Annotated in this window: 38 protein-coding genes (1 of these 38 running past the window's edge); 11 read left to right on the forward strand and 27 right to left on the reverse strand. The window is 52.0% G+C overall.

Annotation, left to right across the window (positions count from 1 at the left end; translation table 11 throughout):
* Window positions 1-292: 292 nt before the first annotated feature.
* The 11 genes from M6D81_RS21450 to M6D81_RS21500 all read right to left on the reverse strand — a co-directional run bounded on the left by M6D81_RS21450 (window position 293) and on the right by M6D81_RS21500 (window position 20,886).
* Window positions 293-841 carry a pyridoxamine 5'-phosphate oxidase family protein gene (locus M6D81_RS21450; RefSeq protein WP_262679085.1) on the reverse strand — a complete coding sequence of 183 codons (549 nt, stop codon included), beginning with the start codon at window positions 839-841 and terminating at the stop codon, window positions 293-295.
* A 350-nt stretch (window positions 842-1,191) separates the two neighbouring features.
* Window positions 1,192-5,892, reverse strand: coding sequence for an Ig-like domain-containing protein (locus M6D81_RS21455; RefSeq protein WP_410795773.1), 4,701 nt, complete (start codon window positions 5,890-5,892; stop codon window positions 1,192-1,194).
* A 286-nt stretch (window positions 5,893-6,178) separates the two neighbouring features.
* The gene (locus M6D81_RS21460; protein ID WP_262679087.1) at window positions 6,179-10,948 is read right to left on the reverse strand and encodes an Ig-like domain-containing protein; all 4,770 of its coding nucleotides are present in this window, start codon (window positions 10,946-10,948) and stop codon (window positions 6,179-6,181) included.
* 1,274 nt (window positions 10,949-12,222) lie between these two features.
* A complete protein-coding gene (larC, locus tag M6D81_RS21465) occupies window positions 12,223-13,719 on the reverse strand; it encodes a nickel pincer cofactor biosynthesis protein LarC (RefSeq protein ID WP_262679088.1) in 1,497 nt (498 codons plus the stop codon).
* Window positions 13,716-14,402, reverse strand: coding sequence for a nickel pincer cofactor biosynthesis protein LarB (larB, locus tag M6D81_RS21470; protein ID WP_262679089.1), 687 nt, complete (start codon window positions 14,400-14,402; stop codon window positions 13,716-13,718). Before larB ends, larC begins: the two co-directional genes overlap by 4 nt.
* Window positions 14,399-15,208 carry an ATP-dependent sacrificial sulfur transferase LarE gene (larE, locus tag M6D81_RS21475; protein WP_262679090.1) on the reverse strand — a complete coding sequence of 270 codons (810 nt, stop codon included), beginning with the start codon at window positions 15,206-15,208 and terminating at the stop codon, window positions 14,399-14,401. Before larE ends, larB begins: the two co-directional genes overlap by 4 nt.
* A 49-nt stretch (window positions 15,209-15,257) precedes the next feature.
* A complete protein-coding gene (locus M6D81_RS21480) occupies window positions 15,258-16,028 on the reverse strand; it encodes an SDR family oxidoreductase (RefSeq protein ID WP_262679091.1) in 771 nt (256 codons plus the stop codon).
* A 38-nt stretch (window positions 16,029-16,066) separates the two neighbouring features.
* Entirely contained in the window at window positions 16,067-17,596 is a 1,530-nt protein-coding gene (locus M6D81_RS21485) for a gluconokinase (RefSeq protein WP_262679092.1), read from the reverse strand.
* On the reverse strand, window positions 17,593-18,864 hold the full coding sequence (locus M6D81_RS21490) for a nickel pincer cofactor-dependent isomerase, group 22 (protein WP_262679093.1): 1,272 nt from the start codon (window positions 18,862-18,864) through the stop codon (window positions 17,593-17,595). Before M6D81_RS21490 ends, M6D81_RS21485 begins: the two co-directional genes overlap by 4 nt.
* 221 nt (window positions 18,865-19,085) lie before the next feature.
* The gene (locus M6D81_RS21495) at window positions 19,086-19,868 is read right to left on the reverse strand and encodes an arylamine N-acetyltransferase family protein (protein WP_262679094.1); all 783 of its coding nucleotides are present in this window, start codon (window positions 19,866-19,868) and stop codon (window positions 19,086-19,088) included.
* Between the two features lie 190 nt (window positions 19,869-20,058).
* The gene (locus M6D81_RS21500) at window positions 20,059-20,886 is read right to left on the reverse strand and encodes a helix-turn-helix transcriptional regulator (RefSeq protein ID WP_262679095.1); all 828 of its coding nucleotides are present in this window, start codon (window positions 20,884-20,886) and stop codon (window positions 20,059-20,061) included.
* A 183-nt stretch (window positions 20,887-21,069) separates the two neighbouring features.
* Here M6D81_RS21500 and M6D81_RS21505 point away from each other — a divergent pair, with 183 nt between their 5' ends.
* From M6D81_RS21505 to M6D81_RS21535, 8 genes are all read left to right on the forward strand, one after another.
* Window positions 21,070-21,882 carry a sugar phosphate isomerase/epimerase family protein gene (locus M6D81_RS21505; protein WP_262679097.1) on the forward strand — a complete coding sequence of 271 codons (813 nt, stop codon included), beginning with the start codon at window positions 21,070-21,072 and terminating at the stop codon, window positions 21,880-21,882.
* 146 nt (window positions 21,883-22,028) lie between these two features.
* The gene (locus tag M6D81_RS31885) at window positions 22,029-22,172 is read left to right on the forward strand and encodes an RAxF-45 family protein (RefSeq protein WP_410795775.1); all 144 of its coding nucleotides are present in this window, start codon (window positions 22,029-22,031) and stop codon (window positions 22,170-22,172) included.
* A gap of 113 nt (window positions 22,173-22,285) precedes the next feature.
* The gene (gene abc-f / locus M6D81_RS21510; RefSeq protein ID WP_262679151.1) at window positions 22,286-24,355 is read left to right on the forward strand and encodes a ribosomal protection-like ABC-F family protein; all 2,070 of its coding nucleotides are present in this window, start codon (window positions 22,286-22,288) and stop codon (window positions 24,353-24,355) included.
* A 210-nt stretch (window positions 24,356-24,565) separates the two neighbouring features.
* Complete coding sequence (locus M6D81_RS21515) at window positions 24,566-25,255, forward strand: FadR/GntR family transcriptional regulator (protein WP_262679098.1); 690 nt, start codon at window positions 24,566-24,568, stop codon at window positions 25,253-25,255.
* Window positions 25,256-25,552: 297 nt separating this feature from the next.
* Window positions 25,553-26,893, forward strand: a complete 1,341-nt coding sequence (locus M6D81_RS21520) for an ABC transporter substrate-binding protein (protein ID WP_262679099.1) — start codon at window positions 25,553-25,555, stop codon at window positions 26,891-26,893.
* A 63-nt stretch (window positions 26,894-26,956) separates the two neighbouring features.
* Window positions 26,957-27,838, forward strand: a complete 882-nt coding sequence (locus tag M6D81_RS21525) for a carbohydrate ABC transporter permease (RefSeq protein WP_410795774.1) — start codon at window positions 26,957-26,959, stop codon at window positions 27,836-27,838.
* Window positions 27,839-28,672 (forward strand): carbohydrate ABC transporter permease, encoded by an 834-nt coding sequence (locus M6D81_RS21530; protein WP_262679101.1) that lies wholly within the window; start codon window positions 27,839-27,841, stop codon window positions 28,670-28,672.
* A 33-nt stretch (window positions 28,673-28,705) separates the two neighbouring features.
* Entirely contained in the window at window positions 28,706-29,881 is a 1,176-nt protein-coding gene (locus M6D81_RS21535; protein WP_262679102.1) for a trans-sulfuration enzyme family protein, read from the forward strand.
* A gap of 86 nt (window positions 29,882-29,967) precedes the next feature.
* On the opposite strand, the gene M6D81_RS21540 is transcribed toward M6D81_RS21535, so the two are convergent.
* From M6D81_RS21540 to aroA, 4 genes are all read right to left on the reverse strand, one after another.
* The gene (locus tag M6D81_RS21540) at window positions 29,968-30,174 is read right to left on the reverse strand and encodes a hypothetical protein (protein WP_262679103.1); all 207 of its coding nucleotides are present in this window, start codon (window positions 30,172-30,174) and stop codon (window positions 29,968-29,970) included.
* Between the two features lie 389 nt (window positions 30,175-30,563).
* Window positions 30,564-31,094: a hypothetical protein gene (locus M6D81_RS21545; protein WP_262679104.1), complete on the reverse strand. Its 531-nt coding sequence runs from the start codon at window positions 31,092-31,094 to the stop codon at window positions 30,564-30,566.
* 1,040 nt (window positions 31,095-32,134) lie between these two features.
* Entirely contained in the window at window positions 32,135-33,190 is a 1,056-nt protein-coding gene (gene aroC, locus M6D81_RS21550; protein ID WP_262679105.1) for a chorismate synthase, read from the reverse strand.
* Window positions 33,191-33,256: 66 nt separating this feature from the next.
* Window positions 33,257-34,621 (reverse strand): 3-phosphoshikimate 1-carboxyvinyltransferase, encoded by a 1,365-nt coding sequence (gene aroA, locus M6D81_RS21555; RefSeq protein ID WP_262679107.1) that lies wholly within the window; start codon window positions 34,619-34,621, stop codon window positions 33,257-33,259.
* Between the two features lie 108 nt (window positions 34,622-34,729).
* On the opposite strand from aroA, the gene M6D81_RS21560 reads away from it, so the two are divergent.
* Window positions 34,730-35,620 (forward strand): LysR family transcriptional regulator, encoded by an 891-nt coding sequence (locus M6D81_RS21560; RefSeq protein ID WP_262679108.1) that lies wholly within the window; start codon window positions 34,730-34,732, stop codon window positions 35,618-35,620.
* Here M6D81_RS21560 and M6D81_RS21565 read toward each other — a convergent pair.
* From M6D81_RS21565 to M6D81_RS21610, 10 genes are all read right to left on the reverse strand, one after another.
* Window positions 35,610-35,876: a hypothetical protein gene (locus M6D81_RS21565; RefSeq protein ID WP_262679109.1), complete on the reverse strand. Its 267-nt coding sequence runs from the start codon at window positions 35,874-35,876 to the stop codon at window positions 35,610-35,612. The two genes, M6D81_RS21560 and M6D81_RS21565, sit on opposite strands and share 11 nt — an antisense overlap.
* A 267-nt stretch (window positions 35,877-36,143) precedes the next feature.
* Entirely contained in the window at window positions 36,144-41,882 is a 5,739-nt protein-coding gene (locus tag M6D81_RS21570) for a CBM96 family carbohydrate-binding protein (protein WP_262679111.1), read from the reverse strand.
* 107 nt (window positions 41,883-41,989) lie between these two features.
* Window positions 41,990-43,582 (reverse strand): extracellular solute-binding protein, encoded by a 1,593-nt coding sequence (locus tag M6D81_RS21575; protein WP_262679112.1) that lies wholly within the window; start codon window positions 43,580-43,582, stop codon window positions 41,990-41,992.
* A gap of 24 nt (window positions 43,583-43,606) precedes the next feature.
* On the reverse strand, window positions 43,607-44,503 hold the full coding sequence (locus M6D81_RS21580; RefSeq protein WP_262679114.1) for a carbohydrate ABC transporter permease: 897 nt from the start codon (window positions 44,501-44,503) through the stop codon (window positions 43,607-43,609).
* A gap of 2 nt (window positions 44,504-44,505) precedes the next feature.
* Window positions 44,506-45,462, reverse strand: a complete 957-nt coding sequence (locus M6D81_RS21585) for an ABC transporter permease (RefSeq protein WP_262679115.1) — start codon at window positions 45,460-45,462, stop codon at window positions 44,506-44,508.
* 158 nt (window positions 45,463-45,620) lie between these two features.
* Complete coding sequence (locus M6D81_RS21590) at window positions 45,621-47,921, reverse strand: helix-turn-helix domain-containing protein (RefSeq protein WP_262679116.1); 2,301 nt, start codon at window positions 47,919-47,921, stop codon at window positions 45,621-45,623.
* 402 nt (window positions 47,922-48,323) lie between these two features.
* The gene (locus tag M6D81_RS21595; protein ID WP_262679118.1) at window positions 48,324-50,066 is read right to left on the reverse strand and encodes a glycoside hydrolase family 66 protein; all 1,743 of its coding nucleotides are present in this window, start codon (window positions 50,064-50,066) and stop codon (window positions 48,324-48,326) included.
* A gap of 8 nt (window positions 50,067-50,074) precedes the next feature.
* Window positions 50,075-50,905, reverse strand: a complete 831-nt coding sequence (locus tag M6D81_RS21600; protein ID WP_262679119.1) for a carbohydrate ABC transporter permease — start codon at window positions 50,903-50,905, stop codon at window positions 50,075-50,077.
* A gap of 12 nt (window positions 50,906-50,917) precedes the next feature.
* Complete coding sequence (locus M6D81_RS21605) at window positions 50,918-51,802, reverse strand: carbohydrate ABC transporter permease (protein ID WP_262679120.1); 885 nt, start codon at window positions 51,800-51,802, stop codon at window positions 50,918-50,920.
* Between the two features lie 52 nt (window positions 51,803-51,854).
* On the reverse strand, window positions 51,855-53,210 hold the full coding sequence (locus tag M6D81_RS21610) for an ABC transporter substrate-binding protein (RefSeq protein WP_262679121.1): 1,356 nt from the start codon (window positions 53,208-53,210) through the stop codon (window positions 51,855-51,857).
* A 284-nt stretch (window positions 53,211-53,494) separates the two neighbouring features.
* Here M6D81_RS21610 and M6D81_RS21615 point away from each other — a divergent pair, with 284 nt between their 5' ends.
* Window positions 53,495-55,294 carry a cache domain-containing sensor histidine kinase gene (locus tag M6D81_RS21615; RefSeq protein WP_262679123.1) on the forward strand — a complete coding sequence of 600 codons (1,800 nt, stop codon included), beginning with the start codon at window positions 53,495-53,497 and terminating at the stop codon, window positions 55,292-55,294.
* A 7-nt stretch (window positions 55,295-55,301) separates the two neighbouring features.
* A complete protein-coding gene (locus tag M6D81_RS21620; RefSeq protein WP_262679124.1) occupies window positions 55,302-56,945 on the forward strand; it encodes a response regulator transcription factor in 1,644 nt (547 codons plus the stop codon).
* Window positions 56,946-57,117: 172 nt separating this feature from the next.
* On the opposite strand, the gene M6D81_RS21625 is transcribed toward M6D81_RS21620, so the two are convergent.
* Window positions 57,118-57,420 (reverse strand): hypothetical protein, encoded by a 303-nt coding sequence (locus M6D81_RS21625; RefSeq protein WP_262679125.1) that lies wholly within the window; start codon window positions 57,418-57,420, stop codon window positions 57,118-57,120.
* 221 nt (window positions 57,421-57,641) lie between these two features.
* On the reverse strand, window positions 57,642-57,671 hold the 3' portion of the coding sequence (locus M6D81_RS21630; RefSeq protein ID WP_262679126.1) for a TIM-barrel domain-containing protein. The gene runs 3,819 nt beyond the window's last position; the window shows 30 of its 3,849 coding nt (coding positions 3,820-3,849); its start codon lies off the right edge, out of view; its stop codon occupies window positions 57,642-57,644.

Below are 57,671 nucleotides of genomic sequence, written 5' to 3' on the forward strand. Positions count from 1 at the left end.
ATAGCCCCGCCAAGCTTGCCTTGTACCGCCGAAAAGTAGGAGCTATCGCTCAATATGGTCACATAGAATCGGAAAAATAGAGAAAAGTGTGCGCTATCGCTCATTTTGCTCACTTAGCCCCGCCAAGCTTGCCTTATGCCGCCGAAAAGTAGGAGCTATCGCTCAATATGGTCACATAGAATCGGAAATATAGAGAAAAGTCTGCGCTATCGCTCATTTTGCTCACTTAGCCCCGCCAAGCTTGATTTATGCCGAATGGACCTAAGTAGTAACAATTATTGTTGTTAAGTCATTAAGTCTCTCGTCCGACATTCATGACCGTTCTATACATTTTTTCTGCTTCAATAGGACTTTCTTTTGCCGTCACATGGTGAGGAATAACCCGGCATACTTGAACCGGTCCCCCGAATACAGCCGATCTATACTTGTCCACATGTTGCTTCGACAAGGGGCGGTTATAATAACCGGGCACGTATTTATTAATCATTTCCTGAAGAACATGGGTGGCTTCATCCAAATCCGTGATCGGCTCTGCTTGTCCAAATATCATCACGCTCATATAAGCCGTATCCGTTTTGGCAGGTACCGGATCCGTAATAGTTCCGTATTCCTCACATACCGTAAAACATACCTCCGAATTTTCACTCATAACATGATTACGTCTTCCATCCCCAGCCCCGTGAAAATAGAGCTTCCCCTCCATCCACACATAATTAAGCGGTACAACATAAGGCAGGTTCCCATCAACCAACCCAAGATACCCAATTCTCGCTTGATGAAGGAAACTTTCGATTTTCTCTTGATCTCGACATTCCCTGATCTTGTAACGGACCGAATCCATCTCAAAATCTCTCCTCTCACTTATAATTGCAAATACTAGCGTTATTTCGGTAGTATAGCAGCGAATGGATTGTGCTTAAACGTCCAAAAATTTAGTCATGAGCAATCCATAATGGTTCATGGTTGGGCTTGAAATGGGCACTCTATGCGCCATATGAGAAGAGTCAGCAATGTGTGCCGACGAAGACACGAAGCCATGACTGCCCGATAGAATGATGCTGTCAGTCTAAGTCATTCGCCCCCGTTAGTGCTTTATACATCGCTTTTACATGCCAAAAAGCCGAGGGACCGCACAGTTTGCGTTGTCCCCCGGCTCCATTCATTCATGATGTTAATGTTTCACTCTGTTACTTATTCATCTTCGTCACCACCGGAGTCTTGCCCGCTTTCCTTGATTACGCGCACGTGCAGCGGTTCGGAAGTGACGGTGATGCCATCATAGGTCGCTTCCACCCATATATCCGCTTCTCCCGTTTTTTGAGTATGCACCATGCCGTCGACTACTTCAGCCACTTTATAGTTTGTTGTAAAGAACTCCAGCGCTGCTTGCGAAGGGTCCAGCACGGTGCCGTTGCTCAGCTTCAGCATGATCTGCAATTCCGCCTCGTCCTCGCGCTGAATAGCATCGCAGCTGCTGCATGAGAGGGACACTTCCGCCAGCGTCGGAGCGACCGGCAAGCCGTATATTTTCACCTCGGTATAGCTGTTCCAATGGTTTAGATTGTTGCCGAAGCCCGTGATGCGGACATAACGACCCGACTGCTCAGGGAATGCGAACAGCTCATGATCCACGGATTCGCCGGAGCTATTCCCTAGAAATGCCTGCTGCCATGTCTGTCCGTCCTCCGATACTTCAACTTTGAAGTAGCTGGATCTGATATTCCCATTGTAGAATGCGGCGCTGATGGCGCCAATCTGACGGCTTTCGCCCAGATCGTATTGAATCCACTGCTCTCCCGCGGCCGACCATCTTGTATCTGTGTTGTTGTCCATCGTATTCTCCGGCACGTTGCCATCATCGTCGCTTGCCGTAACCGACTGCGGCTGCCAGATCGGACGATTGTCCGGAATGCCATACGTAACGGGATGCTCCATCGTCACATAGTAGCTCGTCGTTTTAGCCGTCCCTTGCGGATCGGTTACTACGATCTTGGCATAACCCGGAATGCCGCTCGCTTGCTGAACTTGAACGCTATAGCTTCCTGCCGCCGTTGCGCCAATGACCGGAATGGAAGTCTCGCTAGCCGGAATAGACAGCTCATACATATAACGGTTCGAATCGAACTCTTCCAGCGCTACACCGTCTACCGTCAAGCCGCTTAGCTTGGCGAGCTGCCCATTCTGCACCGACCACGATTCCAATGGCACAACAGCAGGCTGCACGCTTGGCGGCGTCTCTCCAGGCATCAACGGCACCATCCATACGCTAATCGTCTCATTCAGCACATCTTCCATATGGATCGTCAGCTTCTTCACGCCGTAATTGGACGTCTGACCGGACGGATTCGGCGAAGTCGGCAGCGGCACAGCATCCATTACCGAGAAGCTGGCATTGCCCGGCGTCAGCAGCTTCACGTACAGCTGGCGGCCGTCCTGGCTCAGCATGGCGCTTGTTCCGTCTGGACTTATCTCAATCGATGCCCGCGTGTGCATGAACCAATAAAGCTCAGACGGTACTTTCGCGACAATCTCATCTTGCACCAGGAACTGCCGGCGTTCATCTATAAGCGCTACACCACGATTTACGGAAGCGGCATTTCTATGATAAGCAGGCGTCAAATCTGCAATTGCATAAGCCCCGCCTGTCTCATTAAATGACGTTGTCGTAACCTCCGATAGGCTGTCAACGTCCTGATCCGGTCCCGTTCCCGGGGAAATTAACAATGTATTATGCCCCTCTGCGCGCTTCCGATAATACGTCCAACGTTGTCCGGTTTCACTCATGTCCCAGTAACCGGGCAAGTTGTAATTTTCTAACCCGATATCTACTGCCCACCGCACGCCTTGCGCATCCAGAACGAATGTCCCCGTATCCAGATCACTATGCGGCGCGCCATTCATGCCGCCCTTGAAGCCCGCGAACAACGCACCGGGATCGTTCCAGTCGCTGCGCATCGTGACAGCTTCAGGAATTTCGAACTTGCGATCCAGCTCTTGCGGCGGATTGGCGCCATACAGCTCGGGCCTGTACCATAGCGCATCATAAAGCCCGCCTGTCCTGCCGTGATCCGTCGCGTATTGATGATACCAGGTATACTCCGGCTTATTATCGTGATCAGCGAACCATAGCAAGGTTCTTCCCGCTATCAGTGCTTCCGAATTGTCGAAGTAGTTGAAGGCCCCTTGCGGCCCCGCAATATGAATGGGATACAGCGGCGTCTCCGCGAGTCCTTCACTGGCCGAGAACCCGTAATCGTGACCGAAGGTCGTCTCCAGGCCCGAGAGGAAATAAAGCAAATAAATCGCGCCGTATTCCCAGTAGCCCGGACCTTCTTTGGCCGAACCGTCCGGCGCATACTGCGGCAAGCCGTATTGAATCGACTTGAACGCTTCCCGCAGAATAAGTCCCGCAAGCTCTTCCTCTTCATCCGCTATCGCCAGCGCCCCGATTGTCATACCGGCATTGCATACAAAATTCCAGTTGTCACGGTTGTATACCCACCAGTAGGTTTTATCCAGATACATCGGCACTGCGGGCGTCAGTCCTTTATCAACAATTGCCTGACGTACCATATCCCGCTGACTTTGCGTCAAGTAGTCGTATAGCCAGTCATAGCCGATCGCCACACCATAGGTCATACCCGCTGTATCCAGGTAATGTCCGGGACTCCAATCGGGATAGGCGCTACCCGATACATGCTCCATTTCCTCCCAAGCACGTTCAGCATAAACCGTATCGCCAGTCAATTGATAGGCGAAGGCGAGAGTCACAATTCGGTTTGCAGAGGTTTTGTCCAGTCGCAGACCATCCGGTTTGCTATAATCTTTCACCGGCTGCGGCAGGATGAGGTCGGCCTCTTCCTTTGCATTCATATACCACTCGGTGAACCGGGCATCTGTCCCGATAAGATCTCTCATCCGCTGGAAATCCTCAGCCTTCGCCAGCAAACGGGGATGTTGATTTTGCGGATTGGCCGCTTTCAATGATGCTACAATTTCTTCCGAACTTGGTGCTGTGTATACCCGGATAACCGACTCTGCCGTTCCCCCATTGCCATCGCTAATGGCCACAGTGAACTTGTCAGCACCAGTGTGATCCATATTCGGTGTATACGTCCAATTGCCGTCTGACTGCAGCGTCACCGAACCGTACAGCGGATTGTTTATAACACTGTAGGCGAGAGTGTCGCCATCCTCGTCTGTCGCGGACACTTTTGCCTGAACCGTCGTATTTTTGTCTGTCGGATGAATTCCTTCCTTCCCTACAGGCGGCGAATTCACATCGTTAATCTGTAAGCTGATACGCGATATTGCGAATCCTCCGTCCGTATCTTCAACAGCGATAACGAATTCATCGTCACCGACGGCATTCTCATGCGGATAATAAGTCCACTCCCCGCTTGCCGTAACATGGGCAAGTCCACGCTCCGGCTGCGACAGCTGCCAGTAGGTTAAAGTTGAACCCGTCGTAGATGTTGCATTCACCTGACCTTGAGCGGAGCCGTTCTCCTCTAATGCAACGTTAGTGTCATCCGCAATAATCGTGTCTGACTGCCCTACGATAATCGTTGCCGTAGCCTTAAGACCGCCGTCATTGCTCGTAGCCGTAATGATCGACAGCCCTTCAGCATGTGCTGTCACGACACCATCCTGCACCGTTGCGACTTCAGGATGGCTGGATGACCATGCAACAGAAGCATCCGATGCGTCAGCAGGCAAGGCGATGACGGACAAAACTTCCGAATTCCCGCCCTCCATCGTCAGCTCATCATGATCGAAAGCAATTTCCTGCAGCGGCGTCCAGCTCATGAACGCCGTATCGTCGAACCACGCTGTCCCTGTTCCCTGTTCAAAGAAATGCTCAATCTTCACATAAGCAATATCCAGGTCTTCCGGCACTTGAATAACTTTCTCCAGCTTGATCCAATCTTGTGTGCCGCTAATCGATCCCAATCTGATCAGATCGCCTGCGCGCGTTCCAGAGCTGTTCACGTATTGCAGTCTGGTCAAAGCGCTTCCCGTCAAATCCTGCGACTTCACCCAGGACTCCACCTTGAACGTTCCGCCAATGTCTTCAGCTGTGAGCGGGATGCTTTGCACGAGCGCCGCACGCGCCGTTTCCTGTGCTTCTATGCGCACCGATGACGTTCCTGAATGATACTGGCTGCTGTCCAGTGCAACAGTCGGCGATCCTACAGGTATCCATGTTCCCCAATTTAGCGGTTTTCCATTGCTATCGGCTTCCTCGAAGCCTCCATTGACCACGATATTCGGATCGGGTATGATCTCTTCGAATCTGCCATCGTCAAACCAGGCTTCCCCGGTACCCGTCTCGAAGAAGTTCTCGATTTTGATACCCGTAATGACCGGATCATCCGGTATGAACAATTCTTTCTCGGTATACGTCCAATCGTTCGTGCCCGTCAAATTCTGAAGATAAACGACATTCCCTTCCCTGAGCCCGGAACTATTGACGAAGAACATTCGGTTGAAAGCACCCGATCCCGTTACATTCTCCGTCTTGATCCACTGTGACAGCTTGTAATTCTTGCCCTTTTGTTCAGGCGCAAGCGGTATGACTTGAACCAATGTTCCCCTGCTGGCTTCCGCAGCTGATATTTTAAATGATCGCTGTCCAGATCTATATACGCTTTCATCCACTGTAAACGAAGGGCTCCCGCTTGACACCCACGGGGACCAACCAGCCGGAAGCGTGCCATTAAGAGTCTCGTACCCTCCATTCTCTAGAAGATTGCCTTCTCCTGAAGCTTGTACACTTGTTACATGAAATCCCATAGGCGGCAATAAACTTAACAGTAAGACCAGTGCCAACATACCGGATATCTTCGTTTTCCACTTCCCTATGTGCTGCTTTATCGACCTTTCATTCATACATTCCTTCTCCCCTTCCAATGGAAAAAATCAGGTATATTCACCTCGGAATATAAGTGCCTTCCCCCCCCTGTTTGTAGACAAATTGATGTTCATATCAGCTAACCATTGTCAACCGATAACTATTTATTTTCCCGTATATATTGAACATGAAGGGAAATCACGGCGAACTGGTGACTTTCATTTTTTACTCGATTGCGTGCCAGGTGTGAAAAGCCGGTTGACAGCGTCAACTACCATCACCCGGCTTTTCCTTCACCGTGCTAGCTTTTAATCAAGCATCCGATTAATCTTCATCCTCTTGATCGTCACTATCATCATCATTGTCTTCATCATCATTGTCTTCATCATCATTGTCTTCATCGTCTTCGTCATCATAATCGTCATCATCGGAGCCATGCCCGTTTTTCTTGATGACGCGCACGTGCAGCGGTTCAGAAGTGATGGTATTGCCGTCATGGGTTGCCTCCACCCATATATCCGCTTCTCCCGTTTTTTGGGTATGCACCATGCCGTCGACTACTTTAGCCACTTTATAGTTTGTTGTAAAGAACTCCAGCGCTACTTGCGACGGATCAAGTACGGTGCCGTTGCTCAGCTTCAACATCACCTGCAATTCCGCCTTGTCCTTGCGATTGATAGGATCGCAGCTGCTGCATGTGAGGGATACTTCCGCCAGCGTCGGAGCGACCGGCGAGCCGTATATTTTCACCTCGGTATAGCTGTTCCAATGGTTCTGATTGTTGCCGAAGCCCGTGATACGGACATAACGGCCCGACTGCTCAGGGAATGCGAACAGCTCATGATCCACGGATTCGCCGGAGCTGTTTCCTTCCAGCACTTGGTACCATGTCTGTCCATCCTCCGACACCTCTATCTTAAAGTAACTGGATCTAATATTCCCGTTGTAGAATGCGGCGCTGATGGCGCCAATCTGACGGCTTTCGCCCAGATCGTATTGAATCCACTGCTCTCCCGCTGCCGACCATCTTGTATCTGTGTTGTTGTCCATCGTATTCTCCGGCACGTTGCCATCATCGTCGCTTGCCGTAACCGACTGCGGCTGCCAGATCGGACGATTGTCCGGAATGCCATACGTAACGGGATGCTCCATCGTCACATAGTAGCTCGTCGTTTTAGCCGTCCCTTGCGGATCGGTTACTACGATCTTGGCATAACCCGGAATGCCGCTCGCTTGCTGAACTTGAACGCTATAGCTTCCTGCCGCCGTTGCGCCAATGACCGGAATGGAAGTCTCGCTAGCCGGAATAGACAGCTCATACATATAACGGTTCGAATCGAACTCTTCCAGCGCTACACCGTCTACCGTCAAGCCGCTTAGCTTGGCGAGCTGTCCATTCTGCACTGACCACGATTCCAATGGCACAACAGCAGGCTGCACGCTTGGAGGCGTCTCTCCAGGCATCAACGGCACCATCCATACGCTAATCGTCTCATTCAGCACATCTTCCATATGGATCGTCAGCTTCTTCACGCCGTAATTGGACGTCTGACCGGACGGATTCGGCGAAATCGGCAGCGGCACAGCATCCATTACCGAGAAGCTGGCATTGCCCGGCGTCAGCAGCTTCACGTACAGCTGGCGGCCGTCTTGGCTCAGCATGGCGCTTGTTCCGTCTGGACTTATCTCAATCGATGCCCGCGTGTGCATGAACCAATAAAGCTCAGACGGCGATTTGTTCACAATCTCGTCCTGCACCAGGAATTGGCGCCGCTCATCAATCAGCGCTACACCACGCTTGATGGAAGCAGCCTGCTTCTGATAAGCAGGGGTCAGATCAGAGATCGCATAAGCTCCGCCGGTCTCGTTGAACGAAGTCGTCGTTATTGGGGACAGACTGTCCACGTCCTGATCCGGTCCTGCAGATGGTGAGATAATCAGTGTATTGTGGCCTTCCGCGCGCTTGCGGTAATACGTCCAGCGCTGCCCGTTCTCACTCATGTTCCAGTAACCCGGCAGATTGTAGTTCTCCGATCCGATATCCAGCGCCCAGCGTACGCCATGTGCATCCAGTACGAATGTACCCGTATCCAGATCGCCATGCGGCGCGCCATTCATGCCGCCCTTGAAGCCGGCGAACAAAGCGCCTGGATCGTCCCAATCGCTGCGCATTGTGACGGCTTCCGGAATCTCGAACTTGCGGTCAAGCTCCTGCGGAGCGTTGGCCCCGTACAATTCAGGCCTATACCACAATGCGTCGTACAATCCGCCTGTGCGTCCGCTCTCCTCGGCGAACTGATGATACCAAGTATACTCCGGCTTATTGTCATGCTTGGCGAACCATAGCAGCGTTCTTCCCGGTATGAGGGCTTCCGAGTTGTCGAAGTAGTTGAAGGCGCCTTCCGTTCCTGCAACATGAATCGGATAAAGCGGCGTCTCGGCTAATCCTTCACTGCTGGAGAAGCCATAATCGTGACCGAAGGTCGTCTCCAGTCCGGACAGGAAGTACAGCAAGTACATCACACCGTATTCCCAATAGCTCGGTCCTTCCTTCGCGGAGCCGTCCGGCGCGTATTGCGGCAAGCCGTATTGAATGGACTTGAACGCCTCTCTCAGAATGAGTCCCGCCAGCTGCTCCTCTTCATCGGCGATCGCAAGCGCACCAATGGTCATACCCGCATTACAGACAAAATTCCAGTTGTCCCGGTTATACACCCACCAGTACGTTTTATCCACATACATCGGTACTGCGGGAGTCAAGCCTTTGTCCACAATCGCCTGACGGACCGTATCCCGCTGCTCTTGCGTCATATAGTCATACAGCCAATCGTAGCCGATACCTACGCCGTATGTCATCGTAGCCGTATCCAGGTAGTGACCGGGACTCCAGTCGGGATAAGCGCTGCTGGACACATGAGCCAGCTCCTGCCAGGCCCGATCGGCATAGACCGCATCCCCTGTCAGTTGATAAGCAAAAGCAAGGGTAACGATACGTCTTGAGGATGTCGTATCCAGACGCAGCCCGTCCGGCTTGTCGTAATCTTTCACCGGTTGAGGCAGAATCAGATCCGCTTCTTCCTTCACCGAGTTGAACCATCCCGTGAATCGGGCGTCCACGTCAACCAGATCCCGCATCCGCTGGAAGTCCGAAGCTGTCGCCAATATGCGCGGATGCTGATTCTGCGGATTGGCAGCCTTCAGCGAAGCGATAATTTCCTCCGAGGTCGGTGCCGTATACACTCGCATGATCGACTCCAGCAAGCCGCCGTTGCCATCACTGACTGAGACTGTGAATTGGTCTGCGCCGGTATAATCCGTGTTCGGCGTATACGTCCACTTGCCGTCGGCAGCCAATGTAACGGAGCCGTGCTGCGGATTGCTCAGCATGCTATAGAGAAGAGAATCTCCATCGGCATCCGTTGCGGATACTTTCGCTTGAACCGGTGTATTTTTATCTGTTGGATGAATACCTTCCTCCCCTACAGGGGGTGCATTCACACCGTTAATCTGCAAGCTGATGCGCGAAATAGCGAACCCTCCGTTCGTGTCTTCAACAGCGATGATGAATTCATCAGCGCCCGTCACATTTTCGTTCGGGTAATAGCTCCAGGCACCGTCTGCCGTCACATGGGCAATGCCCTGGGCAGGAGTTGTCAGCACCCAATAGGACAGAGTGGAGCCGGTAGTTGATGTAGCATTCACCTGGCCTTGGGCCGATCCGTTCTCGTCCAGAACTGCACTTGCATCTTCCGCGGTAATCGTATCCGATTGCCCCACGATGACCGTCGCCGAAGCTTTAAGCCCGCCGTCATTGCTCGTAGCCGTCACCACAGCCAATCCTTCCGCATGCGCCGTCACAATTCCGTCTTGCACCGTCGCCACCTGAGGATGGCTGGACGACCAAGTGACGGAAGGATCGGAAGCATTGCTCGGCATCGAATTGACCGTCAATGCTTGCGTATCGCCCGTACTCATCGTCAATTGATTGCTCGACAGGACGATTCCCTGCAGCGGCACCCAGTCCATGAACTTGGTATCGTCGAACCAGGCCGTTCCCGTTCCTTGCTCGAAGAAATGTTCAATCTTCACATACACGATATCCAGATTGACAGGCACTTGAACGACCTTCTCCAGCTTGGTCCAATCCTGCGTTCCGGAGACAGAACCGAACATGACCAGATCCCCCGCACGCGTGCCGGAGCTGTTCACGAACTGCAGCCTTGTCAGCGCGCTGCCTGTCAAATCCTGCGTCTTGATCCAGGATTCCACCTTGAACGTGCCGCCGATATCCGCAGGGGACAGCTGAATGTTCTGCACAAGCGCAGCACGCCCTGTACTCGTCGCTTCTACGCGTACCGATGAAGCGCCGGAATGATACTGACTATTGCCCAGTTCAATCGTAGGAGTACCTACGGGAATCCATGTCCCCCAACCAGTTGGCTTGCCATTGCTGCCCGCCTCCTCGAAGCCGCCATTGACTACCCGGTCGGGATCAGGCACGATCTCTTGGAACACAGCATCGTCGAACCAGGCTTCTCCGGTGCCTGTCTCAAAGAAATTCTCCACTTTAATACCTGCGATGGCCGGATCGTCCGGGATGGATATCTCATGCTCGACAAGCGTCCAATCCTGCGTGCCCGTAAGCTTAGGCAGCTCGATCAGATCACCTACCCTGCTGCCGGAGCTGCTGGTGAAGAACATTCGGTTGAATGCCCCTGAGCCTGTCACATTCGCCGTCTTGATCCACTGCGACAGCTTATAGTTTTTTCCCTTCTGCTCGGCAGTTAAAGGAATGACTTGTAAAAGTGTTCCCCGGCTTGCCGTTGCGGCCGTAATTTTGAAGGAACGCCGCCCTCCCTTGTACACGCTTTCATCCACTGAAAAAACAGGGCTGCCGCTCGATACCCATGTAGACCATTGAGACGGAATGGTCCCGTTCACCGTCTCGTAGCCTCCATTATTGAGCAAATTGCCGCTGCCAGAGGCCTGTACGCTGGTTATCCCCATTCCTATTGCCGGAAATAAGCCCACCAGCATGGCCAGTGCCAGCATACTTGCCAGCTTCGCCTTCCATTTTCCTATCGCATGCTTCATCCACCTTACCTCCATACAGCACTTCTCCCCTTTCAAAGGAAAAATTAGGTTATCACACCTCGAATTATAAGCGCTTACATGGCAAAAAGTAGATAAACCATCCTTCATATCGACCAACAAGTGTTCATTTGTCAACCAACAACTCTTACTTTTTCCTGTACATGGAAATTTTCATGCACTAACCGAAAGTAAGCTGTTATGATCAACTTTCTTCTCATGCAACGGGCACTCTTCGTATGAAAGCCATTACATAATTGAATTAGTTGTGCGTCTGATTAGAAAATGAATGTGCCCACCGCACTCGCTCCGGTAATTCCGCCGATGATCAATGCTCCTGACAACACACCTACCACCTGCCGTTACTACTTCTTTCATCCCTGTTGGGCCTCCTTAATGTTGTGCTCTCTCGCTTACAAGACATACTTTACAGGTCGAGAATGAGGGCAACATAAGAGCAACATTTGAATTCGATGAGAAGAGGCCTCACTTTACTCAGACTCCTCATCCAGACCGGTGGGAGCAGCTAGTTAAGAACGTTAAGTTAGTTTGAATTAATCATTCGATCCGAGGAGCGAGTTGCATTCAATAGCGGTACATTGCATTAGACACAGTTAACTGTATTTAGTGTAGTTAATAGATGCGAGATCGCCATTCTGATCTCCTGTAAATGGAATAAGTACAGTTATATTAGGTCATTCAGCCAACATCCCAACAATCGATCAAATTAGTATCATGAAATCCAGTTAGTTTCTACAAGAAGGGACATATTGGAAAATGAACAACATGAAATCCAGTTAGTCAGGCTGGCAAGCTAATAAGTTGGTAAGCTGCTATGCTGGCAAGCTGAGAAGCTGCAAGCCGAGAAGCTGCAAGCCGAGAAGCTGCAAGCCGAGAAGCTGCAAGCTGAGAAGCAGCAAGCTGAGAAGCTGGCAAACTTGCAGAATCAGCACAGCTGATTAAGTTAACAGACCCAGTAGAGTCAGCGATGCTGGCATGACCGACAGCATCACCTCACCATAGCCGGTTAAGACGGATGACGACCGCTATCCCTCTTAACGCTGGCTGAGCGAGCGATTAGCCATTGCTTGCGTAAGGCCAAATAGCGGGGGATAGCATCGTTTCTCAGTCACATAAGCTTCGATACTAAAAATAAAAGCCTGCTTCCAAATCAGGAGATTTCGAGCGGAAATCTTCTGATCTTGAAAGCAGGCCCCACTATGGAGTAGTCGTCCTCCATGCCCATTCATCTATTCACAATCATGCTCGGCCGGTGCTTACTCTCTCAGCCCATGAACGACGGACTGGTAAACATCATCGAAAGTTACGCCATGCCGACGTGCAGCGCTAGCCACATCCTCATATTCAGGAGTCGCTTTCAAACGCTCTCCACGCCATATTCCTTCCTTGACCCGTATTTCGCCATAAGGCGTTTCCCTCCTGGTAATCGTGCGTTCCAGTGCGCTTCGCTGCAGGAAGCTTCTGCGGACGCCGAATGTAGAAGATTCCTTGAATAAGATGGCTTCCAGCTCGTCCGCTTGCTCAGGAGAAGATAATACCGTTATAAGTGTACCGGGACGATTCTTCTTCATCTGAACCGGCGTGTAATAGACGTCCTTCGCCCCCTCGCGAAACAAGGACTCCATCAGATAGCCGAGCGCCTCGCCCGGCATATCGTCTACCTGTGCTTCCAGCACCGCAATCTGCTCCTGATGACGATCCGTTCGATTAGCAGGCTCATTTTTGTTAGAGGGATCAATGATAAACGCCCTTAATATATTGGGGTGGGCAAAATCCTTCGTTCCCGCGCCATATCCTATATGCTCTATAGTGGAAGGAGGCAGATGCTCCAGTTGCTTCGCCAGCGCTCTGACGATGCCCGCTCCGGTCGGCGTCGTCAGTTCGCCCTTCGCATTGAAGTCGGCAAGGCGCAGCCCTTTCAACAACTCTGACGTCGCCGGCGCCGGCAGCGGATATAGCCCGTGCGCCATGCGCATATAACCGTAGCCCGTCGCCACGGGACCCGCATAAATATGCTCGACCTGAAGCGATTCCAGCGCCAGACAGACGCCGATAATGTCGATAATGGAGTCCATGGCGCCAACCTCGTGGAAGTGCACGTCTTCAATGGATATGCCGTGTATCTTAGCTTCCGCGACGGCAATCTCCTGAAAGATGCGGCAGCTTCTCTCCTTCACCCTTGACGGCATATCACTCTCTCTGATCATCGCGAGAATGTCCTTCGCCTTGCGATGATCATGATCATGATGATGCCCATGGTCGTGATCATGACTGTGCGCATGATGATGCCCATGACCGTGATCATGGCTGTGCTCATGATGATGCCCATGGTCGTGATCATGGCTGTGCGCATGACTGTGCGCATGACTATGCCCATGACCGTGATCATGGCTGTGCTCATGATGATGCCCATGGTCGTGATCATGGCTGTGCTCATGATGATGCCCATGGTCGTGATCATGACTGTGCGCATGACTGTGCGCATGACTATGCCCATGACCGTGATCATGGCTGTGCTCATGATGATGCCCATGGTCGTGATCATGCCCGCTTTCGCCGTCCAGCTTCACCTTCAGATGCAGCCCTCTCATGCCGCAGCGCATCACCTGATTGGTCTCCAATTCGAACGGATCAATGGGAAGCCGCTTCAATTCGGCGGCAACATACTCCCTGTCCGCGCCAAGATCGAGTAAAGCGGCAAGGGTCATATCTCCTGCGATTCCGTATGAGCAGTCCAAGTATAACGACTTCATCTCTCTCCCCCGCTCTCTTCAACCAGCTGCAAAATATTCGCCGCCTGATAGCCGGCTCCGAAGCCATTGTCGATATTAACGACCGATACGCCTGCGGCGCACGATGTCAGCATCGCGAGCAGTGGAGTCAGCCCTTGGAAGTGGGCGCCGTAACCGACCGACGTCGGCACTGCGATGACCGGACGGCGAACCATGCCGCCTACAACGCTCGCCAGAGCGCCTTCCATTCCCGCTACAACAATGAGAACGCTGGCTTCCCTTATTTGCGAACGATAAGCCAGCAAGCGGTCAATGCCCGCGACTCCTACGTCGAAAATGCGTTCCACTTGGCAGCCTAGCCATTCCGCAGTACCCGCCGCTTCCTCCGCTACCGCAATATCTGATGTACCTGCGCTAAGCACCAGCACTTTGCCCGGCAACTGCCGGTCCCTTCTGCTATAGGTCAGCAATCGCGAAGACTCATCCAGCTTCGCATCCGGATATATCTTCGACACTTCCGCAGCTGCCTCGTCCGACGCCCGCGTCACCATCGCGCAGCCATGCGCTTCCACTAGCGTGCGGAAGATGGCCGCAATCTGTTCCGGCGTTTTGCCCGCGCCAAATACGATCTCGGGATGTCCCGTCCGTTGCTCTCTGTCGATGTCAATTTTGCCAAATCCCAAGTCCTGGAATCCACTCATCATTGCGCCACATCCAAACTTCTGTTCATGCTGCCGCTCTTATAACCCGCCAGATCCATCGTAACGAATTGATAGCCGAAGCCTTGCAGCGCCTCATGAATCGATTCCCTGTGTTGCATGACGATAGGCAAGGCATCGGCCTCCACTTCAATTCTGGCCATATCCCCATGCGTGCGCACCCGGACTTGCCTGATGCCCAGCTTTCGCAGGAACAGCTCCGACTTCTCGATCCGGCTGAGCTTCTCTTGCGTAATCCGTTCACCGTAGGCGACACGGGAGGACAGACAGGCGAAGGAAGGCTTATCCCAATTCGGCAGACCCAGCTCTTTGGCAAGCAGACGAATTTCATCTTTATATAACTCCGCTTCCTGCAGAGGCCCGCGAACGCCGTGCTCCTTCGCCGCTTGCGTGCCGGGGCGATGCTCGCTCATATCATCCGCGATCAAGCCGTATACGATTCCTTTATACCCCGTCTGCTCCATGATCGGCTTAATCTCCGTGAACAACCCTTGCTTGCAGAAGTAACAACGGTTCTTGTCGTTCTCCGCATATCCGGGAATAGACAGTTCCGATGTCTCGATCACTTTGTGCTGCACGCCCAGCTGCTGCGCGATTGCGATTGCCTCCTGCAGCTCGCTGGACGGATACGTTTCCGAATCGGCAGTAACAGCAAGCACGCGCTCTTTCCCCAGCGCATCAATGGCCCCCTTAAGCAGCAAGGTGCTGTCCACTCCCCCCGAGAAGGCAACGACGACACTATCCATCTGGCGCAATACCGTCTTCAGTCGCTCATATTTGTCCCATGGCATCTTAAGCAGCAACTCCTTCCTCTAATCCGGTTTCAAAACTATTGCTTGCCTATATCGTCATCGCGCCGAAGCCGCCGTCCACGCGGATAAACGTGCCAGTAACGAAGCCGGAAGCCTTCTCCGATGCGAGCCATACCGCCGCTCCCTGCAGCTCCTCCGGATTGCCGAATCGGTTCATCGGCGTATGGTTCATTATCGCCTCCACGCGCTCCGGCTTCAATATTTTACGATTTTGCTCCGCCGGGAAGAAGCCCGGTATAATCGCATTCACACGGATATTATGCTCGGCGAACTCCCGTGCCAGGAACTGTGTCATATTGTTGACGCCGGCCTTGGAGATGGAATAAGTGAATACCTTCGACAGCGGCGGTCCGGAAGAGACGGAGGAGATATTAATGATGCTTCCCCCTTGCCCTTGCCGAATAAGCACTTCGCCGAATACTTGGGAAGCCAGCATGACGCTCTTCAGATTCACATCCAGAATGGAATCCCACTCCTCCTCCTCCAGCTCGAAGAACGGCGTGGCGCTGTTCGTTCCGGGACAGTTCACCACGATATCGATGCGGCCGGTCCAAGCCTTCACTTCCTCGGCTACGCGGCGCAGATCCGCCTTGCTTGTCGCATCCGCCTGGAATTTCTCGCTGCGTCCGCCCGCTTCCACGATGCTCGCCTTCACTTCCTCCGCCTTCTCCTGATTCCGCCCTACGACGGCAACCGCGCAGCCATGCTGTGCCAGCCCTTTGCTGATCGCGCCGCCCAGCACCCCATTGCCGCCAAATACAACCGCAGTCTTGCCCGTCAAATCGAATAAGTTCACCATAGCACTCTCCATTTCTCCTTATTTAGGATGAATATGATTTATGATTTTTGGAATTCGCTTATTTCATCGAACGAAGCCTTCAGCGCTTCATACGTTCTTCTATAGATCGGCAGAATCCGCTCGTATACCTCATGATGCTGCTCATTGACGGCATAAAGGCTGCCTCCGCCCTTCTTCCAGCCGGGATCGATCGACTGCGTCACACCAAGCGCATACAGGGCCAGCTTGGCCGCGCCAAGGCCGGAGCTCTCGATATCGTCCGGCACCCGGGTCGCAACGCCGGTAATATCGGCCATCATCTGGCGCCAGAGCAGTGAGTTGGCAAATCCGCCGGATGCCCATAGCTCTCCGATGCCGCCGCTTAACTGCTCCATGGAGCGGACTACGCTCGCGATCTGGTACATGACTCCTTCCATAACGGCGCGGACCATATGTCTCTGCTTATGAGACAACGTCAGCCCGACGAAGGCGCCTCTGGCGTTGGCATTGTAGTACGGCGCACGCTCGCCCGTGAACAGCGGCAGACAGAGCAGCCCATTCGATCCCGGCGCGACAGATGCGGCCCATTCGTTCATCGCCGTCAGCACGTCCCGATCCGACAGCTCTTCTCCGAAGTGATCGTACAGCAGCTCCTTGACCCACTGCAGCGCGATGCCGCCATTGTTCACGGCACCGCCGATGACCCAATGCCGCTCCGTCAAGCAGTAGCAGAACAAGTCGCCTGCAGGATGCGTCAGCGGCCGGCTCAGCGTCGTGCGTACCGCTCCGCTCGTCCCGATGGTGACAGCCGCTGCCTCCGGGCTTACAATACCGAGCCCCAGATTGGCCAGCACGCCATCGGACGAACCGACGACCACCGGCACATCTGCATCCAGCCCAAGCAGCTGACGGGCATTCTCCCGCATGCCGTGCAAGACCGCCGTCGTCGGCACCAGCCCCGGCAATTGCGACGGCAGCACGCCTGCCACCGCCAGCGCTCCCTCATCCCAATCCAGCGTCTCGATATTGAACAGCCCCGTCGCACCGGCAATGGAATAATCCGTCACATACCGTCCGAACCAGCCATGCAAGATATACTCCTTGATCCCGACGAACATCTCCGCCTGACGGAAAGTCTCTTCATCCTGCTCCTTCATCCACATGAGCTTGCACAGAGGCGACATGGGATGGATCGGCGTCCCCGTTCGACGGTAAATGTCAAGGCCGAGGCCGCTCTCCTTAAGCGCATCCGCTTGCTGTATGCTGCGCTGATCCGCCCAGGTGATGCACGCCGTCAGCCTGTTCCCCCCGCCGTCGATGGCAATAAGGGAATGCATCGCTGAGCTGAAGGAGATGCCATGCAGATCCGCAGCGCACAGACCCGCTTCCTCCATCACCTTGCGAATAGCTTGCGCCACTGCCGCGGCCATCTCGTCCGGGTCCTGCTCCGCGTATCCCGGCTGCGGCACGTGGAGCGGATACGGGATGGAGCAGGAAGCCCCGATTCTCCCTTGCTCATCGACAGCCATCGCCTTCGTGCTCGTCGTTCCGATATCGACAGTAAGGACGACTTTGGATGTCAATGTCATTTCACCAGATACCCGCTTTCATCGAATGCCAGCTCGTAAGGCTCCGTCAGTATCTCGATATCCGGATGGCGTCTGGCCTCCTCCAGCAGCGTCTCCGAGATCTCGATCTCTCCCAGATGGAGCGTGTCCTTAATCCGAACCATCCGGCATGTCGTGTAATCCAGAATGTTGCACGTCTTCACCGCCGCCTTGATGGCGTCGCGGTCGCTCGGCAGCGTCGTGGCAATCTTGGTCGGGGCGCATACCGTCGAAGTCAGTCCATTCGCATAGGTAACCGGCCAATCCGATTTTTCCACCAGCCGCGACGTCGTGAAGTCCGCCGTACCTACGCCGTTCGCATTGCCCTTCGTCTCCGGCGTCAGATCCAGCACGACCATCTTGCCTACTTCGGGACCTCCATGCGCATAAGGGGTAGGATAACGTCCTGTCACGTTGGGGTCCATGCCGTCGCCGCTAATGTTCTTGCCGATATAATCGATCACAAGCACATCGATGTGCGGGAAGAGCAGCTTCGGCAGCCGCGCCTTCGCTTCCACCAGCAGCGCCGGCTCCTCGGCCTCCACCTCATCGGCAGCCAGCACTTCTATGCGGCATGTCTCGTCATACGCATTCTCCACCAGCGCCACGCCGAACAGAATCGGCAGCTTGCCCATCATCACCTTCGCCATCTTCGGCACATTCTCTGCCATATGGGCGAACCCGAGCTGATGACAGGCTTCAGCCCCCTTCTGCTTGCCAAGGCCGATTGAGATCATCTTCATAATACCGCTTTCAACCGTTCCCCTGAACGCCGTATGCGGCTTGACCCGGTTAATGACGACGATCGCGTCCGCTTCCGAGGCAATTCGGTCGACGTAGACGGGAAGCCCGTTCTCCAGCTGATCCAGCTTGACGACTTCCATCGACGACTCGATTGGCGCGCCTACCGACTCCTCCGTAATGCCCAGATGCTCCAGCACTTCCTTCTGTCCCTCATCCGTCGCTCCACCATGGGAGCCCATGCAAGGAACGATGAACGGCTTCGCATCTCTCTCCTTTATCGCGTCAATCAACGTTTTCGTCAGCGAGACGATATTGGCGATGCCTCTGCTCCCCACCGCCACCGCTACGCGCTGCCCGGGTTTGATCCCGTCCATAGCAGGAGCGGCCTGCAGCTTTTCTTCCAGCACCCGAGCCGGATTTTCCAGCTTCATATCATCGAATTTCTGCCTGATCCGCACCATTCTCGGCACCGGGATCGGCTCCAGCATTTTGCTTAATATATTCATCTTCCCGCTCTCCCCTCGCATTCCAGTCACCTCTATCAATTGGTATGGATCGACCATCTTACCCCATTATATCAATTGCGCCCTGCGAAAATCTTACCTCCTGTTGTCACAAATGAAAGAAAGACTTAATTCTTATTGCACCAAAAGAAAAACACCAGCCTCCGCGTTGACTGATGTCCCTTTTTCTGCGAATCGCTGCCTTACGGCTTGGCGATTGCCCTTCATGTCAGCTGAATGTTGAAATACGTCCTGAGCGCTTCCTTGTATTCGTCTTCCGTCTCCGGCACAAAGGCATGAACACCTTTGTCGTCGAAAATGCGGAATTCCTCGCCCGCCACCGTATTGCGACCTGTACTCGTACGGACAGCCAGCATAGCGCCTTGTCTGAAAACGGAGTCCTCCGCATGCTCGCACCAGAAGGAAGGCATAATGAAATCCTTCTCATATTGAGGCTCCTCCGTGAAGGAATAGATGCGCTCCCAGCTTCCGTGCTTGAGCTCGCACAGCAGCCAGCCGAATTCATCGTCGCGCTCCAGCTTGTAGCATTCATCCCCTTGTACTTGCTCCAGTCCCTCCACCATGCGGATCGGCCGGCGCGGCACGATGCCCCCTACGCCTACATCGACCAAATAAAACTCTCCCTCGGCCTCCACCTTCAGCACTTGATGGCGGCGCTTCGGCGGCATATTCTGCTCCTGCCTCCAGAACCGGGCCACCCGGTCATGCACCGTATAGCCGAGCTGCCGCAGCAGCCAGCCGAACAACGCATTCAGCTCGAAGCAGTAGCCGCCGCGCTGCCGGTACACAATTTTGTCCAGAAGATCCGGAATTTCCAACGATAGCGGCTTCCGGTTCAGAATATCCAGATTTTCATAGGGCACGGTATGCAAATGGCTGTTTTGAAGCTCGGACAACAGCGCTGCGTTCGCACGGCTTGCTTCTTCATGACCGATACGCTTCAAATAGGCCCGTACATCTTGCTTTACAGTTTCCGTCTGATTCATGCTACTCCCCCTAATCGTACTTCCGCCGGATTTATAGTCACTGTGATAACTTCTTTCATTCATCCAGCTATTCCTGCCAATCAAATCTAATGGATAGTGAAAACCCCCAGGCAACTATCAGGAAAGAACAAGTCGCCAGGCTGAACTCCAAATCGCCCTTCAAGCCGGGAGCTTATACGCAGCGCTGCGGCTACGTATGCTCGGAGAACCGGGATGGCGACATATGGTGATATCGCTTGAATTGCTTCGAGAACGTATAAGGATCGGGATATCCCAGCTGGTAGGCAATCTCCTTCACCGATCGTTCTCCTTCCAGAAGCAGCTCCCGGGCACGATTCAAGCGAATACGGGTAATATAGTGTTGCGGCGTGAACCCGATGTTCGCTTTGAAAAACGTATAGAAGTACTTCGGGGACATGCCAATCCTCTCCGCCAGCCGCTCGGCCGTTATCGGCTCTCCGACGTGCTCGTCGATATAGTGAAGGATCGGCTGCAGGCGTGCGAGCGCTCTTGACGAACCTTGCGACTTCCGGCTCGCTTCATCATGATCCGGAATGGGAATGGCAAGCAATCTGGCCAGCAAGGCAAGGAAATAACCTCTCAGCAAGAGCGAGGCCATCGGCTTATTCTCTCTATAGGCCTGGAATGCTTGGCGCAGCATCCCCGCCTCCTCTTGGACGAGCCTGTTAGAGATGACGCCCATACTCACAAATTCATGCAGGATGTTGTCCCGTTCGCCCAGCGAGAAGTCGAAATGAATGAACAGATGGCTGCATGACGACTGGTCGCATCTGGCCGTGTACGCTATCTCGGGATGAAAGAAGACTAGATCGCCCTCGCGGGCTGCCGCTGTTCTTCCTGCAAATCCGAGACTGACTTCCCCTTCCGTTATCATCCACACATCGTAGTCGGGATGGCGCTTCCTCTCTACCCAGCCGGCCTCATGGCTCGCATAGCCGTAATTGTTCAGCTTCAGCTCCGCATCGTCGCCAAGCCTGTCCAAAATGCTTCGTTCCACTTCCCGCCCCCCATTTCGTACTATTGGCAATATTATGATGGACTTTGTTGAATAATAGGGATTTCAAAAGGAGTGATGAATCGTACTCCCAGACATCAAGCCATACTATAAGCTATTCTACTCCTCTTCCCACCAACGTACAATGATAGACAAAACCACGCTTGATCCAGGAGGGATTGTACGATGATACAAATAGGCTGGTGTGCGGGAATTCAGCAAGCCGGGATGCTGGCAGAGTCGAAGCTTGATTACATCGAATGTCCTCTTTCTTCACTGCCCCTAGAAGGAAACGAAGGGGAATTAGCCGAGCAACTGGCACGGTATGCCGAAGCTGACATTCCTGTACGGGCGATGAACTTATTCGCGCCTGGCGGCATGAAGCTGGTAGGGCCGGACAGCCAGCCCGACCGCTTCCGGCGGTACGCATACCGGGCAGGAGAAGCTGCCAGCCGGATAGGCGCCGAAGTCGTTGTGCTCGGCAGCGGCGGAGCCCGCAAGGTTCCGGATACGTGGGAGCGTCAGCGGGCCGAGCAGCAATTGCTGGAATGTCTGTCGATTATCGCGGAGGAGTGGCGCGGCACGGAAGTAACGCTGGCACTGGAGCCGCTGAATCGGAAGGAGACGAATCTGATCAACAGCGTCTCCGAGGCGGTCCGCTTCGCTTCGCAGATCAACGCCCCTGCCGTACGCGTGCTTGCGGACTTTTATCATATGGATGAGGAGAATGAGCCTCTGGACACCCTTGTCGCTTATAAGGACTGGATTGCCCATATCCATATAGCCGACACCGGACGTCTGGCGCCCGGAACAGGTGTCTACCCCTACGACGAATTCATCGCGACTCTTGCCGCGATAGACTATAAAGGCATGATTTCAGCGGAATGCGGCAGATGGCCGGAGTCGGATGAAGCTCTGAATGACAGCATTGCATTCATGGCAGCGATGAGAGAGCGGATCGCGGACATGGCACGCACGAAGTCGTCGGGCCATGCGTAATTCTGTCGTGCGTTACGTTAATCCCTGCTCACCCTTACGCGCTTCTTGTTCAACCTTATGCTATTCTTGCTCTACTTTACATGATGTGGTAATGTAGTTGTATTCTAATTTCTTATGAGGAGGTGCGCAGGATGCAATTGAATGTGATGGCCGAGCTCTTGAATGCTCTACGTTCGCAGCTGCTAGGCATATTCCATGATTTCCTAGTCAACGGGATACGTATGTCTAATTTCAGCCATTCGAATAGAGTCAACCATTCAAGAGAAATGACCATCCTGCCACTGCCTTAACGATACGAGCCGATTCATTCGGGGGCCGCGGGGACATTTCCCTGCGGTCTTTTTTTGCGTGCACGTCCAACAGGGGATTGCCGGGGTGGTCATCATAAGGAGACGAGATTATGATGATCATACAATGCCAAGAGGTACAGAAAGGGTTCGGAGCAGAGTCTGTTCTGCTGAACGTCACTTGCGAGATTGGAGAGAAGGAACGCATAGGCTTAATCGGCCGTAACGGCTGCGGCAAATCCACATTGTTCCGCTTGCTTAGCGGGAAGGAGACACCTGATGCGGGCAGCATAGCTATTCGAAGAGGGACTCGCATCGGCTATCTGGAGCAACTACCGCATAGCGGAGAGCACGATACGGTGCTTGATGTGCTGAAGCGGGCATTCTCGGAAGCGATGACGTGCATGTCTGCAATGAGCGAGCTGGAACGGCTGCTGGCAGCTTCAGGCGGGGACGGCGGAACGGAAGGCAGGGAATTGGAGGAGCTGCTCCTGCAATACGGCGAGCTGCAGGAACGATTCCAGCTGCTGGGCGGATACGAGATCGACGCACGCATCGGCAAGGTGCGAAGCGGACTCGGCATACCCGAAGAACAATTGGACCGCTCCTTCCACTCTCTGTCCGGAGGCGAGAAGACGAAGATCGGCCTCGCCGTTATTTTGCTGGAGGAGCCGGATCTGTTGCTGCTTGACGAGCCGACCAACCATCTGGATATGAACGCAATCGATTGGCTGGAGCAGTTCCTGCAGCAATATTCCGGCACCGTAGTCGTCATCTCGCATGACCGTTACTTCCTGGATCGGGTCGCGGCGACAATGATAGAGATCGAAGATGGCGAAGCCATTACCTATCATACCAATTACTCCGGCTTCCAGCAGGAGAAGGAGGCTCGGCTGCTGAAGCAATTCGCTGATTATCAGGAGCAGCAGAAGAAAATCAAGAAGATGAAAGAAACGATCAAGCAGCTCATTGAGTGGGGCAACCGTGCCAACCCGCCCAATCCCGGCTTCCATCGCCGCGCTGCCTCCATGCAGAAGGCGCTCGACCGTATGGAGAAACTGAAGCGTCCCGTGCTGGAGAAAAGAACGATGGAGCTGGAGCTGAGTCAGGGAGACCGTACCGGTGTCCAAGTGCTCGTGCTCGACAAAGTGGCCAAGCGATTCGGAGACCGTATCTTGTTCGGACAGGTGAATGAGGTGCTGCGCTACGGTGAACGTGTCGCTCTCCTGGGAGACAACGGTACAGGCAAGAGTACGATGCTGAAGTGCATAATGGGTCTGGAGCAGCCCGACGAAGGGGAAGTACGGCTCGGCTCCAGAGTAGATATCGGTTATCTGGCTCAGGAAGCGGCGCCGGCGGACGAGAGTGTGTCCGTGCTGAACTACTTCCGGGCAGCAGTCGGCATGGAGGAAGGTCAGGCGAGAGGACAGCTTGCCCGCTTCCTCTTCTGCGGAGCTGACGTGTTCAAGGCAATCGGGTCGTTGTCGGGCGGCGAGTGGAGCCGACTTCGCTTCGCCTTGCTTATGCATCAGCAGCCGAACCTGCTCATACTGGATGAACCGACGAATCATCTGGACATCGATTCCCGTGAAGCGTTGGAGGAAGCGCTGGAGGACTATCCCGGCACGGTGCTCGCCGTCTCGCATGACCGCTACTTTATCAACCGGCTGGCCAAGCGGGTATGGTCGCTGGAGCTGGCCGGTCTGCGAAGCACAATTGGCAATTACGAGGACTATCGGGCGGATCAGGAGAAGCGGAGGTCGGCTGTCGTAGAGGCACAGGATGGAGAACGGGGATCTGGAACCGACGGGGGCGGCCATCGGAAGCGAGACGAGAGCAGGAGGGCATCGATTCGGGATGAATCCGCCGGCAACATGCAGCGACTGAAGAGAGACGAGCGGGCAATGAGATCGTCTCAGAATGGAGCCGAGCGGTCCCGCAAAGCTGCAAAAGGCAGCCGCAGTTCCTCTGCAACGGCAGCTGCTTCCTCAGGTGGCGGCAGCCTGCAGCAGCTGGAGAGAGACATCGCAGGGCTGGAGCAAGCACTGGTCTCGATCGATGACGCCATGATGATTACCGAGCATGCTACGGACGCCGGTAAGCTTGCCGAACTGCAGCATGAGCGTGATACGCTGCAAGTCAAGCTGGATGAGCTGTACGAGAAGTGGTTGAAGGCCTCGAATTAACCCGTCCGCCTGGATAAAGCGCATCAAGAAATCTCTCCATTGCTGGCACATATCATGCTTCGTCAGCATATACGGAGAGATTTCTTTGCATTTGAAGCGTCCGAAAATATCTTTCTATGCCGGGCGTATAATGGCAGTCGCTCCAATTCCCATTGACAAAAGGTAATGGATAACATAAGATTCACCTATCTGACAGGTGGAAAGGAAAGGATGAGCGAAATGACGCGAATCATTAAAAAGCAGCATGTGCACGAGCTTGTTGCAGAAGAGATTCAGAAATATATCGAGGACAAAGAACTGAAAGAGGGGGACAAGCTCCCGTCTGCCGAGCAGTTGACGCGTTTGTTCGGCGTCGGACGGTCGTCGCTGCGCGAAGCGCTGCGCTATCTGGAAGCCATCGATGTCATTAAGGTCATTAACGGCAAAGGAATCTACGTTCACGATGCCGGCTCCTACCGATACAGCGGCAAGGTCAAGGTAGAGAACGAGAAGAAGTTTCTGCTGCACATATTGGATGTCCGCAGAGCGCTTGAAGGCAAAGCGGTAGAGCTTGCGGCGAAGCGAATCAGCGACGAAACGATTCAGAAGATGAAGCACATTCTAGATGAATACGACGACCGGAAACAGCGCGGACAAGATACTTCCAACGTCGATTTCCGCTTCCACCAGCTTATCTATGATGCAGCTGCCAATCCGCTCCTCCATAGTGTGTACGAATCGATTTCCGCCCTAATTGAGCGATTCTTCTCCGGACCGTTCGGCGTCAAGGAGCTGTTCGACGACACATACCCTTTCCATCACACCATGTTCGAAGGCATCGCCAATCACGATGCGGATCACGCACTGGCGGAATTCCACAAAATGATGGACATTATCGAGGAAACGATCAGAAAATACTAGTTGCATTATATAGTATAGACTTCTTTCTAGCTGGAATTTGTACAGTTATTATTGTTGAAATTGCGCATTCATAAATCCATAAGTGGAAAATGTACAGTTAAAATTCGTCACTCGGCGCTATAATGCCAATATCGAGCAAAATAAGATCATAAAATCCAGTTCATCGAGAAAGTATGGTTCATTCTGGGAAATGAACCGCTCCAGCCCCATTTTTTCATTGACAAAATGAAAAGGCTTACAGTATAGTTAACCTATCATACAGGCAGAAAGTATGAAACTATGACAGGGGGATTACACATGCGAATGAAATCAGGCAAAAAGTTGGCTACACTGGCATTATCGATGACGCTGCTTACCGGCTCATTGGCTGCATGCTCTTCCGACAATTCCAACAGCAACCCCAAGAACAGCGGAAGCGACAAGCAAGACAACAAACAGATTACGCTGCGCATGATTGAGAGCTTGACCAGTCCTTCCAGGACGGAAATCATTCAAGCAAGCATTGACAAGTTCGAAGAGCAAAACCCCGATATCAAGGTAGAACTTATCTCGCCGCCATTCGATCAGGCGGACAATAAAATCAGAACCATGCTTGGCGCGAAGCAAGAGCTGGATGTGCTGGAGGTTCGCGATCTGAACGTAGCGGAGTTCGTCAACAACGGATACGTCGAGCCGTTGAACGAATTGACGAAATCATGGGACGACTTCAGCACGGTAACGGCAGTGGCGCAATCTGTAGCTACAGTCGGCGACAAGCTGTACTTCATCCCGAACGGATTGTACCAGCGTCAATTGTTCTATCGCGCGGACTGGCTGAAGGACGCCGGACTTGAAGTGCCGACAACTTACGAAGAGATTGTCAACGCCTCCATCAAGTTGACCGATACGGCGAACAACCGTTACGGCTTCTCCTTCCGCGGCGGCCCGGGCGCGAATTCCGTCCCGGATACGATGATTCAGGCATACAACTCCGAGATTATCAATGTCGACGACGCGATGTTCCTGAAGGATGGCGGCACTATCTATTCCTCTCCGGAAGCGAAGTCCGCATTGGAGCTGTACTTGAAGCTGTACAAGGAAGGCTCCCCTCCAGACTCCATCAACTGGGGATTTCAGGAGCAAGTGCAAGCCTTCACATCAGGGGTGACAGCATTCCTGCTGCAGGACCCCGATGTCATCCAGGTGCTGGCTGACGGCATGGAGGAAGGCACCTGGGCAACGGCTCCGATGCCTACGGGACCAGCCGGGAAGGCCCTGATCGCTGCCGGCGGCGCAGGCTGGGGCATCTCCACCAATTCCAAGAACAAGGAAGCGGCTTGGAAGCTGATCGCCTTCTTATCTTCACCGGAGGAGAATACGGCATTATCGAAGAGCCACGGCACCGTTCCGATCCACTCCTCCGCTACGGAAGACGAATTTTTCCAGAGCGGTCCTTACAAGACGCTGCTGGATATGACGAACAAGCCTGACACCTTCATCAACTACAAGCCGCCGTTCCAATACCCGGCTAACGGCAAGTGGGGAACGGTCGCAATGGAATCCGGCCAGGCAATGCTGCTGGGCCAGACATCGCTTGACGATACGCTGAAGCAATGGGATGACTATTGGGCAGCGGCCAAGGCGGAGCTTAATAAATAAAGAGATGAGATGGGTAGCTTATAAGGCTGCCCATCTCATTTCCAACATAAGGCGGTGAATGTATTGTTCAGTAAGCGTTCCTACATCGTACTCAGCTTGCTTCCGGCCCTGCTGCTGCTGCTAATATTTACGTTCTATCCATTCCTCCAAGGCGTTGTCATGGCATTTCAGAACTACGTGCTGTTCGACTTGTCCAACGTTCACTTTATCGGACTGGACAACTTCGCGGAAGCGTTCCGGGATGCCAAATTTCTGAAAGCGCTGACCAATAGCGGCTACTGGGTGTTCTTCTCCCTCACGTTCCAGTTTCTGCTGGGATTGTCGCTGGCTTTGCTGCTTCGCAAGCCGTTCCGCGGCAGAGGGATCTACCAGGGATTCGTATTTTACTCCTGGGCGTTGTCCGGCTTTCTGATCGGACTCATCTGGAAGTGGATGTTCAACTCCCAGATCGGCGTCATTAATGACATTCTATTGCGAACAGGATTAATCGAGAATCGTATCGGCTTCTTGTCCGACCCGGACTGGGCGATGGTATCCGTCATTATTGCCAACGTCTGGTACGGCATCGCTTTCTTCGCCATCATGCTGCTCGCCGCTCTGCAATCCGTTCCTGCCGACCTGTATGAAGCGGCGGATATGGACGGTGCAGGCGTCATTCGCAAATTTTTCAACGTGACATTCCCTTACATTTTGCCAACCATTATCGCAACAACGCTGCTGCGGGCGATATGGATATTCAACGACCCGACCATTATATACGGCTTGACGAACGGCGGACCCGCCGGCACGACGCATATCCTCTCATCGCTAATGCTGGAGGAGATATTGTATGGGGGCAACTACGGCATGGCGTCCGCGATCGGCGTCATCATGATTGCCATCCTTATGCTTTATACAATCTTCTATTTATTCGTGACCAAATCGGAGAAGGTGGGTGACTTTTAAATGAATAAACAATCACTCCCCCTTACCGGACTGAAGGTGCTGTACCTGGCTCTGCACTTTGTTCTGATGGTCTTCCCGCTCTATTGGATCGTCATCACGTCGCTGAAGCCGCAGAAGGAAATATTCGCATTCCCGATCCGCTACTGGCCGGAACAGTTCACACTCGATAACTATATCCAAATTTTCAAAATATCGAAGTTCCATATTTACATCGGCAACAGTCTGTTGATCTCCATCACAGCGGCCGTCATCGTCATCTTCATTGCTATTCTAAGCGGCTATGTGATGGCCCGATTCAAATTCAGAGGACACAAACAGATTATGATGGCTTTCTTCTCAACTCAGATGCTGCCGGGATTCATCGCGCTGGCTCCCTTGTATCTGCTGATGAGCGACCTTGACCTCATTAATACCCGGATGTCGCTCGTCATCAGCTATACGGTTATGCTTATTCCATTCTCCACCATTATGCTGCGCGGATTCTTCCAGCGTATTCCCGGCAGTCTGGAGGAAGCGGCCATGATCGACGGATGCTCCCGATTGACCGCCTTGCTCAGAGTCATCATTCCCATTATGATGCCGGGCATCGCCTCCACCTTCATCTTCGCATTCGTGCAGAACTGGAATGAGCTGTTCATGGCCGTTATGTTCATTGACGACGAGGCGCTGAAGACGATACCTGTAGCGATGAACTCCTTCGTTATGAAGTTCGATGTCGATTGGGGCGCCATGTCGGCCGGGACGGTGCTGTCCGTCATACCGACCGTTGTCTTGTTCGCTTTCGCCCAGCGGTTCATCGTAGAAGGGCTGACACAAGGAGCGGAGAAAGGATAACACATTATGGCAGAGACAAAAGGATGCGACATCATGGAGAGAAGCAATGGAAGGAACGACGTCTATTCACAAGTGGCTCACGACGAGATCGATTTGCAGCATTCCGGCGCAGTGACGATTCCCGTCTATCAAAACAGTCTGTTCGCCTTCCCCAATCATGAAGCGTTCGATCAGGCGATGCGGGATGTCTTGTCCGCTACCGTCTATTCCCGGGGCAACAACCCGACCGTACAGTATTTGGAGAGAAAAATAGCGGAACTGGAACGAGGTGAGCGGGCACGCTGCTTCGCATCCGGCATGGCCGCCATATCCAGCACGCTGCATGCGCTGCTGAAGACAGGCGATCATGTGGTCTGTGTAGATCAATCCTATGGCCCGACCCGTCAATATCTGGGGGAACTGTCGGATCGATTCGGCATTGCAGTCACTTATGTGGATGGCCGGGCTGTCGCTGACTTCCGGCAGGCGCTGCAGCCCCATACAAAGCTCATCTACTTGGAAAGTCCGACCTCCGGCCTGTTCCAACTGCAGGATCTGGAGGAGATTGCCAAGCTCGCCAAGGAAGCCGGCGTCCTGACTGCGATCGATAGCAGTTGGGCGACGCCATGCTTCCTGCAGCCGCTGTCGCTAGGCATCGATATTGTGCTTCACTCCATGACCAAGTACTTCTCCGGTCATAGCGACTGCTTGGGCGGTGTAGTCGTGACGCGGGCAGAGCTTATGAGAGAGATTGAGCAGCGGGGATACATGCTGCTCGGCGGAATTATGACCCCGCATACGGCATCGCTTATGATTCGCGGGCTTCGCACGCTGCCGCTGCGCATGGAGCGGCATCAGCAGAGCGGACTTGCGGTGGCGGAATATTTGCAAGCGCACCCTATGGTCGCATGCGTGAACCATCCCGGCCTCCCTTCCCATCCGCAGCATCAGTTGGCTCAGAAGCAGCTAAGCGGCTACAGCAGCCTGTTCTCCTTCGAAGCGAAGCTGCCCCTCCAGGTGATGAAGCAGTGGGCGGATACGCTGCAATACTTCCGCATCGGCGTCAGCTGGGGCGGGTACGAAAGTCTGGTGTCGGTGGGAGCGACCCCTGAGGCGCGCAACACGGATGGCGCCAGCCCGTCCCTGGTTCGCTTGTACGTCGGCCTGGAGGATACTGCGGCTCTGATTGAAGATATGGAGAAAGCATGGACGACGGTGATGCATGAATAGGACAAAGAAAGAGTCTTCCGTACGCAGCAAGCGCGTACGGAAGACTCTTTCTTATGCCATAAGCCAGCCGCAGTGTCGATTTCCTTTTACTCCTCTTTCCCCTCACCTTGCGGCTCCGCAAGCAGTTCCTCTTTCAATTCTTGCAGAAATTTCAGCTGCAGCTCGCATTGCTCGTAAATGTTCCGAAAAATAAAGTCTACATTGCGAGGAATCTCATAGTACTTCTCCTTCTCCCGCTGTCCCGCCTTCATCTCGTCATATACACTCTGAATGGCCTGCCGCTGCTTGCTCAATGCATCAGCGTGCTAGCGGACTAAATCGGGTTAACGCTCTCTTATGTCGTATTAAGCTGCATAACTGTGCTGTATATGATCTTCGCCATGCTGACATACGGCAATGTCAACACGCTTGAGAGAGATCGCTCGGCGTCGCGCAATACACTGCCTTAACACGTGCCTGATTGCCGCCCCCTCTGCTCACTGCGGTACGCAAAGGAGCCTCCGTTCCCTTCCTGCAGGACGAGTTCGGAGGCTTGTATGACGTATTTTTACTATTATAATAATCCGTATTCTCACTCAGCGATATCATGCACTGGCTGTACATTATTTTGTACACATCACGAACAAAAAAGGGAAGTCTTGTCGATCTCCCCCTAATGGCTTTATTTTAAGTTATACAGCTTTCACGTATTCATTTCATTGGAAATATATTTCATTTCGAAGTGTTGGAGAGCAAGCTGTCCCAGTATCGATTCGTGTCGTGCTTGTCCAATCTTCAGCTCTGTCACGTCTTCTGCTGTCTTGGCCAACGTTTCACGCATGCCCTCTATACTTCTCTCAATGCGATCCGTCCGATCTTTCAGCTCTGCGACATCGGATTTCAACTCTGCTACGCCCGACTTCAGCACAGTCACATCGGATTTCAACTCTGCTACGTCCGACTTCAGCACAGTCACATCGGATTTCAACTCCGCTACGTCCGACTTCAACACAGTCACATCGGATTTCAACTCTGCTACGTCCGACTTCAGCACAGTCACATCGGATTTCAACTCTGCTACGTCCGACTTCAGATCTGATACCTCTTCCCTCAGACTCGCCACTTCACCTTTAAGTCCGTTAAAACCTTCTTTCAAATCCGAGACATCACTGGCGAGACCGTCTAGCTTATCCAGCTTGCTGAGTACCAACGACATGAATTCCGCTTGTTCCATCGGCATAGCCCTCCCAAAACGTATGACATGCATACATTCATATTATACCACAGACATTAGAGGCGGGGGACGTGTGACATAACCTGATGAATTCTCAGAGAAATCGACTTACTTCTACATCATTATACTATTTCATCCAAAGTTTGTACAGAACATTTGTTCTTATTTTTGAATTCTGCAATATACATAATACAGGTACTGCCGTACTGCCGATTTACTAAGAACCAGCTGCAGCAACTTCTAATCACTACGAGGCTGATGCCGGATCATTGGAGAATTGAGGACGAGCAGCGGACTCATTTTATGCGGTTTTCGTACAAGCGCCATTCCAAATGGATGAGACTTACACTTTTTGTATGGTTTTTCGTTCCTACTTGGGTCTACTAAGCAAGTAAGGGGTTATCGCTCAAAATGGTCACATAGACTCAAAAAATAAGCGGGAATTGTGCGCTATCGCTCATTTTGGTCACATAGCCGCGCCAAACGTGCTTCATTCCTCCGAAAAGTAGGAGTTATCGCTCAAAATGGTCACATAGACTCGGAAAAATAGAGGTAGGCGTGCGCTATCGCTCATTTTGATCACATAGCCCCGCCAAACGTGCTTCGTACCGCCGAAAAGTAGGAGCTATCGCTCAAAATGGTTACATAGAAGCGGAAAAGTAGTGGGAATTGTGCGCTATCGCTCATTTTGCTCACATAGCTCCATCAAGCATGCCTCGTACCGCCGAAAAGTAGGAGCTATCGCTCAAAATGGTCACATAGAAGCGGAAAAGTAGTGGGAATTGTGCGCTATCGCTCATTTTGCTCACATAGCTCCATCAAGCGTGCCTCGTACCGAATGGACCTAAGTAGTAACGATAAATCATACAATTCCCCAACACTGACCGGCAGAGCTCATCGACAGCCCAGACCCAGCCTCACGTCTAGCTAGATTGCTACTGACAAAGGCTGTCGATGACCCGAAAAAGAGAAAGCTAAAAACCGAAAATGTGCCGGAACGGACAGCTCGGGGAGGCGGCGTTCGGTCAAGTAGCGGTCAACTAGCCCAGCATCGCGGCCTGACGCTTGTAATGATCCTCAAGCACGATGCACGCCATCGCTTCGATCACCGGAACGATGCGCGGACAGATGCACGGATCGTGGCGTCCGATCGTACGAATCTCCACTTCTTCTCCGTCTACGTTTCTTGTTTGCTGCGGCAATGAGATGGAAGAAGTTGGCTTCACCGCTACGCGGAATACGATCTCCTCGCCGGTGCTGATGCCGCCGATAATGCCGCCGGCATAATTGGTCACGAAGCCTTCGCTGTCCATCTCGTCATTATGCTCGCTGCCCTGCATAGCAGCAGCGGCGAAGCCCGCTCCGAATTCGATTCCCTTCACCGCTCCGATCGACAGCATCGCCTTGGCCAGCTCTGCATCCAGCTTGTCGAACACCGGCTCACCGAGACCCGGCTGCACGCCGCGAATCCGGCATTCTACTATGCCGCCGCAGCTGTCGCCGATGGACGCCAGATGCTCGATCTTCTGAATCATCTCCACAGCCGCTTCCGGATCTGCAGCCCGAACCGCATTCTGTTCAATGACCGATTCATCGAACGTTCGTCCCGCAATTCCGCCTACTTCTTGCGTGTAGGCCACCACCTGCACGCCTCTGCGCTCCAGCAGCTTGCGTGCTATGGCACCGCCGGCTACGCGTCCTGCCGTCTCCCTGCCGGATGCCCGGCCGCTTCCCCGGTGATCACGCAAGCCATACTTTTGCAGATAGGTGAAATCCGCATGACCCGGCCGGAAGGAATGCTGAATGTCGCTGTATGCGCTTGGTCTCATATCTTTATTGTGCAGAATAATAAAGAGGGGCGTTCCCGTCGTCTTTCCTTCGAATACACCGGATTGAATATAGACCGTGTCCGACTCCTTGCGCGGCGTCGTGACGGAGGACTGTCCGGGCTTTCTGCGGTCCATCTGCACTTGAATATAAGCTTCGTCTATCTCAACGCCGGGTGTAACCCCGTCCACGATGACCCCTACCGATTCTCCATGCGATTCTCCAAAGGTCGTAATCCGAAACATCTCGCCAAACGTATTGCCAGCCATTTCTCATCATCCTCTTCTAAGCGTTGTATTATGCATTATACCATTCACATGCAAGAGCAGCATGTCTTATCGCATCCCCACGTCCAATCCAAGCCCAATCAGCCGATCGAAGTAATCTGGACATGTCTTGGATACACAGCCGGGATTGCTGATACGAATATCGCCGCTCATCATGCCGATCAGGGATAGTGACATCGCCATCCGATGGTCGTCATGGGAATCCAGCAGAGCCGGCGCAGGCAGCCCCGGATAGACCGTTAATCCGTCCTCCGCTTCCTTGACGGTCAGGCCAAGCTTGCGCAACTCCGTACAGATCGCCGCAATGCGATCACATTCGTGATGCCGGATATGCGCCACATCCTTCAACGAGATTGGGCCGCTGGCGAATGGTGCCAAGGCTGCAACCGTAAGCGTCTGATCGGAGCATTCTCTCATGGAGAGCTCGAATCCCCCTCCCAGCCGTTCCGGCCCCTGCACCTCCACGAATCCGTCTCCTCTAATGACCGTGCATCCCATACGCTCCAGCACATCGAGCAGCATAATATCCGGCTGCCTCGTGCGATCGGCATGAATGCCCGCTGTCCTTATGCGCCCGCCTGTCAGAGCGGCGAGCGACCAGAAGTAACCGCAAGTGGATACATCCGGCTCTAGCCGAATATCTTGTGCCCTGTACGTCCCCTTCGGGACGGAGATGACACTGCCATCCGGCGACACCTCCGGCGAGATGCCGAATGTCCGCATCATCTCCAGCGTCATCTCCACGTATTCGCGCTGTACAACTTCTCCTTCGATATGAAGCACTAACGGCTCAGCCGCATAAGGCGCGGCCAGCAGCAATCCGCTAATGAACTGGCTGGAAGTCGAGCCCGGCAAAGTAACGTTGCCGCCCTTCAATCCGTGTGCTTCCAGCGTGAACGGAAGACACCGCTCCGCTCCCCCGTAGGTCAAGCCTGCTCCTTGCTCCTCCAGCGCCTTCAGCAATGGCCCGATCGGCCGCTCGCTCATGCGCTTGCTCCCTGTCAGCGTCCAGAAGCCTTCCATTGAAGCAGCCAGAGCAGCCGGCAGGAAACGGGCGACGGTACCGGCAGCGCCTACGTAGATCTCTCCCGATACATGCGGCCACTTGCCGCCGCATCCTTCCACCATTGCCGTATCACCTTCCACCTTAACGGCTATGCCCAGCTGCTTCAGGCTCTGGATGCACCAGTAGGAATCATCGCTTCGCAATAAGCCTTCCAGCCTTGTCGTTCCCTCCGCCAGTGCTGCGATGATAAGCGCGCGGTTTGTCAAACTTTTGCTGCCCGGTACGATGATATCGCCAGCTATGGGAGCACTCGACTTGCCAATAAGTACCTCTTTGGCTTCATCCATTACAGACCATGGAGAGCGCGCCTCCAGATCGCCGGAAGGCGGTTGAATGAACGGCTGCATAACGTCTCCTCCTCGATTGCCGATTTCAGTTAATCCTATTATAATAATTGTTATGGAATAAATGAAATCGCAATAATCGAATGATGGCATAGAGGTGATCTATATCATATGATCCAAATGGAATGGTACCGCATGTTTCTCTATACGGCCCGGAAGGGGAATTTAACGAAGGCTGCCGAGGAGCTGCTCATTACGCAGCCTTCTGTCAGCTACGGCATTAAGCAAATGGAGGATGCGCTTGGTCTCCGGCTATTTCACCGGCTGTCGAAAGGCGTGCAATTAACGGAGGAAGGGCGAGCGTTGCTGCCCTATGTGGAGCAGGCCTTCTCCCTGCTGGAAGCGGCGGAGCGCCATGCGAACGACCTGAAGCGGCTGGAGGAAGGCGAGATTCGGATCGGGGCAAGCGACTCCCTGATCAAGCACATGCTGCTGCCGCAGCTGAACCAGTTCCATCAGGAGCATCCCGCAATCCGCATTCGCCTATCTCACGGCAAGACGCCGGATCTTGCACGGCGCCTCAAGGACGGAGCGATTGACTGCGCCATCGTGCATATGCCCCTGAACGATGCGCAATTGCACATCGAGCCGTTAGCCGAGCTGGAGGATTGCTTCGTTGTCGGTTCACGCTATCAGGCATATGCAGGCCGTACGCTATCGACTGACGAATTGGCGAAGCTGCCGCTGCTATTCCTGTCGCCGGGGAGCAGCACGCGAACGCATGTCGAGCGCTGGTTCGCCGCGCAAGGGCGGGCCGTGAAGCCGGACATGGAGCTGGGCAGCGTCGATCTGCTTGCGGAGTTCGCGGGGCAAGGCTATGGCGCGGCCTTCATCACCCGCTCCTTCGTGGACGAGGAGCTGCGGAGCGGCAAGCTGTTCCGGCTGCAGCTGGAGCAGCCGCTGCCATCCCGCGGCATCGGCCTTGCCGTCCGCCGCGATACGGCGCTGCCGCTCGCCGCGGAGCGATTCGTCGAGATGCTGCGAAGCGGCCCTAGCCTTTAATCGCGCCAATTAGCATGCCTTTGATGTATAGTCCGACAGATCGGCCAACCCACCCATCTCGTTGTAATCGGCGGCCTCCCGACTGTAGAACATGAACTAATCTAACCGGGTCCGGCGACAGCATCAGATTCAGCTTCTGCTGCCGCTCGGCCGTAGCATTGACGACGTTCGGCTCTACATTGAACTTTTCCTCAATGGCTTGTTTGACGAAATCGTCTTCATCCTTAAGCAGATTGGAATTTACATAATATTTCATAATTTATCATTAGAGCGTTGTCCATGTATGGATACCGTATTGCCTGCTCGAACAAAAATGATAATCCGGTGCCTCTTCTCATATAGACAATCTATCCTTGCAAATATCGCATGTCAAAAACGCCTTCAGCGTCCTGCGGACACTGAAGGCGCGTTTCACAAAATTAGCTAAACGATAGAATTTGGGTACAGCACGGCTGATTCTTTCTTCTGGACGGTCTTTCTTCACTCATCTCGCTGTTGAACATGAGATAGAGCATTGTACCCGTCATTCTTGAACTTCATTTATCAACTGTTGGACCATTCGCACCGCGATCACAGCAGCTTCAGCCCGGGTGACCGTTGCCAGCGGTTTGAACTGGCCGCCTCCTGTTCCTTCCATCAGGCCGCTTGCCAGCACTTGCGCTACATATCCTTGTGCCCATAGCGGGATTTGCTCTGCATCCTTTAAGCCGCTCAGTTGCATTTCTACATCGGCACCCTGATCTGCTGCCTTATCGACTGAAGCTCTGATCCGCTCCAGAACCACTGCGAGCTCCATCCTCATAATTCCTTCTTGCGGTCGGAAGCTGCCGTCTTCGTAGCCCGTAATCCATCCGGCTGCTACTGCCCGCTGTACCGCTTCAGTTGCAAACTTGCTGATCTTCGCAGTGTCCGTAAATACCACTGCACTACCTGCATCCTCATCCGCTTCATCTTCCAGCAACTTCATGCCTCTTGCCAGAATCGTAACCAGTTCCTGACGGGTAACCGCCTGGTCCGGACGATACGTATGATCCGGGTAGCCGGTAATAAGTCCCGCCTCTACTGCACGTTCAATCCACGCATGTCCCCAATGTCCGGCGATGTCTTTCAGCTCTTTCTGCAGCTCCGCCTCCTTCTTCGCGAAGATTACCACAGCATAGATACCCAGCTCGCTGATATCTGCAGTGACACTCTGCTCACCAGATTTGCCTCCTACCTTCACCCATTCTTTTAACTTCTCATCGTAGCGAGCAAGGACTGCCTCCTCACCTATTTTCAGCTGACCTTCATAAGCGATGCGAAGTACAGCCGGCTTGCTCAGCTCGGCATTCCTATCCTGACTCAGCAAGTAAACAGAGCTTAGAAGACGATCTCCTTTCTGAACTGGCAGCTCTTCCTTCCACTCCTTGAGCTTGAAGCGTGCGCTAACATTGGTCGCACCTTCCGGGATGCTCAGCTTAATTTGCTGACCCTTGCTTACTTCACCGCCCATACCTGCAGGCACATACAGTTCCCCATTAGTGGACTCGTTAGGCGTCACGCCTCCTGGATATACAGGCGGATATGTCGGCGGCTTCGGCTCACTATTGATAGCCAGCTTGACCGTTGCTGTATTGGAATAACTATAACCGTCATAAACACGGAACTGAAATTGATCCTCTCCCGCTGCTGACACTTTGGCAGTATAGAGAAATTCGCCAGTTGCAGGATCAATCAGCTCAATCGTTCCTTGCTTACTGGCAGTTACAATTTCATAGGTTACTGCGCTTCCTGAAGCATTCTCATTCTTAAGCATGCCGCGCAGTTCCTCCCCTGCTTTCACACTGTATGAAGCGTCAGCTGCAACCGGAGCAGGCTTCGTATGCATCCACTGCATGGTACGGAACAGACTAGCTCTCTTCGTAAGACCGATCCCCGATCCCCATTCCATCCAGCCTCGTCGGCCCTCGCCGTTGTTGTCATTAACAAGCAAGGAGAAGCTCATGACTTCATTTCGGAGCGGAAGCACCGGTGCCAGTTCAGACCATGGCAACGACATTTGATATACGGTAATCTTTTTCTCCTCGTCACGCTTTACGACTAGCTTGCCAGACTTGATTGCCCCTTTATCAATATCTGGCGGAGCAGCGAATCGATACATTTGCGGGCCTTCGGGCGTCTCGGACAACCCAATTTCATACCAGCTGCTGCTCTCGCCAGGTACACCTGATGAAATCGCAAACTGCACGCTGTCATTATTCCAAATCTGGTTGCCGACTGCCTTTGCAGAGTGGATCTCATCCTTAATTTGTGCTGTCAGATAGAGATGGTCGCGGTCATAATGAAGCCACACATTTCCACGAACATCGATCTTGCCGCTAAAGCCTGACAGGATAACTTCCTTACCTTTTGACAAATCGATTGTTGGAGTTGTTGCTTCAAGCTCCGGCTCAATTTCTCCATTCACTCTCACCGTTCGCTCTGTAACCGGGTTAAAACCGAAATTGCCTTCGTATCGATACACATCACTATTACTAAATTTCACAAGTACGGAAGTCTTGTAATTATCCCCGAATCCGAAAGAAGGAAGAGGGATGCTAATTTGCTTTGACGCCTGAGGATCGATACTGGTATTCCAAGCCTGCTTACCAGATTGGTTCCCAATATTCCACTCCACTTCCTGCACATCAAGTGCGTGAAGCTTGCTGAAGTTGGCAACATCAATATGAAGCGCTTGCTTATACTGTCCTTCCGCGCCTTCCGCTTGCTCCATGATCGGACGTACTTTTACTTCTCTGGCTTTCTCAACCTTCAGCTCATAGCCAAGCTTACCAACCCTTTTATCTCCTTCCATTAAATAAACCGAAATATATCGATAGCCATCACGTGCGCCCATTACTGTAATTTCTTTGCTAATTGTCTGACCAGGCTCTATCGAAATAGGGTGCTGCTTCCCTTCAACATCCATAGTAAGGGAGAGCTTCGATTTGCCCGTATTGGTCATTGAGATTGCAAATTGTCCTTCATCCCCTACAACGGTAGCTACGCCGCTAATTGTAATATTAGGCTCAACAGTAATTTGAGCGATGTGGCCTTTCACATAATACGGCTCTCCAGTAAGGGAAAGCATTATCTTTCCATTGAGTGGAGAATACAGCTCGGTATTGCCCATCATATCTGTGATCTCGATTGGAGCATCCGCTGCAATCTGGATAACGGTATCCTCCGTTGCCCAGACCACTCGAACTGGCTGCTGATCCTGGACAAAGCGATAGCTGTGAATCGGCGCTTCGACTACCTCTACTTCCTCAAATTGTGCGTTGGTCAGCTCTCGCGTCATTACCGCATAGCTCAAATAAGCCGGCTTGGCTGTATAGGCCCCCAACAAGCTTTTTTCATTTCGGATCATTCCAAAATTATCTTCGTTCAAATCCGCTATCATGCCATCGTCCATCAGATCGTACCACATCATTTTTTCCACACCGCTGCTTAATGCGATGACATGCGCTCGCAGCAGGTAATTTGCTTGCAGCTTCTCATTGACTCCGCGAGATCCAACAAAGGTTGGCCATCCAAATTCCGTCAGCCAAATCGGAACCAATTTTCCGTCATTATACTTTTTAATCAATGTTTTCAAATCTTCCAGCTTCTCTGCTAATTCCTCAGGAGCGTTGGGGTACACGTATTCTTGTACTGCAATAGCATCAAGATAATCCATACCTCCCAGCTCGAGCACTTTTTCGATCCAGTCCAGGCTGATGCCAGCAGATACAATACCGACAATCGGCAAGTCTGGATGCTCCGCATGTACGACCTCGTAGGTTTTCTTCAATAATTCAAAGTAATATTCTGGTTGTGAATTGGCAGGGCTATTGCCGCGTTTGCCAAATCCGCCGTTAAACTCGTTGTACACATTCATGGCGAAAATCTGGTCCTTATACTTCTCCACATATGCCTTTGCGTAATTCGCCATGCCTAGTCGCCCTTCATCTGTATAAGGGGTTCCGTTATTATCGTAAAATTGGTTATTATAAGCGGCAACAAACAGCAGCGGAATGCCTTCCATCTTCAATCTAGCCATATAATTTTCGAGATCAGGAAAGTAGGTATAGATTCCTTTTTCTTTTTCAATATATTGCCACTCTATACCATCACGAACAAAGCTGGCGCCTGCATATTTCACAAGCTTCACAAGATCTGCATTCCAGCCGTATCCAATGCGATGCAAATGCGTATTCATCCCGAACGGTGAATTGCCATTCGCTGGTGCTGTGAAAGGTGCAAGCACGGAATAAGTTGTTTCCAACATAATCGGCAAGCTGCCGCCTTTCTCAGCCTGTGCTTCGAGTGTGAAATATCCTAGTCCACGATCGGGAACTGTAAACGTTGCCTGCCCATTAAAGGCTTTTGCCGTGCCCTCAGCAACCTTCGTTCCATTCAGATTGAAGGCTTTCCAGCTCACATTCGGCCTGACTGTCTCAACGATGAACTGTATAGGCTCATCATTCAAAAACACATTGCCAAGTACAGTCTGTTTGAACTTCGTGTCTGGCGGAGTAACGGTTAGAATCGGACCATCCTGACTCCACTCTCCTGCCGCATTTCCTGCTTCTACTTTATAGGTATAGCGTTCGCCAATAATAAGACCTTCAACAAAGTAGCTCTCCTCTTGGCTGCTTATGGTGTCAATTAATGTTCCATTTTGATAGATCCTATATTGCGTAACACCTGTCGGATCTACCGCTGCCCCCCATTGGAACGCCACTCCTTCCTCTTCCATGCTCTGCAGTTGCAAGGTGCTGCCCGTTGGCCAGCTTGGCGCCGCCGCATTTGCACGTGAGCTGTTGATAGATAGATAAGGCCGATTCTCTGTATTTTCCTTACTATTAATGATTGCTACGAGTCCAACATCTGCTAACTGTACTATACCAAAGCTGGCATTGGTCTCTCCTTTGCTAATCTGATCCTTTACATAGGAGGTAACATCAACCTGATGCCATTTCCAAGTCGTATTCAACGGAACCTTGTTCAAGAAATGTATAACATTCGGCTTCGTGATCCAGGTCATTTCTGCTTCTTTCCAGGAATGATCCTCCAATCCATACACAGCCATATCGATCGCACTGCCGCCGCCATCTGAAACAGCTCCATAGAAGTTAAGAGTTGCAGTGCCGACCTCTTCTGGCAGCGCTTCCATTTTGAATTTCATAAAAGCTTGGCGAGTCACATTAGGGTCAGCCTTCATATTTTTGACGATCAGCTTGTCACTCGTGCCATAATTCGACTGACTTGCACTGCCTGAGTTAACATGGGTGTCCTCAACAACCGAAAGTCTAACAAAGCTTGGCATAGTTACGACTGCTTCCGGCCCACTCTGTGACCAATTGCCAGATGAATCTCCCGCTTCCACCCTAAAGGAATAAGTTTGCTTTTGTGCCAACCCCGCTGCATGGTAATGCTCTAGAGTTACTGGCACTGTGGCGATCAGCACATCATTCTGATAAATCCGATAGGATACAACCATTTGATCGTCTATAGCCGGTGTCCACTGCAATTCAACTGTATCATCTGCAGTCTGAATCGCTTTTAGTTCACTGCCATTTGGCCAGACAGGTGCTTCAAGATCCTCTGGCGCCCTATATTTCACTTCCACATATGGTTGTTGACTGTCACTTTCCTTACTGTTTAAAACGGCGGCTAGTCCTTGCCCTCCAGGCATTTCAGGCTGAACAAAGGCAATACTAACCTTCTTATCTGCTGCCAGCTGATCTATTACCAGATCTGTAATATCGGCCTCATAGCCCCTTACTTCTTTGTCCAATGTAATAGAAGCCACTGCATCAGATGCATAGGAAGGCTTGTTGTTCCAAGAGATTGTCTCTTCTGTCCAATCATTGTTTGTTACGCTATGAAGCTGAATACTTGCTTGGCTTCCTTCCCCGACAGCGCCGTACACGACCAAAGTGACGGATTCTACTTCTGCGGAAAAATCGGTGAAGTCAAATTTCATGTAGCTCTCGCGAGTTAATTCCGGGCTCCCCTTCTTGATTACCAAAGACTTCTCCGCGCCAAAGTTGGTATTAGCAAAACCGTTCGAGCCTCGCACATATGAATCATCCGATGGTGACATCTGGAGCGCGTGAAGCTCTGTTGCTCCACCTTGAACGACGTCCCCCGGATCATTAGCATAGACAGACATGTTGTTCATCTGAAATAGTGCGCAGATCATGGCCAGAATAAGCAATTGGACTAATGCTTTAGTCGAGCGTTTCTTTCTCCTCATCTTTCATCCTCCCAAAGTTTATTGCAACTACTCATTATTCGCAGAGAGGCAGAGGCAGCTGTTCCATGCTGCTGCCCCTCCACTATTGTTACGATGCAATCGCTACATTAAAGATTTTCTTTATTAGCTTCGTACCATTCTTGCACCATAGTCTCGATATTTTCTCCGCCAAGACGTTTCCACTCTTTACGGATCTCATCAATTCCTTGCTGTGGCGACATAGCGCTGCCTCCTGTTACGACCTTCGTCTCAATTTGCTCAGCAATCGGCTTGAATGTGGCAATTAATTGGCTCAGCTCAGGGAGATCCGGGTTATAGGCAATATCTCTGCGGAATTTATTTTTAAGCGCAGTTTCAATCGATACAGACTGCTGTTTAGCATACGCTTGCGCTACATCATCCTGCGCCGCCAAAATCGGAAACCAGGACGGTTCCGGGTTCCATTGATGAACAACGGCATACTCGAATGCATATAAAACCTCTTTGCGGAATTGTTCACTATCAAGCGTTTGCGGCACGCCATCCACCAGCTTGTAATGCTTATTTTCATTGCCCTTTTTCAGTGGCAACCAGTTATCTTCAATCATCCAATCCAAATAGGCAATCGCATCCTTGATTTTTTCTTCGCTCATTTCGCTGTTGAACATGACATAGATGTTTGCCGGTGTTTCTTGGTACAATCCTGTTTTGCCATACTGTGTTGCGAACGGCTCAAGTGGAACCATCTTCGCATCCGGAACATTCGCCATTAAGTCGCGGAATTGGTTAGGCATATCCCATGCGCCGAACATAATCGCCGCTTTGCCCGTTACCCAGAGCTGGTTAGCCCGTTCAAAATTGTTGTCTGTAATATATTCTTTATCAATTAGTCCTTCATCAAAAAGCTGCTTTTGAAAAGCAAGAGAATCACGGTGGCGATCCAGCGTTCTGCCGTTAACCAGCTTGCCATCCTCTAAATACCATTGATCCGAAACTGCTTGGAACAGCGCTCGCATAATCGGATTGCCATTGCCGTTAAATGCAATAGGAGTCATCGTCGGATCGTCTTCCTTCACTTTGCGCGCTACCTCGATCAGTTCTTCAACCGTAGTTGGGGCCTTTAGCTGCAAGCGGTCCAAAATATCCTGGCGAACCCACATCGCATGGTTGGCAATAGCATCTACTCCGCGCTTGGAAGCAATGGCATACACCTTGTTGTCCACGGTCAAATAAGGCAGCAAGTCAGCGTTGTTTTCCAAATAAGCTTTGTAGGTGGTGCTGTACTTTTCAATATACTCTCCGATCGGCTGTATAGCGCCCTGCGCCGCCAATTGCGTCATATAGTTGCGATCATATTCCCAGATAAGGTCAGGAGCTTCGCCTGAAGCGATCAAGGCGTTCAGCTTGCTTTGTGCCTCGTTTCTAGGTACTGGAATAATCTCCACCTCGGTAGGGGAGTTTTCGTTGATCCACTTCGTCCAGCGGTTGCTTTCATAGGTACCTTCATCTGCGGCAACCCACCCGCGGTCAAACATTGAAATGCTAATTTTCCCTTTTGGTTTATTCGGCTCGCTGCCTTTATTATCTGTTTGCTCGCCTGTCGGCTTTCCACTCTCATTTGATGGCTCAGGCGTCTCCTTATTAGAACTGCATGCAGCCAATATCGAAAGCAGCATTATAACAGTCACCAATACAGCACCTGTCTTTTTCCAATGCATCATATTGCTATCCCCTTATTTTCAAAATTAGCCTTTCACTGAGCCGATCAAAACGCCTTTTACAAAATGCTTCTGCAAAAACGGATATACAAATAAAATCGGCGTTATCGCAATGACTATCGCGGCAGCTTTAATCGCCTCCGGCGTCAACATCACTTGCATAACCCCTTCAGATCCGCCAGCAGGGTTAAGCAGATGCTGATCCACCTGCCTGATCATCTGATAAAGCTTGAGCATAAGCGTCTGTTTACTGGATTTCCCAATATAGAGCATCACCTGAAAATAATTGTTCCACCAGCCCACCGCATAGAACAGAGACAGCGCAACTACAATTGGCTTGCACAACGGCATAATGATTTGCACAAGTATCCGCCAGTCCCCTGCTCCGTCGATCGCGGCGGACTCTTCAATCTCTTCGGGCAGCCCTTCCATAAAGGTCTTCATGACAAACATGTTGTAGGTGCTTATTAACGCAGGCAGCCACAGCGACCAATAGGAATTCATCAGTCCTAAATATTTGACCAAAATAAAGTTCGGAATAAGACCTGACACAAAAAGCATTGTAAACGTTATAAACATTAACAAAGCACTTCGGCCAAGCAGTCGCTTCTTCGATAGAGGATAAGCTGCAAGTATCGTCAATACGATATTCAGCAATGTGCCTACTAGCGTAACCCATATCGTATTTTTCATAGAAATGAACAGCTGTCCGTCGTCAAATAAACGTTTGTAAGCTTCGATGTTGAATTCGACAGGCCAAAGCATCACTTCACCTGAAGTAATTGCTCTGCTGCTGCTGAATGACGCTGCTACCTCATACCAGAAAGGATATAATGTAGCCAATGAGAAAAGGCCAAGAAATAGCGCATTTATCGCTCCTCCCAGTTGCGGCAGCAGCTCCTTCTTGTTTGTCTGTTTTTTCATGGCTACCACAACCCCCGTTCTCCAGATACTTTAATCATTCGATTCACGCTAATAATAAGGATTAATCCTACAATCGATTGAAATAAGCCGATAGCTGTCGTATAGCTGTAATTCATATTTTGCAATCCGACCCGATAAACGTAAGTGCTTATTACATCCGCAACATCTAGCACAGAACTGTTTTGCAGCACCAAGGTCTGTTCAAGCCCCACGTCCATCATGCTGCCCATACGCAAAATAAGTAGAATCGCTATCGTACTGCGAATACCCGGCAATGTAACATGCCATATTTGTCTAAGCTTGTTGGCACCATCAATTTTGGCAGCCTCATACAGTTGCGTATCAATGGCCGCCATTGCCGCGAGATATAGAATCGTCCCCCATCCCGCTTCTCGCCAAATACCCGATAACGTGTACATAACCGGCCACCATGAAGAATTAGCCATAAAATAAATCGGATCGATACCAAATACCTTGTCCAATATCAGGTTGACTATCCCGGTACTTGGCGACAGCATCGCAACCAGAATACCGCCCAGCACTACCCAGGATATAAAATGCGGAACATAAAGAAAGTTTTGCACGATGCGCTTATACCATTCTCTTCGAACCTCGTTTAATAGAAGAGCCAAAACAATCGGTACTGGAAATCCAAAAACTATGCTGTACACATTCAATAACAATGTATTTCTTAATACGCGCCAAAAATCTGCACTATCGAAAAGTAATTCAAAATGCTTAAAACCTGCCCACTTGCTTCCCAATATGCCGTCAGTGAATCGATAATCCTTGAATGCGATAATTTCGCCACCCATGGGAAGATACTTAAATATGATATAAAAGAAGATTACAGGCAACAGCATCATATATAAATACTTATCCCTGATCAGTCTTTTCATAATTGTACCTTTCTTCTTCGTTCCAACTGGCACTTGGTTCACCGGGATCATCCCCTTCATTGCACTCCTCCTCCCTGCTTCGATTATGCTTGGCTGGTGCTTCTGCCTCGCAACTCGATTGTATGCAGCTTGGCAAGACTGGCGAAAGAGACTCGTTTTAAAATGGTGCCATTTCTTGCAAAAAGCAAGGTTACATTACTTAATTCAGGTGTATTTTCTTAAGATTCAAGCTGCTCTTGCTCCCTAAACTCTGTAGGCGTCAGCCCTGTATATTTCTTAAAGGCACGCAGAAAGCTTCGCGTATTCGTGTAGCCAACCGCTTCTGCCACATCATTGACCTTCATGCTTTTGTCGAGTAGAAACTGTTTGGAGGCCGCAATACGAATCTCAATCAAATAATCAATAAAATTCCGTTCTGTATGCTCTTTGAACAACTTGCTAATATAGGGTGGCGTTAATTGAAACTGCTTAGCCAATTGATCCAAAGAAAGCTCGCTCTCGTAATAATGCTCTTGAATATAGCTCAGTATGCTGTCTACCGTTTTATTTTTACCGCGACTGCTTCTTTTATCTGCAATTTTGACTGCTATCTGCTCCAATACGCTCATTACAATCCGTTCAATGTCATGCCAGTTGTCGCAGGCTGAAATACGCTGATGCAAATTGCCAAGGCTTGCAATCGTTTCCTCCGGATCGATGCCAATAAAAGAAATCATTTGCAGCGACTTCATGATGAGTTCGTAAGAAAGCTGTCTGATAAGGTCAGGCGATAAGTTGCTGCCGAGTGCGTCTGCAAACATTTCCATGACATACAGCTTCACATTCTCATCATCCGATTGCTTCAGCGCTTCCGTAATTCGTTCCGCTTTTTTGACAATGCGGTAATAATCCTGATTTTGAGAGGTTGAAATATCTTCGATTGAAATAACCGCGTCACTGCCAAACAGCAGCTTATATTGCAATGCTTTAAGGGATTGATCATAGGATTCTGGAATATCCGCCATACCCGGATAGCAGCGTCCAAGCCCCACTGTTACGGAAAGCTTGAACTCGCGCTCCATCGCCTTCAGCAGCAATTCCAGCACAGCCAGCGCGCGCAAATGGTTTTGCTCCTCATCGCCTTCAGCAAAGCTGATTAGAATAACCGCCTTGCCGCCTCCCAAATCAACTGCTATTCCGGCATGCTCCATATTAATCAGCTCTTCCGCCACATTGCAGAGCATGAATGTATAAAGCGCCAGATCTCCGCTACCAAGCTGCTCCCCCTTCTCGATTTCGGCGCTGCAAACCATATAATAACTTGGATATAATTTAATCCCGATATATTCCAGCTGATGTCCTACATCGGCATACTCCGTTTTATTGCCAGTCAGCATATCTATCATGAGACGCCACTTCAGCACAGGCTTGAAATCCCGAACCTGCTGCTCCAAGTGCTCGCGGTCCAAAGAAATTTGATCGAAAATCGTCTCCAGCGAGCTTAACCCGTTCATGCTCTTCGCGGTCTCAGGCTGCGGAGTGCGGTAAGCTCCAAACATTTTGCCTGCCAGACGCTCGATGGGTTTAAACGTTTTATGATTGAAGTAAAATAGTGCTAATAAAGCAACAACAATCATGCATAGCGCCACTAAGATGAGCAAATCTCTAGTTGATGAGATCGGCTTGTATACATCCGTATTGGGGATTACCGTTACTATTTTCCAATCCGTGTAGTTGGAATTCATATAGAACACAGAGTGCTTCGTCCCATTCAGATCTGTCGTAAACTCGCCCTTCGTGCCGCCTTCCAAAATTTGTTTAATGTAAGGAAGAGTATCCGCGTTACCATACAGCTGAGAGCGATCGCTATGCGTCACAACATTGCCTTCTTGGTCAATAAGAATGGTTTGACCGCCGTAATTCGTCTCATAAATGCCTGCAATCATACGCTGTAGCAGCACTTCATCAATATTCACAGCAACCAGTCCCTTGCGAAACCCTGGCTTACTTATGGCAGGATATGGACGAATCAGCGTCACAACATCCCTGGAAACAGCCCCCTCCCATATTCGATGGGTAGGCAACCATTTTATATAGCCGTCCATATTAATATGATTTACAAGCCATTCTTCCTCATTTTCCAAACTTGGCAAAAACACTTTATTCGTCAGTATGTTACCGCTTACATCTGAATAGACATAGACCGAGGTTAGTTGCGGGTTGGAATGGGTAACGCTTGTTACTTTATTAGACAAACTATAAAAATTAGTATATTTCTCTGATTCGTCTTCGTAGCTATCATACATGAAATAAACAAATTCCATCTCATTCATCAGCTTCAGCAAATTCCGCTCCGTCTCCCGAAACGACAACTCGATTTTATTATCGATTTGCTTGAGCAGCGCAAAGTGCACATCCTTCAAGTCCTTCTCCAGCCGCCCCACAGTGCCTATATAGGACAGTCCAAAGCTGAGTATAATAATAACCAACAAAACGATGCTGTATGTAAGCTTGATTCTCCTCGAAATATGAACAGACATGTACTTCCCCCTCGACATTTTTATCGCTTTTTTCCATAAAATGAAGTTATTCTATTATAAAGGGGAGAGTTGCTTTCTAACAATGAAGGAGTATGTGCAATTTTGCGACATAACTTCTTCTGTAAGCGTCAAATAACAACCCGTCTGTGCATTCATATTACCGAATTGTGGAACAACCACGTCGCAGCAACAACGAAAAAACGGCATCCAGGATAACTCATCCTGAATGCCGCTTGGACCGCCTGGCAAACAACGACAATGCCGTCTAGGTCCGCGTATGCGCAGTTGCCCGGCACTTTCGATCGCTTGTTATGCAAATACAATACCTATCGCGGCCACCGAGAAAGCGGCATTCGGAGTATTTCGTACCGAATGCCACCCTGTCATCCTTCATCCTTCACGCTATCTTCCATCGTCCTTCATCCGCACAATCAGCATATCCCAGTACAACAGCGCCGGAAGTTCCATCACAAGGCAGCGTCCCCGGGCAGTTATCTCTTCCCGATAGTCTAGCCGCAGCGGCGCGCCATCCCTTGCATCGGGAGTGGCCAGCAGCACGGCGGCCACTTCTCCATCCACCGCAACGGATACGGTGCGCCCGTGAATTTCACGCGGCGCTTCCTTGGACTCATTCCAGTAATCGTCGCTGCTGGCGGCCAAGTTAATGAAATGGATGAGCTTTAGGCCAGGGTGCTCCCGAATAACCGTCCATACCTTGCCCGCTTCTCCATACGTGCTGTATGGAAAGCCCGAGAAGCTGTATTCCAGATTATCGCCGTCGGCATGGGTCATGGAAACATCACGCAGCCTTTCGTCATGAAGAACATGTCCATAACGGACACCGAAGTCGGCGTAGTCGCGCACGATGCGCATAAAGCCCGCCCTCAGCTTGGAATAGTCGACATAATACCCTTGCGTCAACACCCCGCCATGCTCGCCATGCAGCAGATGATAAGCGCCTTGCGCCGTTACGGCCGCGTTCAACAGGCGGAAGGCATGCTCCGCCCCCGCTTCGCCCAGCGCGCCCGGCTCGCGGAACGGCTTCAAGTATGCCGCCAGTATAACCGGCTTGCCGCCGCTGTGAAGATTAGCGGCATGAATAATCTCCCGCAAGTGATGGTATCGCTCATACGGCTTCCACACCTCTACATAGATAGCATCCTGATTCGCTGTGGCAACCGTACCCACCGGCCAATTGCCTACATTGTTGAAGATGAGGCAGATATCCTCTTTCACCTGCGTCAGCTCTTCTCTGGTGGCTTCGATCAATAGCGGGAATTGCTCCTCCAGCCGCTCCAGCCGGGGAGTGCCGCCGAGCCGGGACCAGCCCGTCTTGGGAAAGCCATACGTATCCATATGAATGCCGTCGAAGTTCAGGCGCTCCACCGTCTCGCGATACTGCTGCACAATATGGCGGTGCCAGGGACTATCGGGCGAAATATTCATAATATTAAATATCCCGATAAAATCGTAGGGTTCTCCCGCGCTCGTATACAGCCTCCAGTCAGGATGGCGGTCGGCGAACGTCTTGCTGGCCGCGTATACGGCGCCGTAAGCGATCGCCTTCATGCCGTGCTCGCGACATAGCGCAATCTTCTCTTCCACTACAGGGCGACTTACCTTGCGCCCCATCAGATCGGTATATTCTCCCTCGTCGCTGACCAGCTCGTCATGCCGGTACATCCAGTCGTAGAACTGCACCAGATTGAGATGAAGCTTGGCCATCCATTCCACATCCGACCGGTCCCCCAGCTCCTCCGTTCCGAAGTCGCTAAGGAAGCCGTAGCGGGGAGCACGGCGCCAATCCGAGACGACATCGAATGCAGTCGCCGCTCTCCCTGCAACTGCGCCATCCGCCAGCAGCTCTACCTCCACGCCGTAACCCATTCGGTCCGCGACGAACGGACCAACCTCCATGCGATGGCGGACAGGAGCGTCGCCAACAGGCAGCGCCAGCTCCCATTCCCGCTGCTCAGCCACGGCATCCAGCTCCCATACAGTGCAACGCACCGTCACAGCACACTCTCCGCCGGTTCCGTTCTGCAGCTCCAGGAGCAGCGTCACCTTGCTGCCGCTATCGTACTGCGCCTTCGCCGGATAGCAATCAAGAAGCTTGACGCCGCTTGTGTTTATATTCTTGTTCATCTCGTCTGTCATCCTTTCAAAGCACCTGCTGTAATGCCCTTAATGAAGTAGCGCTGGAATACAAGGAAGGCCAGCACCGCCGGAGCAAGGCCGATCAGCGCCGCCGCGGCCATCAGATTCCACTTCGCTCCGTAGGTCTGGAAGAACATGCTGACCGCCAGAGGGATCGTGCGCATCTCCTGACTCTGCAGGAAGAATACCGCTTGACCGTAGTTGTTCCAGATACCGAGCCCCGTCAGAATGACTACCGCGGATGTGACGGGACGCAGGAAGTGGAATGTCACCCGCCAGAAGGCGGTGAAGTACGTGCAGCCGTCTATGACGGCGGATTCCTCGATCTCCTTCGGCTGCGTCCGGATAAAGCTCGTATACAGGAAGACGGACAGCGGCAGCGCATTCGTCGCCGTAAGCAATATCATCGCCCAGTGGGTGTTGATGCCGTCAATGGATTTCATCAGTGTATAGAGCGGCACCGTAATAATAATAGCGGGGATCATCAGGCAAGCCAGCAAGGTGTTGAAGATGGCGATATTGCCCTTGCTGCGGAACCTGGCGATGGAGTAGCCCGCGGAGCTGGCTACGAACACGATGACCGCCACGGCACTGAACGTAATGATGATAGAATTCATCATCGCCTTCCCCAGCTTGGAGCCTTCCCAAGCGTCGGCGAAATTGTTCAAGTGGAAGTCCGGCATCAGGAATATGCTTTGGAACATGCTGCCGGACGGAGAATTCAGCGACAGGTACAACAGAACATAGAAAGGGACGATGGAGATGATGACCATCATCCCCGCGATTCCATATTTTAAAATCACTTTAAGTACTTCTGGCATCTTCATAGCAGTTCCCTCTCACAGCTCGTATTCGGATTTTCGTGTAATGCGCAGGAAGAGCACGACGGGAATAAGGATGATGACGAACAGAATCAGCGCAACGGCTGTGGAATAGCCCGTGAAGCTTCCGTACAGCATTCTGAGAATGTAGATGCTAAGCGACTCCGTCGCATAGCCCGGTCCCCCGTCCGTCAAGGCGACGATAATCTCGAATACGGATAAGGATCCGATAATATTGGTGACGACATTAATCTTGATCGACGGATACAGAAGCGGCAGCGTCACATAGCGCAGCGACGCCCATCTCCCCGCCCCGTCAATTGTGGCAGCCTCGTAGAAGTCCGCCGATATGCCCTGCAATCCCGCCAAATAGACGATCATCGTCATCCCTACATATTGCCACACGTTCACCACGACCAGCACGATAAGCGCCGAGGAGCTCTCACCAAGCCAGTTCACATCCAGGAAGCCAAGCCCCAGCCCCTCCAGCACATGTGCCAGATAACCTCTCTCCGGCTGAAGAATGAAGTACCATATATACCCCATAATAAGCGGGCTGATGACCGCCGGCAGGTAGACGACCGCTCTTACGAATCCTCTGCCTGCCAGCTTGCGGTCCAGGAACAGCGCATACATCAGCCCGAACAAGTTCAGCAGCGGCGCACTGCCCAGCGCGAAATAAATCGTAATAAGCACATCGTTGCGCGCCCGGTCATCCTTGAAGAAATCGAAAAAGTTCTGCAATCCGACGAAGTTAGGCGTAGTAATGCCGTTGGAATCCGTTAGTGCAATGCCAACGCCCTGCGTAAGCGGGTAGAGAAAGAACAAGCCAAACAGCAGGATCGCAGGAACCGCCATGAAGTGATGTAGTCGTGCATTTAGTTTATTGATCCATACGCGCATGGTCTCTCCCACCTGCCCTATTATTTAAAAAAACCAACCGTTAAAGTTTCCCTTACTTATTCGTAGCGTTCCAGGCTTTATCCCAAGCTTCCTTGTAGGCGGAAGCGAACTCCTGCGAGTCCTTGTACTTGCCTGCGAGCAGCTCCTGCACCATACGGCCCGCGTCATCTCCGGAGAAGCCCGACGGCGTATCTGTGAAGGCGATGTTGACGCCCGCTTCCAAGGCTGCGGCAGCCTGATCCTTCAGCGGTCCCCAATCGGCGTTGACATCTGTGAAGGCCGGAGGAGACTTCAGGAATTCACTATACGCCTTCAAGTTCTCCGGCTGGAACAGGAATTCCAGGAACTTCTTCGCTTCCTCCGGATGCTTCGATTCCGCAGTTATGGCATAGACGGAATCTTCCGCCGACAACGTGACGGGCTCCGTGCCGTCCGCAATGGCCGGGAATGGAGCGAATCCGATCGTATCCGCCATATCCGGCTTCATGTTCAGCAGATCCCCAAGCACCCACATGCCTTGACTGAACAACGCAGACTGTCCGTTCACGAATGCTTCCTTCTGGTTGTCGTAAGTCGCGGTCAACGCATCCTTGTTGATTAATCCCGCTTCCTTCAGCTCCATCAGTCTGCCTGCGAACGCATCGATGCCTCCGCCGGCAGCATCGAACTGCAGCTTGTCGGACTCATTGTTAATGAATGCCGCACGCGCATCCGCCACGCCGTACTTCTGCTTGATGACGCCGTGCGCCATGAATTCGATCAGATGGCCCAGCGTCCAGGAATCCTTGCCCGCCAGGAACATCGGCGTCATGTCCGGCTTCTGATCTTTAATGGCTTGCAGGTTGGACTTGAACTCCTCCCACGTATGCGCTTCTTTCAATCCCAGCTCCTCGAACACTTTCTTATTGTAGAAAATGCCCGCCATCGTCACGTTCGTCGCTACGCGGAATTGCTTGCCCGTCTTGATGTCGGTGTTCAGCTCCTTGATGGCAGGCAGCACGCGCGACCAGAACGGCTCGTTCGACAGGTCCAGATATTTCCCTTGATCCACATAATCCTGCGCATACACCGTCGTAATATCCGGCACATCGCCGGAAGCGAACTTGACCTTGATGACATTGCTGGCATCCTTCTGATACTCCTGCTCCACTTTAATGCCCGGATTATCGGCTTCGAATTTGGCAATCAGCTCGTTAATCAAGTCTACTGTCTCTACTTTGCCCGTGAAAAATTTCAGCGTCACATTCTCTTTCGGCTTATCAGTCGCCGGCTGCTTCGTCTCCGTATTGGCTGCCGGCTTATCCGTTGCAGCGCTTTCATTGTTGCCACCGCTATTGGAGCTGCACGCCGCACTCAGCATAAGGATGAGCATCATGCTAAGAAATGGAATCCACTTATTTCTTCTCACTGTATTTCCTCCCCCAAGGTTGTATTGATGCTACACCATAAGCTTACAGCGGTTTCCATGCCCGCGAAATACCGAAGATTCATGAAGAAGGTACGTTTTTTTCAGATGCGCTTTACAATTGGACAGCGATGACATAACAATGAATGTAAGCATTCATTGATGAATCAGCAATGTAACAATTAGCAGCAAGAAATAACGGCAATAATTCACAGCAAGTGCAGCTTCAACATGGATAGGCAGAGATCTGTAGCAGGAATCAGCGGCAAATAAGAGGAGCGATAGTAATGAAACCGTCATTCCGAGTGCAGAAATACAGTGAATGGAGCATCGTATCGAAGCTGATCATGATGACCGGCTTGCTGCTCTTCCTGACCGTCTTCTTCGCATCCTATCTGTCCTATACGCGATATACCCGGGACTTCCAGCAGCAATCCGCCGACAAGGTCCAGCAAATTATCGATCAGGTATCCCTGAACATGGATACGTACCTGGACGACTTGTACAGGCTGACCTTGTTCCCTTATCGCAATGCAGGCATTATGCAGGCACTGGAAGAGCCGCCGGCCAAGACGGAGCTGGCGCAGCTGGAGAAGCGGCGACTGATCGAGAACTTCCTGGACGAGATGATGATCTATCCCCGCGAAGACATTCTCCGCGTCTCCATCGTCACCGACGCCATCTACTCCAGTGCCCGTCTCCCTACCAAGCTTGTGCCCGACGAGAATATGGAGGCTTACGATTGGTACAAGCGGGCGCTGGCATCCCAGGAATACATCTTCGTCTCTGCACGCGACAACGAATTCAGCCGCAGCAGCGGCAATGTGCAAGTATTCTCGGTCGTCAAGCAGCTGAGAAGCATCAGCAATTCCCAGCATATACTCGGTGTGATCAAAGCAGACGCCAACTATAAAGGCATCGAAGACATTATGGAGAAAGCCAAAATGAGCGAAGGCGGAGGGCTGTTCATTCTGGACGAGCAGCGCGAGTTCATCTACGCCTCCAATCCCATGCACAAAAACATTGCGCTGTCGGTCCTGTCCGACAGGAACGCCGCATCGCATAAAGGGTATATCGTCAACAGTACGACCATTCCCCGCATGCAGTGGCATATCGTCGCCGTGAACTCCATATCCGACATGAACCGGGAAGCGATTCGCACCCGCAATAACGCCTTGCTTCTGTCCATCAGCGGCGCCCTCATTGCATTAATTGTGCTTGTCTTGCTGGTCCGCCACTTCTTGAAGCCGCTGCTCGCCATCGTCAAGCTGATGAAAGAGGTGGAGCTGGGCCGGCTGGACGTCACCTTCCAGAGCAATCGCCGCGATGAGATGGGCTATCTGGGGTACGCCTTCAATCGGCTGGTCGGGCGAATCGGCGAGATGCTGCGGGAGAATACGTCACTGGTCAAGGAGGTGTACGAGTCCAGGCTGCTGCAGCAGGAAGCGCAGATCAACGCCTTGTTCAGCCAGATTCAGCCGCACTTCATCTTCAACACGCTGAATCTGATCAGCCTGTCCATGCAGTCCGGCAAGAGCGGACAAGCGATCCAGCATATTAACGGCCTCAGCAGCATTCTGCGCGGCATGTCCCAGTGGGACAAGGAAATTCCGCTGCGTCAGGAGATCGAACTGCTCCACGCCTACTTGGGCATCCAGAGCAGCCGTTACGAAGGACGGCTCCATTACCGGATTGACATTGATCCCTCGCTGGCGGATTACCCCGTACCCGCCCTGCTGCTCCAGCCCGTCGTGGAGAATGCCGTCGTTCACGGCTGCGAGCGGAAGAAGGAGCCGACGACGATAAGCGTTGTCTCCTCCATCCGGGACGGTCGACTGCTTATTGTCTTGCAGGATGACGGGCCGGGAATGGACGGCGACGCGCTGCTGCAGCTTCGGCGGAAGCTCGACGATTCGGAGGATGCCGGCGGAAGCGCCGACCGGCGGCATGCGGGCATCGGTTTGATTAATGTCAACAAGCGAATCAAGGTCAAATACGGCGATGCCTATGGATTGAGCGTAGCAAGCGCACTGAGTGAAGGAACGACCGTCACTTTAGCCATCCCCTATACCGCAGCGAAGGAGTAAACCAGACATGTATAAGCTGATTATCGTTGACGACGAGCCCCTTACCCGGAATTATATAAAGGCCAATGCCGGACAGCTTAGCGAACATTGGGAATGTGTCGGAGAAGCCGGCGACGGCGAAGAGGCGCTGGCTGTTATAGACGGATTGGAACATATCGATCTCGTCATTACCGATATCAAGATGCCGGGCATGTCAGGGCTGGAGCTCGCCCGTCAATTGTCGGAGCGCAGAGACCGTCCTCACATCATCATCTTGTCCGGCTACGACGAGTTCGCCATGGCCAAGGAAGCTATGGCTTACGGCGTGAATGATTACTTGCTGAAGCCGATTGTGAATGAAGAGCTGGCCTCCGTGCTGAATAAGCTGGCCTTGAGGCTGGTCGCTGAAGCTTCCGACCGAGCTGCGATCAAGACATTGCAGGCGTTATCGGAGCAGTCTCGCGAAGACGTCGCCCGCAACTTCCTGCGCGCTATCGCTTATGACAACAACAGCGAGATCCGGATGCTGTATCCCATCCTTCACCGTCTGAAGCTCAGCCTGCTGGAAGCGGAAGGCGCCATGCTTGTCGTGGAGTTGGACGGATACGCCATGCTGGAACGCGATATCTCCCCCAGCGACTATGCCCTGTACCGGTACATTGTTCATCAGACGGCCATGGAGCTGGCCGAAGCAGAGACGGGAACCATCGCCTTTATCGATAATGAGGAAAGGACCGTCATGCTTGTTCCCGGCGACGATGCGGACGATGTCGGCCGCAGATGCGATGAGTTGTTCCGCCGGCTGTCCGGCAGCATCGTCTCCATGACAGGGCTGCGGCTGTGGGGCGCTCGCGGCTCCTCTGAGCTGGATGTGCTGCAGCTCGGCGTCTCTTACCGGAGAGCCTGCCGGACGCTGAAGCACAGCGTATTCGCAGCTCCTCTCTCCTCAGCGGAGCTGCTTGCCGACAATACCAATCTGGACGAGCGGGTCAGGCAGTTGGACAAGGACATCGCCTCTATGCAAGGTGCGTTGCACGACAACAATGAAGTACAGCTTCACACCTCTCTTCTCAAGCTGATGAAAGCAGAAGACCCCGTTGATCGAACCGGACTTCTTCGGCTTGGCGTCTATATGCTCGCAGCTTTGGCAGTGAACAGCCGGGCGGGAGAGCGAATGATTGCACAGGAGGCCGTGCATCGTTCCCTGAAGCAACTGAAGCAGCGGTGCACGGCGGCGGCTTACCAGATAGAGGATGCCGCACAGCTGCTGCGGGAAGTGCTGGAGCCTCTATACGGCGGCTATTGGAGGAATGCGGAGCATGCGCTGCAGGAGAACAGCGGCAAGGAGCATGATATTGTGACGAAAGTAAAGGATTACATTTTGGCTCATTACTCCGAACCGCTTAGCCTTGCGCTGATTGCGGAGAAAATGAATATGTCCTCCGGCTATTTGAGCAGCCTGTTTCATAGCAATACCGGCGAGTCGTATATCAAATTTCTGACCCGGGTGCGCATGGAGCATGCGGCCTCCCTGCTCCGGACTAAGCCGGACGAGAAGGTGTACGACGTCGCCGATAAGGCCGGCTACACAAGCGTCAAGCATTTCTCCTACGTATTCAAGCAGCACTTCGGCATGCCGCCGGGCGAATACCAGGAGAAGAGCCGCAGATGAGGGCAGACTGCGCATAGGGGCAAGACTGTGCATGGGGGCAGACTGCGCCCCCCGGACCCATTCGTATGTCTGTAGGCTTATGAATTCGACCTCCGGTCGATTAACTAACTGGATTTCATGTCATTATTTTCATTGAAATGTTTCTACTTGCCATAACTAACTGGATTTCATGCTACTCTTTCGGACGATTATGGCGATCTTTTATGATATAGACTGAATTAACTGCACAAAATCCATTTGCGGCGTCCTGCAAAGACAATATGGCTTCATTAGTAACACAAAATCCAGTTAGCTGCCTGTGCGCCAACTCCCGCACCAGCCTCTGCACCAACCTATGACCATCCTGTTCACCGATCTCCGCACCAGTTTCCACACCAGCTTCAGCACCAACTTGCTCATCAATATCTGCACCAGCTTCTGCACGAGCTAGTTCAACAACTTGAGTACCGACGTCATACGCCATCGCAGTGCGCATGCCTTGTTCCCCCTTATGCCAGTTCTTGCAGCTGTCCTGGTGTAGTCAGCCACATTATTGCAACATCTCACCATCACTAACTATTTCTTTCCTTCAACTTGCACAGACTTCTTTTCTCACTTCTACAGACGCAAATGGATGCCCCCGTGCAGAACAATCTGCGGGGGCATCCCTCTATCCATTCATTTCACTTATGACCATTCTTCTGTCAACAGAAGCTCTTATTCCTTCGTCAAGCGCACATCGTCAAT

Source organism: Paenibacillus sp. J5C2022, from assembly GCF_025567625.1.
GTDB lineage: Bacteria > Bacillota > Bacilli > Paenibacillales > Paenibacillaceae > Pristimantibacillus.

Excerpts from the sequence above, each read along its gene's own strand:
- M6D81_RS21490 (WP_262679093.1), bottom strand. The coding sequence starts at position 18,864 with ATGAATATATTAAGCAAAATGCTGGAGCCGATCCCGGTGCCGAGAATG.
- M6D81_RS21455 (WP_410795773.1), bottom strand. The coding sequence starts at position 5,892 with ATGAATGAAAGGTCGATAAAGCAGCACATAGGGAAGTGGAAAACGAAG.
- M6D81_RS21565 (WP_262679109.1), bottom strand. The coding sequence starts at position 35,876 with ATGAAATATTATGTAAATTCCAATCTGCTTAAGGATGAAGACGATTTC.
- M6D81_RS21520 (WP_262679099.1), top strand. The coding sequence starts at position 25,553 with ATGCGAATGAAATCAGGCAAAAAGTTGGCTACACTGGCATTATCGATG.
- M6D81_RS21575 (WP_262679112.1), bottom strand. The coding sequence starts at position 43,582 with ATGATGCATTGGAAAAAGACAGGTGCTGTATTGGTGACTGTTATAATG.
- larE (WP_262679090.1), bottom strand. The coding sequence starts at position 15,208 with ATGCCATGGGACAAATATGAGCGACTGAAGACGGTATTGCGCCAGATG.
- M6D81_RS21485 (WP_262679092.1), bottom strand. The coding sequence starts at position 17,596 with ATGACATTGACATCCAAAGTCGTCCTTACTGTCGATATCGGAACGACG.
- M6D81_RS21535 (WP_262679102.1), top strand. The coding sequence starts at position 28,706 with ATGGAGAGAAGCAATGGAAGGAACGACGTCTATTCACAAGTGGCTCAC.
- M6D81_RS21450 (WP_262679085.1), bottom strand. The coding sequence starts at position 841 with ATGGATTCGGTCCGTTACAAGATCAGGGAATGTCGAGATCAAGAGAAA.
- larC (WP_262679088.1), bottom strand. The coding sequence starts at position 13,719 with ATGAAGTCGTTATACTTGGACTGCTCATACGGAATCGCAGGAGATATG.
- M6D81_RS21620 (WP_262679124.1), top strand. The coding sequence starts at position 55,302 with ATGTATAAGCTGATTATCGTTGACGACGAGCCCCTTACCCGGAATTAT.
- M6D81_RS21595 (WP_262679118.1), bottom strand. The coding sequence starts at position 50,066 with ATGAACAAGAATATAAACACAAGCGGCGTCAAGCTTCTTGATTGCTAT.
- aroC (WP_262679105.1), bottom strand. The coding sequence starts at position 33,190 with ATGGCTGGCAATACGTTTGGCGAGATGTTTCGGATTACGACCTTTGGA.
- M6D81_RS21615 (WP_262679123.1), top strand. The coding sequence starts at position 53,495 with ATGAAACCGTCATTCCGAGTGCAGAAATACAGTGAATGGAGCATCGTA.
- M6D81_RS21480 (WP_262679091.1), bottom strand. The coding sequence starts at position 16,028 with ATGGTGAACTTATTCGATTTGACGGGCAAGACTGCGGTTGTATTTGGC.
- M6D81_RS31885 (WP_410795775.1), top strand. The coding sequence starts at position 22,029 with ATGGCCGAGCTCTTGAATGCTCTACGTTCGCAGCTGCTAGGCATATTC.
- M6D81_RS21460 (WP_262679087.1), bottom strand. The coding sequence starts at position 10,948 with ATGAAGCATGCGATAGGAAAATGGAAGGCGAAGCTGGCAAGTATGCTG.
- M6D81_RS21545 (WP_262679104.1), bottom strand. The coding sequence starts at position 31,094 with ATGGAACAAGCGGAATTCATGTCGTTGGTACTCAGCAAGCTGGATAAG.
- larB (WP_262679089.1), bottom strand. The coding sequence starts at position 14,402 with ATGATGAGTGGATTCCAGGACTTGGGATTTGGCAAAATTGACATCGAC.
- M6D81_RS21590 (WP_262679116.1), bottom strand. The coding sequence starts at position 47,921 with ATGTCTGTTCATATTTCGAGGAGAATCAAGCTTACATACAGCATCGTT.
- M6D81_RS21625 (WP_262679125.1), bottom strand. The coding sequence starts at position 57,420 with ATGCGCACTGCGATGGCGTATGACGTCGGTACTCAAGTTGTTGAACTA.
- M6D81_RS21530 (WP_262679101.1), top strand. The coding sequence starts at position 27,839 with ATGAATAAACAATCACTCCCCCTTACCGGACTGAAGGTGCTGTACCTG.
- M6D81_RS21605 (WP_262679120.1), bottom strand. The coding sequence starts at position 51,802 with ATGCGCGTATGGATCAATAAACTAAATGCACGACTACATCACTTCATG.
- M6D81_RS21560 (WP_262679108.1), top strand. The coding sequence starts at position 34,730 with ATGATCCAAATGGAATGGTACCGCATGTTTCTCTATACGGCCCGGAAG.
- M6D81_RS21570 (WP_262679111.1), bottom strand. The coding sequence starts at position 41,882 with ATGAGGAGAAAGAAACGCTCGACTAAAGCATTAGTCCAATTGCTTATT.
- M6D81_RS21505 (WP_262679097.1), top strand. The coding sequence starts at position 21,070 with ATGATACAAATAGGCTGGTGTGCGGGAATTCAGCAAGCCGGGATGCTG.
- M6D81_RS21600 (WP_262679119.1), bottom strand. The coding sequence starts at position 50,905 with ATGAAGATGCCAGAAGTACTTAAAGTGATTTTAAAATATGGAATCGCG.
- aroA (WP_262679107.1), bottom strand. The coding sequence starts at position 34,621 with ATGCAGCCGTTCATTCAACCGCCTTCCGGCGATCTGGAGGCGCGCTCT.
- M6D81_RS21580 (WP_262679114.1), bottom strand. The coding sequence starts at position 44,503 with ATGAAAAAACAGACAAACAAGAAGGAGCTGCTGCCGCAACTGGGAGGA.
- M6D81_RS21515 (WP_262679098.1), top strand. The coding sequence starts at position 24,566 with ATGAGCGAAATGACGCGAATCATTAAAAAGCAGCATGTGCACGAGCTT.
- abc-f (WP_262679151.1), top strand. The coding sequence starts at position 22,286 with ATGATCATACAATGCCAAGAGGTACAGAAAGGGTTCGGAGCAGAGTCT.
- M6D81_RS21495 (WP_262679094.1), bottom strand. The coding sequence starts at position 19,868 with ATGAATCAGACGGAAACTGTAAAGCAAGATGTACGGGCCTATTTGAAG.
- M6D81_RS21585 (WP_262679115.1), bottom strand. The coding sequence starts at position 45,462 with ATGAAGGGGATGATCCCGGTGAACCAAGTGCCAGTTGGAACGAAGAAG.